The organism is Terrimonas rubra, from assembly GCF_042686025.1.
GTDB lineage: Bacteria > Bacteroidota > Bacteroidia > Chitinophagales > Chitinophagaceae > Terrimonas > Terrimonas rubra.
Genome location: NZ_JBHUOZ010000001.1, coordinates 1,948,841 through 2,006,511, shown reverse-complemented (window position 1 = coordinate 2,006,511; position 57,671 = coordinate 1,948,841). Strand labels below are relative to the sequence as shown.

At 43.1% G+C, this 57,671-nt stretch carries 49 protein-coding genes and 1 other RNA gene (2 of these 50 running past the window's edge); 22 read left to right on the top strand and 28 right to left on the bottom strand.

Features of this window, described 5'->3' with window-relative positions; all coding sequences use genetic code 11:
* From creD to ACFS6H_RS08380, 10 genes are all read right to left on the bottom strand, one after another.
* Positions 1–1,149: the 5' portion of a cell envelope integrity protein CreD gene (gene creD / locus ACFS6H_RS08425; protein ID WP_386097199.1), read on the bottom strand. It extends 153 nt beyond the left edge of the window; only the first 1,149 of its 1,302 coding nucleotides appear in the window; the start codon lies at positions 1,147–1,149; its stop codon lies off the left edge, out of view.
* A gap of 56 nt (positions 1,150–1,205) precedes the next feature.
* The gene (locus ACFS6H_RS08420; protein WP_386097197.1) at positions 1,206–1,505 is read right to left on the bottom strand and encodes a winged helix-turn-helix domain-containing protein; all 300 of its coding nucleotides are present in this window, start codon (positions 1,503–1,505) and stop codon (positions 1,206–1,208) included.
* Positions 1,506–1,515: 10 nt separating this feature from the next.
* Complete coding sequence (locus ACFS6H_RS08415) at positions 1,516–2,160, bottom strand: hypothetical protein (protein ID WP_386097195.1); 645 nt, start codon at positions 2,158–2,160, stop codon at positions 1,516–1,518.
* 321 nt (positions 2,161–2,481) lie between these two features.
* Positions 2,482–2,904, bottom strand: coding sequence for a nuclear transport factor 2 family protein (locus tag ACFS6H_RS08410; protein ID WP_386097193.1), 423 nt, complete (start codon positions 2,902–2,904; stop codon positions 2,482–2,484).
* Positions 2,905–2,945: 41 nt separating this feature from the next.
* Positions 2,946–3,302, bottom strand: a complete 357-nt coding sequence (locus ACFS6H_RS08405; protein ID WP_386097191.1) for a DoxX family protein — start codon at positions 3,300–3,302, stop codon at positions 2,946–2,948.
* 158 nt (positions 3,303–3,460) lie between these two features.
* Positions 3,461–4,246 (bottom strand): TPM domain-containing protein, encoded by a 786-nt coding sequence (locus ACFS6H_RS08400; protein WP_386097189.1) that lies wholly within the window; start codon positions 4,244–4,246, stop codon positions 3,461–3,463.
* Positions 4,247–4,309: 63 nt separating this feature from the next.
* Positions 4,310–4,768, bottom strand: a complete 459-nt coding sequence (locus ACFS6H_RS08395; RefSeq protein ID WP_386097187.1) for a TPM domain-containing protein — start codon at positions 4,766–4,768, stop codon at positions 4,310–4,312.
* Positions 4,769–4,773: 5 nt separating this feature from the next.
* Positions 4,774–5,361 carry a LemA family protein gene (locus ACFS6H_RS08390; protein WP_386097185.1) on the bottom strand — a complete coding sequence of 196 codons (588 nt, stop codon included), beginning with the start codon at positions 5,359–5,361 and terminating at the stop codon, positions 4,774–4,776.
* Between the two features lie 6 nt (positions 5,362–5,367).
* The gene (locus tag ACFS6H_RS08385; protein WP_386097183.1) at positions 5,368–5,964 is read right to left on the bottom strand and encodes a LemA family protein; all 597 of its coding nucleotides are present in this window, start codon (positions 5,962–5,964) and stop codon (positions 5,368–5,370) included.
* A 78-nt stretch (positions 5,965–6,042) separates the two neighbouring features.
* A complete protein-coding gene (locus ACFS6H_RS08380) occupies positions 6,043–7,326 on the bottom strand; it encodes a sterol desaturase family protein (RefSeq protein WP_386097181.1) in 1,284 nt (427 codons plus the stop codon).
* Positions 7,327–7,552: 226 nt separating this feature from the next.
* Here ACFS6H_RS08380 and lnt point away from each other — a divergent pair, with 226 nt between their 5' ends.
* The 5 genes from lnt to ACFS6H_RS08355 all read left to right on the top strand — a co-directional run bounded on the left by lnt (position 7,553) and on the right by ACFS6H_RS08355 (position 14,344).
* Positions 7,553–9,184 (top strand): apolipoprotein N-acyltransferase, encoded by a 1,632-nt coding sequence (gene lnt, locus ACFS6H_RS08375; RefSeq protein ID WP_386097179.1) that lies wholly within the window; start codon positions 7,553–7,555, stop codon positions 9,182–9,184.
* A gap of 81 nt (positions 9,185–9,265) precedes the next feature.
* Entirely contained in the window at positions 9,266–10,093 is an 828-nt protein-coding gene (locus ACFS6H_RS08370; protein WP_386097177.1) for an alpha/beta fold hydrolase, read from the top strand.
* On the top strand, positions 10,093–12,732 hold the full coding sequence (locus ACFS6H_RS08365) for a PKD domain-containing protein (RefSeq protein WP_386097175.1): 2,640 nt from the start codon (positions 10,093–10,095) through the stop codon (positions 12,730–12,732). The genes ACFS6H_RS08370 and ACFS6H_RS08365 overlap by 1 nt, the downstream gene beginning before the upstream one ends.
* 202 nt (positions 12,733–12,934) lie before the next feature.
* The gene (locus ACFS6H_RS08360) at positions 12,935–13,873 is read left to right on the top strand and encodes a magnesium transporter CorA family protein (RefSeq protein WP_386097173.1); all 939 of its coding nucleotides are present in this window, start codon (positions 12,935–12,937) and stop codon (positions 13,871–13,873) included.
* A 6-nt stretch (positions 13,874–13,879) separates the two neighbouring features.
* The gene (locus tag ACFS6H_RS08355) at positions 13,880–14,344 is read left to right on the top strand and encodes an NUDIX domain-containing protein (protein ID WP_386097171.1); all 465 of its coding nucleotides are present in this window, start codon (positions 13,880–13,882) and stop codon (positions 14,342–14,344) included.
* Between the two features lie 14 nt (positions 14,345–14,358).
* Here the strand turns inward: ACFS6H_RS08355 and ACFS6H_RS08350 are convergent, their stop codons facing one another.
* The 3 genes from ACFS6H_RS08350 to folK form a co-directional block, all read right to left on the bottom strand.
* Positions 14,359–15,117 carry a DUF3667 domain-containing protein gene (locus ACFS6H_RS08350; RefSeq protein ID WP_386097169.1) on the bottom strand — a complete coding sequence of 253 codons (759 nt, stop codon included), beginning with the start codon at positions 15,115–15,117 and terminating at the stop codon, positions 14,359–14,361.
* 216 nt (positions 15,118–15,333) lie between these two features.
* Positions 15,334–15,966: a deoxynucleoside kinase gene (locus ACFS6H_RS08345; protein WP_386097167.1), complete on the bottom strand. Its 633-nt coding sequence runs from the start codon at positions 15,964–15,966 to the stop codon at positions 15,334–15,336.
* Between the two features lie 94 nt (positions 15,967–16,060).
* Positions 16,061–16,546 carry a 2-amino-4-hydroxy-6-hydroxymethyldihydropteridine diphosphokinase gene (gene folK, locus ACFS6H_RS08340; protein WP_386097165.1) on the bottom strand — a complete coding sequence of 162 codons (486 nt, stop codon included), beginning with the start codon at positions 16,544–16,546 and terminating at the stop codon, positions 16,061–16,063.
* A gap of 138 nt (positions 16,547–16,684) precedes the next feature.
* On the opposite strand from folK, the gene sppA reads away from it, so the two are divergent.
* Positions 16,685–18,433 (top strand): signal peptide peptidase SppA, encoded by a 1,749-nt coding sequence (gene sppA, locus ACFS6H_RS08335; protein ID WP_386097163.1) that lies wholly within the window; start codon positions 16,685–16,687, stop codon positions 18,431–18,433.
* Here sppA and ACFS6H_RS08330 read toward each other — a convergent pair whose 3' ends face one another.
* Positions 18,434–20,656: a DUF4954 family protein gene (locus ACFS6H_RS08330; protein WP_386097161.1), complete on the bottom strand. Its 2,223-nt coding sequence runs from the start codon at positions 20,654–20,656 to the stop codon at positions 18,434–18,436.
* Between the two features lie 136 nt (positions 20,657–20,792).
* Positions 20,793–22,628, bottom strand: a complete 1,836-nt coding sequence (gene glmS / locus ACFS6H_RS08325) for a glutamine--fructose-6-phosphate transaminase (isomerizing) (protein ID WP_386097159.1) — start codon at positions 22,626–22,628, stop codon at positions 20,793–20,795.
* 438 nt (positions 22,629–23,066) lie between these two features.
* Here glmS and pheT point away from each other — a divergent pair, with 438 nt between their 5' ends.
* Together pheT and ACFS6H_RS08315 are read left to right on the top strand one after the other, a co-directional pair.
* Positions 23,067–25,493, top strand: a complete 2,427-nt coding sequence (pheT, locus tag ACFS6H_RS08320) for a phenylalanine--tRNA ligase subunit beta (protein WP_386097157.1) — start codon at positions 23,067–23,069, stop codon at positions 25,491–25,493.
* 84 nt (positions 25,494–25,577) lie between these two features.
* Positions 25,578–25,865 carry a hypothetical protein gene (locus tag ACFS6H_RS08315; protein ID WP_386097155.1) on the top strand — a complete coding sequence of 96 codons (288 nt, stop codon included), beginning with the start codon at positions 25,578–25,580 and terminating at the stop codon, positions 25,863–25,865.
* A 3-nt stretch (positions 25,866–25,868) separates the two neighbouring features.
* Here the strand turns inward: ACFS6H_RS08315 and ACFS6H_RS08310 are convergent, their stop codons facing one another.
* Positions 25,869–26,123, bottom strand: coding sequence for a hypothetical protein (locus tag ACFS6H_RS08310; protein WP_386097153.1), 255 nt, complete (start codon positions 26,121–26,123; stop codon positions 25,869–25,871).
* A 109-nt stretch (positions 26,124–26,232) separates the two neighbouring features.
* Between ACFS6H_RS08310 and ACFS6H_RS08305 the strand changes: the two genes are divergently transcribed.
* Positions 26,233–26,529: a cell division protein ZapA gene (locus tag ACFS6H_RS08305; RefSeq protein WP_386097151.1), complete on the top strand. Its 297-nt coding sequence runs from the start codon at positions 26,233–26,235 to the stop codon at positions 26,527–26,529.
* 90 nt (positions 26,530–26,619) lie between these two features.
* On the opposite strand, the gene ACFS6H_RS08300 is transcribed toward ACFS6H_RS08305, so the two are convergent.
* The gene (locus ACFS6H_RS08300) at positions 26,620–29,595 is read right to left on the bottom strand and encodes a TonB-dependent receptor domain-containing protein (protein ID WP_386097149.1); all 2,976 of its coding nucleotides are present in this window, start codon (positions 29,593–29,595) and stop codon (positions 26,620–26,622) included.
* Between the two features lie 147 nt (positions 29,596–29,742).
* On the opposite strand from ACFS6H_RS08300, the gene ACFS6H_RS08295 reads away from it, so the two are divergent.
* The 5 genes from ACFS6H_RS08295 to ACFS6H_RS08275 all read left to right on the top strand — a co-directional run bounded on the left by ACFS6H_RS08295 (position 29,743) and on the right by ACFS6H_RS08275 (position 32,635).
* A complete protein-coding gene (locus tag ACFS6H_RS08295) occupies positions 29,743–30,669 on the top strand; it encodes a phosphoribosylaminoimidazolesuccinocarboxamide synthase (protein WP_386097147.1) in 927 nt (308 codons plus the stop codon).
* A 558-nt stretch (positions 30,670–31,227) separates the two neighbouring features.
* Positions 31,228–31,557: an ArsR/SmtB family transcription factor gene (locus ACFS6H_RS08290; protein ID WP_386097145.1), complete on the top strand. Its 330-nt coding sequence runs from the start codon at positions 31,228–31,230 to the stop codon at positions 31,555–31,557.
* A gap of 54 nt (positions 31,558–31,611) precedes the next feature.
* Entirely contained in the window at positions 31,612–32,070 is a 459-nt protein-coding gene (locus ACFS6H_RS08285; RefSeq protein ID WP_386097143.1) for a DUF6428 family protein, read from the top strand.
* On the top strand, positions 32,051–32,197 hold the full coding sequence (locus ACFS6H_RS08280) for a hypothetical protein (RefSeq protein WP_386097141.1): 147 nt from the start codon (positions 32,051–32,053) through the stop codon (positions 32,195–32,197). Before ACFS6H_RS08285 ends, ACFS6H_RS08280 begins: the two co-directional genes overlap by 20 nt.
* Before the next feature lie 9 nt (positions 32,198–32,206).
* Positions 32,207–32,635: an arsenate reductase ArsC gene (locus ACFS6H_RS08275; RefSeq protein ID WP_386097139.1), complete on the top strand. Its 429-nt coding sequence runs from the start codon at positions 32,207–32,209 to the stop codon at positions 32,633–32,635.
* A 91-nt stretch (positions 32,636–32,726) separates the two neighbouring features.
* Here the strand turns inward: ACFS6H_RS08275 and ACFS6H_RS08270 are convergent, their stop codons facing one another.
* On the bottom strand, positions 32,727–33,197 hold the full coding sequence (locus ACFS6H_RS08270; protein ID WP_386097137.1) for a hypothetical protein: 471 nt from the start codon (positions 33,195–33,197) through the stop codon (positions 32,727–32,729).
* Positions 33,198–33,663: 466 nt separating this feature from the next.
* Between ACFS6H_RS08270 and ACFS6H_RS08265 the strand changes: the two genes are divergently transcribed.
* Positions 33,664–38,403, top strand: a complete 4,740-nt coding sequence (locus ACFS6H_RS08265) for a translocation/assembly module TamB domain-containing protein (RefSeq protein WP_386097135.1) — start codon at positions 33,664–33,666, stop codon at positions 38,401–38,403.
* Here ACFS6H_RS08265 and ACFS6H_RS08260 read toward each other — a convergent pair.
* From ACFS6H_RS08260 to ACFS6H_RS08230, 7 genes are all read right to left on the bottom strand, one after another.
* A complete protein-coding gene (locus tag ACFS6H_RS08260) occupies positions 38,396–39,913 on the bottom strand; it encodes a PAS domain-containing protein (protein WP_386097134.1) in 1,518 nt (505 codons plus the stop codon). The genes ACFS6H_RS08265 and ACFS6H_RS08260 overlap by 8 nt on opposite strands.
* A 39-nt stretch (positions 39,914–39,952) precedes the next feature.
* Positions 39,953–40,588 (bottom strand): response regulator, encoded by a 636-nt coding sequence (locus tag ACFS6H_RS08255; protein ID WP_386097132.1) that lies wholly within the window; start codon positions 40,586–40,588, stop codon positions 39,953–39,955.
* A 359-nt stretch (positions 40,589–40,947) separates the two neighbouring features.
* Positions 40,948–42,018, bottom strand: a complete 1,071-nt coding sequence (locus tag ACFS6H_RS08250) for a phosphotransferase enzyme family protein (RefSeq protein ID WP_386097130.1) — start codon at positions 42,016–42,018, stop codon at positions 40,948–40,950.
* A gap of 220 nt (positions 42,019–42,238) precedes the next feature.
* Positions 42,239–42,611, bottom strand: a transfer-messenger RNA (tmRNA) gene (gene ssrA / locus ACFS6H_RS08245).
* 266 nt (positions 42,612–42,877) lie between these two features.
* Positions 42,878–44,227: an RIP metalloprotease RseP gene (gene rseP, locus ACFS6H_RS08240; protein WP_386097128.1), complete on the bottom strand. Its 1,350-nt coding sequence runs from the start codon at positions 44,225–44,227 to the stop codon at positions 42,878–42,880.
* 107 nt (positions 44,228–44,334) lie between these two features.
* On the bottom strand, positions 44,335–45,504 hold the full coding sequence (locus ACFS6H_RS08235; protein WP_386097126.1) for a 1-deoxy-D-xylulose-5-phosphate reductoisomerase: 1,170 nt from the start codon (positions 45,502–45,504) through the stop codon (positions 44,335–44,337).
* A gap of 261 nt (positions 45,505–45,765) precedes the next feature.
* Complete coding sequence (locus ACFS6H_RS08230; RefSeq protein ID WP_386097124.1) at positions 45,766–47,259, bottom strand: GH3 auxin-responsive promoter family protein; 1,494 nt, start codon at positions 47,257–47,259, stop codon at positions 45,766–45,768.
* Between the two features lie 233 nt (positions 47,260–47,492).
* Here ACFS6H_RS08230 and rplU point away from each other — a divergent pair, with 233 nt between their 5' ends.
* From rplU to ACFS6H_RS08215, 3 genes are all read left to right on the top strand, one after another.
* Positions 47,493–47,792, top strand: coding sequence for a 50S ribosomal protein L21 (gene rplU / locus ACFS6H_RS08225; protein ID WP_386097122.1), 300 nt, complete (start codon positions 47,493–47,495; stop codon positions 47,790–47,792).
* Between the two features lie 70 nt (positions 47,793–47,862).
* Complete coding sequence (gene rpmA / locus ACFS6H_RS08220; RefSeq protein ID WP_386097120.1) at positions 47,863–48,129, top strand: 50S ribosomal protein L27; 267 nt, start codon at positions 47,863–47,865, stop codon at positions 48,127–48,129.
* A 104-nt stretch (positions 48,130–48,233) separates the two neighbouring features.
* Positions 48,234–48,443, top strand: a complete 210-nt coding sequence (locus tag ACFS6H_RS08215) for a hypothetical protein (RefSeq protein WP_386097118.1) — start codon at positions 48,234–48,236, stop codon at positions 48,441–48,443.
* A gap of 84 nt (positions 48,444–48,527) precedes the next feature.
* Here ACFS6H_RS08215 and ACFS6H_RS08210 read toward each other — a convergent pair whose 3' ends face one another.
* A complete protein-coding gene (locus tag ACFS6H_RS08210; RefSeq protein WP_386097116.1) occupies positions 48,528–48,971 on the bottom strand; it encodes a hypothetical protein in 444 nt (147 codons plus the stop codon).
* A 148-nt stretch (positions 48,972–49,119) separates the two neighbouring features.
* Here ACFS6H_RS08210 and ACFS6H_RS08205 point away from each other — a divergent pair, with 148 nt between their 5' ends.
* Together ACFS6H_RS08205 and ACFS6H_RS08200 are read left to right on the top strand one after the other, a co-directional pair.
* Entirely contained in the window at positions 49,120–50,802 is a 1,683-nt protein-coding gene (locus ACFS6H_RS08205; protein WP_386097114.1) for a helix-hairpin-helix domain-containing protein, read from the top strand.
* Between the two features lie 120 nt (positions 50,803–50,922).
* Positions 50,923–52,323 carry a M20/M25/M40 family metallo-hydrolase gene (locus ACFS6H_RS08200; protein ID WP_386097112.1) on the top strand — a complete coding sequence of 467 codons (1,401 nt, stop codon included), beginning with the start codon at positions 50,923–50,925 and terminating at the stop codon, positions 52,321–52,323.
* Positions 52,324–52,355: 32 nt separating this feature from the next.
* Here ACFS6H_RS08200 and ACFS6H_RS08195 read toward each other — a convergent pair whose 3' ends face one another.
* Both ACFS6H_RS08195 and ACFS6H_RS08190 read right to left on the bottom strand, forming a co-directional pair.
* Complete coding sequence (locus ACFS6H_RS08195; protein WP_386097110.1) at positions 52,356–53,066, bottom strand: LytR/AlgR family response regulator transcription factor; 711 nt, start codon at positions 53,064–53,066, stop codon at positions 52,356–52,358.
* Complete coding sequence (locus ACFS6H_RS08190) at positions 53,053–54,066, bottom strand: sensor histidine kinase (protein WP_386097108.1); 1,014 nt, start codon at positions 54,064–54,066, stop codon at positions 53,053–53,055. Before ACFS6H_RS08190 ends, ACFS6H_RS08195 begins: the two co-directional genes overlap by 14 nt.
* A gap of 376 nt (positions 54,067–54,442) precedes the next feature.
* Here ACFS6H_RS08190 and ACFS6H_RS08185 point away from each other — a divergent pair, with 376 nt between their 5' ends.
* Both ACFS6H_RS08185 and ACFS6H_RS08180 read left to right on the top strand, forming a co-directional pair.
* On the top strand, positions 54,443–57,616 hold the full coding sequence (locus ACFS6H_RS08185; protein ID WP_386097106.1) for a SusC/RagA family TonB-linked outer membrane protein: 3,174 nt from the start codon (positions 54,443–54,445) through the stop codon (positions 57,614–57,616).
* A 25-nt stretch (positions 57,617–57,641) separates the two neighbouring features.
* Positions 57,642–57,671, top strand: partial view of a RagB/SusD family nutrient uptake outer membrane protein gene (locus ACFS6H_RS08180; protein WP_386097104.1) — the 5' end (the start) only. It continues 1,434 nt past the right edge of the window; the window shows 30 of its 1,464 coding nt (coding positions 1–30); the start codon lies at positions 57,642–57,644; its stop codon lies beyond the right edge, outside the window.

The following is a 57,671-nucleotide window of genomic DNA, read 5'->3' as shown; positions in this document are numbered from 1 at the left end:
CCTGGAAAGCGCCAGTAAACTTTTTACAAACCAGGCTATCAGGCCTATCACCGCAACGGAAGCCACCAGGTAGGCCGCGTTAAAACCAATGTATTCTGTGAAGGATAATAACAGGGTATAAAACAATATCAGCGCCACACCAATTAAACCATAATGAAATGGGTGCACGGATTTTTTATTATTGGTTTCAATTAAAAAGAAACCGGCAAAAGTTAAAACGATACATAACAACGCATACTTAACCGAACGTAATGTTTTCTGGTAGCCATTCACCGGTATATGCAGGTCTACCCCAAAAGCAGCAGCATCCAGTTTGTGGTAAGTATCCTGTGTCCATACCTGCGGGAAATTCCGGGTATGCGCCAGGGCTTTCCAGTTGGCCGTAAACCCCGAATCACTGACAACATGTTTAGGTAGGATGGTTCCCGTAAAACTCGGATCGGGCCATGCTGAACGCATTTTAACCGTTGTTTCGCTACCTGCAGGTACGAATTGCAGGTTACGGGAACCATTTACCTCCAGCCTGGTGGAAAAGCTGATCTTCTCATCGGCGGCAATACTTACAGGAGCTACCAGTGTCTCCTTTAAAAAACTTCCTTCCCTGGTACCGCTTTTCAGGCTAATGTTGGTGTCTTTCCAGTTCAGCAACGGCGGGTTTTGTAAGCCGGATAAATCCGTTAAGCCAATACTCAGGTAAGCGTCGTTCCAGTGGATCAATGCAGGATCAATACGCAGTTCATTTATTTGTTGCAGGTTAAAGCTTCCGTTCAATTGCAGATCGGCGCTGTAGAGCATTACCTGGAAAATGCCTCTTTTTCTTTTCTCCGGCACCGCCAGCGCATCTACCTGCAAGCTTTCGGGTAACAGGTACAGGTACTTGGTCGTTCTCTTTTCCTGTTGCCCGTTTTGATTGGTTATGTTCACTACCTCTGTATACGGTATATTCAATACCGGACCGGTCAGGGTCTGGTCACTGGCCCATTTACTGCTTACTTCCTTATACACTTCCTCCTGTCTTTTCTCTCTTTCTATAATCACCTCTTTTACAAAATAAGCGGGGATGAGTAATAATAAAGCTATGCCACCTATAATGAGGCCTTTTACCAGCAGCTTGCTTTTTTCCCAGGCAGTTTTTACAACTGATTCCATATTGTTTATTTTATTTTAAAAGCACTTTGAAATACAAAGTATAAATACAAAAAAAATTACTTTACTCCTTTGATCATACTCTCCAGTGCCGCCACATGCAACTTGAACGCTTTTTCACCGGCCTTGGTCACGCTGTAGGTTGTGTTTGTTTTTCGTCCTACAAACCCTTTATGCACTTTTATAAAGGCAGCCGTTTCCAGGCTGGTCAGGTGTGAGGCCAGGTTACCGTCGGTCAGCTGCAACAAGGACTTGAGGTCATTAAAACTCATCTCCTCATTTACCATAAGGATAGACATGACCCCCAGCCGGATACGGTTATCAAAAATTTTATTTAATCCTTCTATAGGATTGAGCATCTCAATTGCTTTATTGATTATTATTTTTTTCCTTCAGGTACATCTTTACACCATATACAATGTGTAAGACACCAAACCCCAGCACCCAAAAATACAACCCATATCCTATCCACCAGATATTTATTAAACCCAGTAATATCTGGCAATAACCCAGGTAACGGATATCGGATATGGTAAACTTTCCTGCATTCACCAGCGCCAGCCCATAAAATACCAGGCATGCCGGCGCCACCAGGTACCAGTTATCAAAGTGCAATATACCCAATACAAAAACACCTCCGCTTACCAACGGAACAAGCATGGCCCAGAATACCCGTTTGGAACTAGGTTCCCACATGCTCAGGCCTTGTTTTCTTGTTTTACGCCAGGTAAAAAAGAAGGCGCTCATAGCCGCCACTGCAAATACGATGGCCGCTAATACTAATAATTGCCTTTTTAATTCGGCAAACGATGCATTACTGTATTCCCACAATGTAAGATCGCTGCCATAATAGTTGCCTAATAATGTATAGGCAATAGCTCCACCTATGAGGGCGCAGACACCGGCTGCAATACAACTCAGGCCACTCAGGCTGGTAAACCGGGTAGAACGCTCCATCAGTTGCTGGATGTGCTGCATCTCATGTAAAGGCTCGAACGATTGTGTTGAAGACATATAAAAGCACTTTGAAATACAAAGTAAATAGAAGAAAAGCAGATAATCAAATTCTTTTTGAAATATTTTTTAGGCCGCGATGGGATAACCCGCCAGCCAGGATTAACAGGAATGTTAGCAGTGACATTTTAAGAGTAGGTTGTTTGTTCTACTGTCATCGCCAAAGGCGATAAAATGAAAATACGAAACGATAAGTTTCGCATAGCCGTTGTTTCACATTATCCATTTTTCGCATAGCCCGGAGTTATAAAAAAAAATGCGAAGCTAAAAGCTTCGCATACCGCAGATGTTACTGTTATAATTAATACATCAGTGCGTGTTTTACTTCCCCTGCCCGATATCCAACCGGCTTATCTTTCCTTCGGCATTGATATGAAATTTAAAGAATACTTTAAAAGTGCCCCACTGGCCCGCATAAAAATCCCCGTAAATATCTTTCCCCTCATTTGCTACCCTATCAATGCTTAAGAATTTTTCTTTTTTATCAAATGCATTATCAAAGAAAGATTTTAACCCTAAGGTCCGGCCATCATCCGTAAATATGGCATCAGCGGTAAAATAACTGTACCATTTTTTAAGATCGTTGGCTTGTAATGCTTCGATTGCCTCCCGGGCAACGGTGTTTGTAATTTTTGACAGATCCATGGTTGTGGTTTGTTGTTTTTTAGGTTGATTGTTTTTTTGTGCGCAGGCCGTCATCGATAAGCATAACAGCACCGCCAGTATCAGTGGGATTGTTTTCATGGTTATCATTTTGTGTTTATAAACAAGACTGGTTAACCCTGTTATGAAGTCCCCGTTTTCAACGGGTGTTGTAAATAAATGATCAGCAGGTTTAATAACAGGAAAGGCACTTCAATTAAAGCACCTCTGAAATCCCTGTGTAACAGTTGCAGGCAAATGATGAGCAGGATGCCCGCCGCCATTAAAAAGTTACCCCATAAAAATGTTTTTGGAAAAAGTATCAGCACTGCCGCCAGTATGGTAACAATACCATTGACCATCACCGCTGTTTTAGAAAAGCCCCATTTACCGAACATGGCCAGCATTTCGGGCTTGCCGGAAAACATGGCATAGCCCTGTTTAAAGCCCATAAAAACAGCGAAAATAATCAGGGCCGCATTGATTAATTTAAGGATCATGAGTTGGTGTTTTATCCTTAAAATTAATCTCTTAAAACGGGAATTTAAAATATAATAGCAAGAGTACTATGGACCAGTTGCATAATTGCAGTTAATAACAGACTTTAGTATATAGACAATAGTATATAGATTTAGGCACACAGACGGGTGTAACAATACTACCATTTACCACTGGCCCCGCCGCCGCCAAAGCTACCGCCGCCAAAACCACCGAAGCCACCGCCGGATGATCCGCCTCCGGACCAACCACCGCCACCGCCGCCACCTGTCCAGCCTCCGCCGGGCCAGCCGCCCCAGTCGCTATAACCACGGCGCGATACATAACCGCCGCCGCCCTTGCCACCCATGGCCGAAATAATGACCAGGAAAACAATAACAGCTAATATCACAAAAAAGATAGGAATACCATCTTTCTGACCACGGTTAGCCCAGCCTTCCGGTGCCTTGTATTCGCCCTGGGCCGCCAGTATCAGTGCATCTACTCCTTTATTTAAACCACTGTAAATATCCCCTGCTTTAAAATTGGGGATCATTTCATGGTCAATAATCTGTTTGGCCGTAATATCGGGTATCGCTCTTTCCAACCCATACCCAACGGCAATGGTCAGGTCACGGTTGCCATCGCCACCACCGGTGCTCACCAGTATTACTACCCCATTATTAAAATCCTTATTTCCTACCCCCCATTTACGTCCCAGCTGCAGGGCATAATCTTCGACCGACATGCCATCCAGCGAATTCACGATCACAATGGCTATCTGGTTAGAAGTAGTATCATCATACTGGTACAGCTTTGTCTCCAGTGCCGCTATTTGCGAAGCGGTCAAAGTAGTGTTAGTAAGATCATTGACCAGTTTGGGCGGATTAGGCCTGTTGGGAATACTATTCTGTGCAAATAGTACTACTGTTAATAGTAAGGATAAAACTGTGAGAAATTTTTTCATGCGCTGTATTATCTGCCGAATACTGTTTGATAGTGTTTAACCTGGTGTCCTATGTTACCCCTGTTAATGTCCGAAAACGATATCATCAGGCAACTCATTTTTATCGTGTCCCGGTTCAAAAGGGAACTCTTTATGCAAGGCCTGCCCGATATCGGCCATACATTGTACAATACCATCTACAATATGTTCACCCTGGAACTTTTCCATCATCTGTTCCACCTCTGTCTGCCAGAACGAGGCTCCCAAACGTTTATGGATATTCTCATCACCAAATATGGCGATTTGCCTGTCCCGCATGGCTATGTATACCAATACTCCGTTCCGGTCTTCTGTCAGGTCCATTTTTAAATGAAAGAAAACCTCTGCTGCCCTGTCCAGCGCATCCATAAAACGGCAACGGCTTTCCACAAACAGTCTTATTTCTCCACTGGTTGTTTTTTCCGCCTGGCGGATAGCATTTACTATCTGCTCCTTTTCGCTGGCCAGGAAGAACTGCGGTTTATTTTTTGAAAATGGGAACACGGCTATTATTTAAACTTTATTTCAATTGCTTTTTCGGTACCCGCATCGGCTGCAAATGGTGGTTTAACGGTAAAGCCAAACAGTTTTGCGGTCATGCTGGAAGGAAAGGTCCTTACCCTAACGTTGTACTCATTTACGGCCTCGTTATAATCCTGGCGGGCTACCTTAATGCGTCTTTCTGTTCCTTCCATCTGGGTTTGCAGGTTTAAAAAACCTTCCGTTCCCCGCAGATTGGGATAGGCCTCCACAGTTGCGATCAGCCGGTTGGCATTCACTGCCAGTTCCTGCTGTAACTGTTCCTGTAAGGCAATACTCTCCGGACTGGCATCAGTGTTAAGCGAAGCGCCGGTGATCCTGTTACGCAGCTCGGTGATCTTTTCCAGGGTCTCTTTTTCGTAATTGGCCATTCCCTTTACAGTTTGTACCAAACTTGGAATAAGGTCGGCCCTGCGCTGGTAAGTACGCTGCACATCAGCCCAGTATTTGTTTACGTTTTCCTGTTTATTAATAAAACGATTGTAACTGGTAGCAGTATATAAACCTGCTACCAGTACAATACCCAGTAATATATATAAGCCAAGCTTTTTGTTCATGCCCTCTTAAAAATTAAACTTTACATCAGGGGCTTTATTGGCGCCTTCTTCGGCTTTAAATCCTTCTTTTGCCTTAAACCCAAACATACCGGCCAGAATATTCATTGGGAAAGAACGAACTTTTACATTATAATCATTCACAGCACTGTTAAAAGTACGTTGTGCAGTATTGATGCCATTAGCCATGCCCTCCAGGCTGGTTTGTAATTGCAAAAAGTTCTGGTTGGCTTTCAGGTCAGGGTATCTTTCCACCACTACCATTAAACGGCTTAAAGCTCCGGTTAACTGGCTTTGGGCTTCCTGGAACTTGGCCACATTTTCCGGTGTCAGGTTATCGGCAGATACATTTACGCCGGTTGCTTTTGCACGGGCTTCAATTACATCCGTCAACGTTTTACGTTCAAAGTCGGCTGCTCCCTGAACAGTATTGATCAGTTGTTGTGTAAGATCTGCACGCTTCTGGTATTCTACTTCCACATTACCCCAGGCTTTCTTTACATTCTCGTCCTGTTTAATAACACCATTATATCCATTACAGCCCATAAAGCCGATAATGACAATTACTACCAGTACAATAATCCAGATTAAACTTTTCCCTTTCATGTTTAAGATGTTTTTGTTAGATGATAAAAGTAATGCATTTGTATAGTTAGCGGAAAGATTTTGGGTAAATGCCCCTTTTTAAACGGCCAGTTGCACCCGTAACCTGTCCTCCTGTTTGTTTTTAAACGCCAGCCAGCCTGTTATAAAGGTAGATACTCCCAGGTAAACCAGTATAATATAGGTGGTAAAAGGCCATTGCCGGCCAATGCCAAACCAATCACCCTGGCTTATAAACAGGTAAATACCAAAACTGTTCTTTAATAATTCCCAGAAAACAGCCATTGGGTTACGGTCCATTAATTCCGTTAACGCATACACCGATAAAAAAATAAACAGCCCGTACAGGTAAATCGCCGCATTATTTAGCTGGTTAATGGCCGCAATGCTGGCAAAGAAATAACTGATGAAAAATAAAATGGCCGACAACTGGAACCAGCTCCAGGCTTTCAGCCATGCTGATGCAGGCGGGTTGTATTTTTCAAAATGATAAGGATCTTCAATTTTAAAGACCGGGTATTTTTCCGCCACATCGGCCGGCCGCCATCCCGTTGGCATAAACCAGATACGAAGTTTATCTTTCCAGTAACGGGCACGCCAGGCATCCTGTACCAGTAACCAGATATGCTGGAAATTAATTTTAACGGGGTTCCAGGTTCTTACCGGCCGGGTAATGCCATATACCGGCGGTACGTTTGCCAACTCCTCCTGGTAAGTGCCAAACCATTTATCCCACACAATAAATATCTGGGCAAAGTTTTTATCCAGGTATTCTTTATTAATGGCATGGTGTACCCGGTGATGTGAAGGTGTAACAATCACTTTTTCCAGCCAGCCCATTTTACCGATATGACGGGTATGGTACCAGAACTGTGCAAACAATTGTATCGGCGCTACTATGGCAATTACTTTTGCCGGTATACCCAGCAAAGCAGCAGGTAACAAAAAGATGACAAAGAGTTTTACGATCTCCGAGATACTCTGCCTTAAGGCACAGGCCAGGTTAAACTCCTCGCTGCTATGATGTACCAGGTGATTATTCCAGAAAATATTATATACATGATTTAGGCGGTGGGCCCAATACCCCATAAAATCTAGGGCAATAAAAGCAATGATGTATACCCACACAATAGATTCAATATGCACTAATGCTACTTTGTTCACCAACCACTGGTACGATATAATGGCGATACTTAAACCCAGTACATCCTTGGTCACATTGGTGATGCCACTGGTCAGGCTGCTGATCATATCCATGGTTTGTACTGTATCATTCCCCTTGCGCCAGCCGTACCATTTTTCAAACAAAACCAGCACTAAAAAAACGGGCATGGCCATCAGCAATATTTTGCCGTAAGTTTCCATATAGCAAGTTTTGATACCTAAATTTAATGAATTATGAATGAAGAATGATGAATTATAAGTTATGGACCTGGAATGAAAAATGTTGAATATTGAATCTGAGTAAATGCATTTATTAAGGGATAAGTTTTATTGAAGAGGCAGGCAATAGACCAATATTAAGTATTCATTATTTCTTGCTACTAAACCCACTTCTGCAAAAACTGCTATTTTTACACAAATATTTCCCGTGAGCGCTTCATCTACCGCCAAATCATTCATATTCCGGTTCCGTTTTTTATTAGCCGCCATATTGGGTAGTGTATTGCTGTGGGCCGCCTGGCCAACATCGTCATTCACTGTACTCATTTTCCTGGCCTGGCTGCCCTTGTTATGGGCCGAGGATAATATGAAGAACACCAAAGCTTTTGCAGCACTTACCTACCTGCATATGTTACTATGGAATGTGCTGGTTACCTGGTGGGTGGCCAACTCTACGATCATTGGCGGACTGAGTGCTTTTTTTGTGAACAGTTTACTCATGTGTATCCCCATCCTGTTATTCAGGCAAACCAAAAAACAGTGGGGACGCTGGATCGGCTACGGCTCTTTTATAATCTACTGGCTGGCTTTTGAATATATACACCTGAACTGGGACCTTAGCTGGCCCTGGCTAACCCTGGGCAATGCCTTTGCCATGCAACCCGGCTGGATACAATGGTACGAATACACCGGCAGCAGCGGCGGCAGTTTATGGATATTGCTGAGCAATGTGATCGCCTATTTCGCCTTCACCGTTTTTACTAAGGAAGGCCGGACAGGCAGGTATTTTAAATCACTGGCCGTATGGATCGCCTGCGTGGTATTACCCATTATCATTTCACGGCTGGTTACACCCGGTTCACTGAACTATACACAGGAACATAATATAGTAGTGGTACAACCCAATATTGACCCCTGGGATGAAAAGTTTGAGTTGGGAAAAGAAGAAGCCCAGTTACAAAAATTAATAGCCCTATCGGAAAGTGCTATTGATGCCAATACTTCGCTGGTTGTATGGCCCGAAACGGCTATCCCCTTCCAGGCCGATGAAGACCAGCTCTGGCACAATAGGAACCTTAGTCCTGTTTGGGGGTTTTTACGTAACAATCCACAAATAAATTTATTAACCGGCCTGGAAGGAACAAAGGTTTTTGCATCTAAAAACAGTGCCTACTCAAAAGCTTTCCGGGGAGGTTATTCCGGTTATTACGAAAGTTATAACAGTGCCTTATTGTTAGATACAGCTTCGGCATCCATTTATCATAAGTCAAAACTGGTGCCGGGTGTAGAAGTATTACCCCGTTTCCTGGGTTTTATGTCAGAGGCTTTTGAAAAATTTGGCGGCACCAGTGGTGGCTATGCCCGTGATACGGCAGCTAAAGTATTGGCCCTGCCCAATCAATCCTACAAAATTGCACCGGCCATTTGTTACGAGAGTATCTATGGCGATTATCTCACATCCTTTATCCGCAAAGGCGCCGATATCATTTGTATCATCACCAATGATGGCTGGTGGGGCAATACACAGGGCCATAAACAACATATGAACTATGCCCGACTGCGCGCCATAGAAACCCGTAAATGGATAGCCCGCAGCGCCAATACCGGTATCAGTTGTTTTATTGATCCTCTGGGAAATGTGTTACAACCACAACCCTGGGATGTGGCCGCAACTATTAAAATGAATGTTCCTGCTACAGAAGGCCAAACTTATTTTGTAAAACACGGCGACTATATTTCCTGCAGTATGTTATGGATAGGGGCATTATTATTGCTGTTATCAGTTGCAACAGCTGTAAAACAATTCATAGAGCGGAGAAAGAAAAAAGAAAAAGTGTAAGCATCCCTTTTTCGTTGATCATTGTCCGTACCTGTGGATGCGTTTGTTTGCAGCTCATCACCTCACCTTAAAACATATACTATGCCCTATTTAGAAACAGTTGTTAACGGACATAAGATAGGATATTACGATGAGGGCAAAGGCCCGGTGGTGGTCTTGTTACATGGTTTTGGCGAAGATGCTACGGTGTGGGCAGCACAAATAAAACTGCTGCAGCAAAATTACCGTGTAATAGCTCCGCATTTTCCGGGTACGGCGCAATCCGAATTAACGGAAAACCTGTCCATGGAAACTATGGCCCAGGCCGTACAACAGTTATTGGCCCAGCCGGCACTGGATGTTTTCCCAAAAGAAAAAATAATATTGATAGGCCATAGTATGGGCGGTTATGTTACCCTGGCCTTTGCAGAAAAATACCAGGAATTATTAAAAAGCTGGGGACTTTTTCACTCCACCGCAGTGGCTGATAGTGCTGAAAAAAAGCAGGTTAGGGAAAAAGGCATTGCTTTTATTGAAAAAAACGGGGCGGCAGCTTTTATTGAATCGACCGTTGGGAATCTTTTCTCGACCAAAACTAAAAAGGATAACCCGCAGTTAATAAAAGATTTTCTACATTCGATGAACAACTTTTCCGATACTTCTCTCGTTTCTTATTACAGGGCTATGATCAACCGGCCCGACAGGACAGCTGTGCTCAAAAATACGACGGTCCCTGTTTTACTGGTATTGGGAAAGGATGATCAGGCTATCCCCTATGACGAAGCGCTAAAACTGGCATATATGGCTAATAAAACTTATTTTTATACCTTACAACAGTCCGGCCATATGGGCATGTTGGAAGAGGAAGAGAAGACCAACGGGATCCTGCAGGAATTTATCCGCGAATCCTTGTTAGTAAGCCCAGCTTAATGAAACGAATTTTAGTTGTAATATTATTATTGTTCTCCGCCACCAGCTTTGCAGCACATATCAAGGGTGGCTTTTTTACTTATGAATACCTGGAGGCTGGTAACGGCAATTCACACAAGTACCGTATTACTTTAACGGTTTACATGCAGTGTAACCCCAACACTAACCAGGTTAGTGACCCTATTAATTTTACTTTTTTTGACGCTGCCACCAACACCCAGGTAAGACAGGAATCAGTACGTGTAACTTCCCAATATAACTTGAACAAAGTACGCGATGAAGAATGTTTATCGGGAGACCAGCGTGGTTGTTACTATACCATAGTCGTTTATACACTTAATGAGGTTTCTCTTCCTAACAATCCTAATGGTTATACCGTTTCCTACCAGCGTTGCTGCCGTATTGCCGGTGTATCCAATATCAGTAACTCCGGCGAAGTAGGCAATACCTATTCCATCACTATTCCCGGTACAAATGTTTCTGCCGCCGCGCCTACCAACAGCAGCCCCATGTTCCTGGTAAATGATACAGTAGTGGTTTGTGCCGATAGTTATTTTGAATATCCTTTCCAGGCTACCGATAAAGATCCGAACGATATATTGACATATGAATTCTGTTCCGCATGGGTAGGTGGCGGCCCCGGCAATGGTGGCCCGAGTGGCAGCGGGCAAAACGGACCGGCTCCCGATCCGGCAGCGCCCCCGCCTTATAACACGGTTCCCTATGTTTTCCCTTATTCCGAATCCCAGCCCTTGGGCAGTGGTGTAACTATCAACCCCACTACAGGCCTGATCAGTGGCATAGCTCCTCCCCTTACCGGGCAGGGCGAATATGTTGTTACCGTTTGTGTAACAGAAACGCGTAACGGTCTGATTATTGGCCGTTCCCGTAAAGAACTGCATATCAAAGTAGGCGCCTGTCAACCCATAAAGCCCAGGTTAGAACCACGGTATATTACCTGTGATGGCTTTACCCTGACCTTCCGTAATTTTAATACCAATCCCGATATCAGGACCCTGTACTGGGATTTTGGTGATGGTAACTTTTCAACAGAAACAACGCCTACCCACCAATATGCAGCGGCAGGTAATTATACCTTAAAAGTAGTGGCCAACCGTGGTGAACTTTGTGCCGACTCTATCGAAGTACCTGTAGGTGTATGGCCCGGTTTTTTCCCTGCATTCAACACAGCCGGCATCTGTATCACCAACCCGGTGAATTTTACCGATGCCACTACCACCAACTATGGTGTGGTGAATTACTGGCGCTGGAATTTTGGCGACCAGACCACCCTGGCCGATACCTCACGTTTACAAAACTCCAGCTGGCAGTATGCCAATATAGGACCCAAAACGGTTCAGCTGATTGTAGGTAATAGTATGGGATGTGTGGACACCATAGAAAGGGTGCTTACTATCATTGATAAACCGCCTATTACCCTGGCTTTTAAGGATACGCTTATTTGTATCCCCGATCCTATACAGTTACAGGCATCAGGCACCGGTATATTCAGCTGGGCTACGGCAGCCGGCACTTTTGCAACCAATAATCCTTCACCCACAGTAGCACCCACTACTACTACCATGTATTACGTGGAGCTTAATGAACAAGGCTGTATCAATAATGATTCAGTGCGGGTAAGAGTAGTATCGGAAGTAACACTTATCCCGATGAACGACACGGTGATCTGCCGTACCGATGAAGTAAGGTTAAGGGTTACCTCGGATGGTTTACGGTATACCTGGACACCGGCCGCAACCATTGTCAACCCGGCTTTACAAAACCCGGTAGCGCGGCCCACAGATCCCTTCACTACCTATAGTGTGCTTGCCACCATTGGCTCCTGTTCGGCCAATGCCAGCATTAATGTAACAACCATTCCCTACCCGGTAGCCAACGCCGGTAACGATACGGTGATCTGTTATAATGAACCGGCCTATTTGCATGGGTCGCATGATGGCAACCGTTTTACCTGGTCGCCGGCCGCTTCCCTGCTGAACAGCGGTTCACTAAATCCCATTGCCTACCCACCGCGTACCCTGCAATATGTACTGTCTTCGTGGGATGACCTGGGTTGTCCAAAACCCGGAAGGGATACCGTATTGGTTACCGTATTGCCCAAGATCATACCATATGCCGGTAATGATACAGCTGTTGTGGTCAATCAACCTTTACAATTACAGGCCACAGGAGGAACCCGTTATGTATGGGATCCATCCACTTTCCTGGATGATCCTAATATTGCTACGCCTATCGGACGTTACCCGGCCAGCATTGACAGTATCCGGTATAAAGTACTGGTGTACAACCAGGCCGGCTGTTACGACTCTACCTCGGTTAAGGTAACTGTATTTAAAACCAACCCATACGTATTTGTGCCTACCGGCTTTACCCCCAATGGTGACGGGCTCAACGATGTGCTGAAACCCATTGCCGTAGGTGTACGTGAGATCCGTTATTTCCGGGTATTTAACCGCTGGGGCCAAATGGTTTTTGCTACCACCATTAACGGGCACGGATGGGATGGCCGCATTAACGGCACCCTGCAGGCCACCAATACCTATGTATGGATGGTTGATGCAATTGACTATACCGGCCAGAAAATTTTCCTAAAAGGAACAGCCACGTTAATAAGATAACTTTATCAATGGACAATTGACAGTTGACAAGGGACAAGGGACAATTGACAGTTGACAATTGACAATGAACATACAAACACATTCCAGGTCCTTTGAACCTTTGAACCTTTGAACTATTGAACCTTTGAACCTTTTGAAGCCCCGCTATGAACCATGAACTATTAACTATGAACTATTCCAATTCCCTCCTACCTTTGTTGTCATGATACAATTATTCAAAAATATTGATCAGAAAACCGTAGAGGTTGATAAAACAGGGGAAGCCGTATGGGTAAACCTGCTGCCGCCATTAAAGCAGGAAGAGTTTGCCGACCTGTCCGAGAGCCTGGACATACCCATCGACTTCTTAACCGACTCGCTGGATATAGATGAACGGAGCCGTTTTGAAGAGGAGGATAAGGTAAAACTGATCGTGATAAAAACGCCGACGGAAAATCATTCCTTTAATGAAAGTGACGCGTATTATATTACTATTCCTATTTGTATCATCCTTACCCACTCGCAAATTGTAACGGTCAACTCCTTTGAAAACCCGGCTATAAAAAAATTCCTGGTTACTTTTCAAAACCGCCAGCCTGATAAAAAAAGCATGATGGTGTTGAAGATCATTGAAAAGATCGTGCAGAATTTTATGGAGTACCTGAAACAGATCAACCAGCAAAGAAATGTACTGGAACAAAAACTATATGTTTCCAGTGAAAACGAACAATTACTCCAACTGATGCGCATACAAAAAAGCCTGGTGTATTTTGTTACTGCCCTTCGCTCTAATGAGTTGTTATTAATGAAGCTTCAGCGTACCAATTTTTTATCACTGAACGATGAAGAGAAAGAATACCTGGATGACCTTATTGTAGATAATTCCCAGGCCCTGGAGATGGCTAATATTTACGCCAATATCCTGAGCAGTACCCTGGATGCATTTGCCAGTATTATTGCCAACAACCAGAACCAGGTTTTACGCCGTTTATCGGTTATTACCATTGTATTAAGTTTCCCGGTATTAATAGCCAGTATATTCGGCATGAACGTGCCCAATGGCTTTGAAGAATCGGGTTATGCCTTTTACGTGGTGGTATTATTATCCTTAGCCATTGCCTTAACCATTGGCTGGCTTTTCTTACGCAAAAAAATATTCTAACCCGTTATGTCTAATTTCAATGTAAGGGTATATGGCATTCTTATCAATGAGGCTAAACAGGTATTGGTGAGCGATGAATACATCCGTGGCGCCTATTACACCAAATTTCCCGGCGGTGGCCTGGAGTTTGGCGAAGGCACCCGCGATTGCCTGGTAAGAGAATTTATGGAAGAGATGAACCTCGCCGTAAGAGTAACCCAGCATATTTATACCACCGATTTTTTTCAACGCTCTGCCTTCAGACCCAGTGACCAGATCATCTCTATTTACTATTATGCAGAAGCTTTAGCACCTATAACGGTACCGTTACGTACTACCCCATTCGCATTTGATGAGCAACAACTACAGGTTTACGAAACAAGGAAGGAAATAGAGACCTTTCGTTTTATTGACTGGGAAGCGTTTTCCGCATCTTCTGTTACTTTACCTATTGATAAAGTAGTGGCTGACCTGGTAAAGGGGCAGCAATAAAAGGTGCAGCTGTCCTACATAAACTTCACGAGGCCGGTTAAAGAAAAGCCCAGCAAATATAGGATGGCCAAAATGGAATTCATAAGTGTGAGTATGAGTATAATTTTAGCAAGCTTATATTTTGCTCTCATTAGCACTCCAAATACATTGCCATACATAAAGAGAAAACCCATCATAAACACCATTAAAAACCACTTGAAATCAATATTGGTATCCTGCTTTTGTGTAAATAACACCACGAGCAGGCCCACCAGCCTGATCAATACCAGGATAAGATTAAGCTGGGCAGCTATATAGGTATTGGCCAGGAAATGTTCCCAGTAATTATATTTTCTCTTATAAAAAGTAAGCCAGGTTACCAGGCTCGCAAAGGGAATCATGATAAAGATGAACACACTGAAATAGTGGGCAAAGAAATTTTCATGTACAGCTATTACCGTATCCGGGTAATTGACTGTTATTATTTTATGGGTGAGCCACTCAATACCTTTGATTAAAAAAGTACAGATGGCCGACATGATAATCACATAAGCAAAGGGACGGAAATGTTTTACCCTTTTACCTTCCAGGTATTCTTCGATCATATAACCCGGCCGGGTGAACAGGCATTTCAGCGTATAAAAAAAGCCTTTGTCAATATGAAAAACGGAATGCGGGATATCATGCAAAAAATAATGGGCATTGATCCTGCCTTCGTGTGAAGACTGCCCGCATTGCGGACAAAAATTCCCCGCATACCGGTGCTGGCAGTTAATACAACTACTATTTTCCATACGCTTAAATTAACCATTTTATCCAAACTAAAAAAATAGTGAATGCTATGACCTTCTTTACAAAGCGTTGGCAGTGTCTGTTTGCAGCCTGTTAATTGTTATCGTAATAACTCTTAAAGTATGCTGAGCAGCGAACAGAAAGATGCAGAGTGCGACGCAACACGGCCGATCCGTGTTACCACAGCCGGTAACACAAAAACATCGCTATTATTTTAATTATGGTAGAGTAACATAGTGTTGCCCATCCTCATAATCACGTTCCAGGGCTTCTGTAATTACCTGCAGGTGTTGGGGATTACCCAGGAAATCGGCATTGGAAGCATCCACAAAAATGGTGGTGATATTCTGCTGTTTAATGTAGTTGGTATAAGTCTCCTGTATATTGAACAGGTATTCATCCGGGATATTTTGTTCGTAACTGCGGTTACGTTTTTTGATATTGGCCTGCAGTTTTTTTACGGGCGCATGTAAGTACACCAGGATATCCGGTTTAATGAGTTGCTGGTGGATGATATCGAATAACCGCTGGTACAGGCGGAACTCATCATCGGGTAAATTCACCTTGGCAAACAGCAAACATTTGGTAAACAAATAATCGGAGATGGTTATTTGCTGGAACATATCTTTTTGCTGCAACAGTTCCTTTAACTGCTTAAACCTTTCGGCCATAAAAAACAGTTCTAAAGGAAAAGCATACTGCCCGGGGTTTTCGTAAAACTTGGGCAGGAAGGGGTTATCGGCAAACTCTTCTAAAATAAGCCTGGTATTGTAATGTTTGGATAACAGGTGCGACAAAGTGGTTTTACCTGCCCCGATATTTCCTTCTATGGTAATAAAACTGTGGTTCATGCAGAAAAAAGAATGTTGCCCGTTGCAACAAATAAAGCGCAATGTAGTTTAAATCGTGCGCAACTAAAAAACCTCTTTCCCGTTGTGGAAAAAATCAGGAATACTTTGTAACCGCAAGATCATCCGGGCATATTTCCAGGAGTTCCGTTACTGTTTTTTGCAATACAGGGTGAATAAGATCCGGCGCAATTTCCTGCAAAGGGGTTAATACAAAACGCCTTTCCTGCATATAGGGATGTGGTACCGTCAGGTTTTTGGTATGAATGACCTGATCATTAAAAAAAATAATATCTATATCAATTACCCGCGGGCCAAATTTCTCCGCACGAACACGGCCCAGTTCCTGCTCCGCAGCCAGCATCTTCTTTAACAAGGTGGCCGCAGTGTACCGGGTGCTTATTTGTAATGCCTGGTTTAAAAATGCCGGTTGATCGGTATTACCCCAGGCCGCTGTTTCGTACAAAGCAGAACGGGCCAGTAATTGCCCTCCCGCTGCCTTTAAAATACGGGCCACCGCCAGGGCAAGGTTTTGCTCCCTGTCGCCTAAATTACCACCAATCAATAAATAAGCTATATTCATACCTGTTATCATGGCTTAAGCGCCAAATATCATTATTTTTGGAGGTGAACCCAAAAAATTGACCGTTTTCTAAAAAATTGAATCAATCACTATTGCTGCACCAACTGTTAATAGTGTATTGCATATTAAACCTGACTCATGCGTAGCTTTTTTAAAATATTCTTTGCCACTTTTCTGGCATTGCTGGTATTCTCGGTTTTATCGATATTTTTCTTTATTGCATTTATTGGTGGTGTAGCCAGTAAAAAAATACCCAAGACACCTACCAATGCCGTACTGGTGATTGACCTCAGTAAACAATTCAATGAACAGTCAAGGGAGAATTTCTTTGCCTCTTTAAATTCCGGTGACAGCGAAACACCCGGCTTATATGACCTGGTAAGGCTGATTAGGAATGCCAAGTCCGATAAAAACATCGGCGGCATTTATTTAATGGCCAATAATAACCCAAACGGCTTTGCAGCCAGCGATGAAATAAGAAGCGCCTTAAACGATTTTAAAACCAGCGGCAAATTCATTTATGCATATGGCAGTGTAATGACACAGAAAGCCTACTATATTGCCAATGTTGCCGACTCGGTATTCTTAAACCCCATTGGTATGCTGGACTGGTCGGGCATGCAGGTAGAATATACTTTTTTAAAAGGCACCCTGGATAAACTGGGCATTGAGCCGCAGATATTTTACGCCGGTAAATTTAAAAGCGCTACCGAGCCATTACGCCTGGATAAAATGTCGCCGGAGAATAAATTGCAGACATCAGTTTGGTTAAACGACCTGTATACTCATTTCCTGGAGAATACCGCTGCCGCCCGTAAAACCGATACTGCTACCCTGCGCCAGCTGGCCAATACAGCTGCTATACAATTTGCCAAAGATGCCGTAACGCATAAACTGGTAGATGGTTTACGTTATGATGATGAATTAAAAGATGCCATCAAACGCCGCTTGAACGTTGACAAGTATGAGAAGCTGAGTACTGTGACGATCAACAGTTATTTTGCGGCCAATAATTATGTACAGGGCGGTGGTGAAAAGATTGCCCTTATTTATGCCGAAGGTGATATTGTTGATGGCAAAAGCGAAGAAGGTACTATCGGTGATATTACCTATGTAAGCCTGATCCGTAAAGCCCGTTTGGATAAAAGTATTAAAGCCGTAGTATTCCGTATTAATTCCGGTGGTGGCAGTGTACTGGCCAGTGAAAATATCTGGCGCGAACTATCCATTACTAAAAAAGAAAAACCTGTAGTGGTAAGTTTTGGTGATGTATCGGCATCAGGTGGTTATTATGTTTCCTGTGATGCTGACAGCATCTTTGCCCTCCCTTCTACCATTACCGGCTCTATCGGTGTATTTGGTATTGTACCTAACCTGTCCAACTTTTTTAAAGGTAAACTGGGCATTACTTTCGATGAGGTAAAAACGGGCCCTTATGCCGGCGGCTTAACCATTACCCGTCCTATGACCGATGCAGAAAAACGTTTACAGCAAACACAGATAGAAGTGATCTACGCACAGTTTAAACAACGTGTGGCTAATGGACGTAAGATGGATACCGCTGCGGTGGAAGAAATAGCCCAGGGCCGTGTTTGGACCGGTAAAAGAGCCCTGGAAATAGGCCTTATTGATCGCTTTGGCGGTATTGAAGATGCCATTAAAAGTGCTGCCGCACTGGCTAAATTAGAAAGTTATCATGTTGCCGAATATCCCGGTAAGATGAACTTCCTGGATAAATTATTCGGCCGTAACGAAGCCGACCTGTATACCCAGACATTGAAAAAAGAATTAGGCGCCGAACAGTTCCGGTTGTTTGAAGAAATGCAGAAGATCAACCGCATCACCGGCCACCAGGCAAAAATGCCTTTCCGTTTTACCGTGCAATAGTTATTTCTTTTTAACAGGTGTTTGTAACAGCAGCTGGCGCAGATCGCCTATCTCCTGTTCAAATACCTGCTGCACCGTTTTCTGTTCATTAATAAAACTATTGTCGCTTAGTTTACCGATCACTTTTTCCATCTCCTGTTCGGTTTCGTAAACCATTTTCCTGAAAGGACTCTGGTAGTCCTTTGCACGGGAAGCATAAATTTTTTCTACCATCCAGCGGCGTGTGGCTATCGCTTCGTCCAGTAAATTATTGATGACCGCCGGTGTACAATTTGTTTCATCCAGCTGTAACAGGTTGGCCAGGGTTGCAAATGCCTGTTGCTCTTTTTGTAAGGGATAATTAGTTTCCTGTTCGGTATAAGCTTTATGTAAAGCGGACCAGCTATCGATAACGCCGCTCTTAATTTGTTTTACCCAATTTTTAACTACACTTTCAGGCAATAACTGTCCTCCCACATTTATCCAGTCACCCGGTTGTTTGGTACTCAGCAGGGTTTTGATCAATTGTTTACCGCTCTTTATCCTTCCCTCCTTTACAGCAGATTTAAAAGCGAGTACCGCATTGTATACAATCAGCTGTTTAAAGATAACATAGGCTTCGGCTACTTTTATGACCTCTACGGGACGGCTGCTGTTTTCAAAGCCTTCGGCCAGCACCGTTAATTGCTTTACACTTTCCGGTTTCTTTTGTAATATTTTCCTGCCCTGTTCAATACAGTTTTCAACAGTGGCGGTTTTATTTTTTTGCGCATAAAATGCCTTGCCTGTCAGTTGTTCCAGCAGGGTAATGGCCTTTGCAATTTCACCCACCGTATCGGGAGCTAAAAAATCATATTCCAATTGCTGCGCCTTTACTACCCTTTTATCACGGGCAGAGTATTTGCCTTCATTACGGGCCAGGGCATACATATTGTACATGAACCAGTAAGCCGGCATCACCACCAGTTTATTATGGGTAACATCATTACTGATGAGTGAAAAAGGAACCGGGATATTTAATTCAGCCGGGAAATCGCCCTTGGCCAGTAAGGTAAAAGCTGCAAACATGGAATTATGTTTCAGACTTACACAAAGCCCCGGCCAGAAGCCACGCCCGGCTATCAGTTCGCCATCTGCCCCCCGTGAATTATGGTTTGACCCGATAGTGGCTCCAGCAGCCATATTGGTTTGTCCCATTAAAGTAGCGGCACATAAAAATGAATTATTATGATGCTGCTCATGCGCAGGGAAAATAAGTGAGTTCAGCACTTCGCAACAGGAGATGGTAGAGTTATCGCCCAGGTAGGAGTTAATCAGCCTTGCTCCATATTTCAACTGCGAAAAAGAGCCCATAATAAAACGCACGGCTTTTACACCATAGAAAGACCGGCAACCATACCCTATAATACCGTTTACCATTTCACAGCCCTCCCCTATTTGCGACTTGGCATTGGGAGCTGAATTAATAGTCAGGTTCTTTAATTTATTAGCGCCTTTTATATAGGCATCTGTTCCAATTTTTACATCTTTTACAATGGCCGTATTTTTTATCACCGTCCTGTCACCGATAGTGCCATAATACCCCCTTTCGCTGCCATGGTCTTTTTCCGTAAAAGCTTTGAATTTATCCATCAGGGCCGCATCATCGCGGTACCGGGTCCACAACCAGGCATCGCCGGGTAACATACCTTCAAAAGGCATTACACTGCGGCCGGCATTTTCGTTACAAAGCTCCAGCCATATACGTACCGATTCCTTCTCACCTTTTTTAATCACACCGTTACCAAATTTACTCCGGTTGCTGGTGATAAGCTCGCTGATATTGGTCAATATAACATCGTTACCAATGATATAATGACTTAAATACAGTACCTGGTCAATGGCAACATTATCCCCAATATCGCTGCTGATAATAGTACTGTTGTATAAACCCACCGGTATTTCCAGGTCGCTGAAACTGAGGATCAGCGGCTCCAGGTTACCAATACGTACCAGGCCATAAAACCGGCAGTTTTTAATGAGGGATACGTCACAGCCCGGCGCTACCAGCACATGCGACCAGTTACCCGACACATTGCCGTTGGCCTGTAATACAGCTATTTGTTTAGCCGTTACTTTTTTATAATCCGATCTTGTATTTTGAACGAAACGTAAGTAATACTCGTCTTTACCCTTTGGTAACTGATCTCCGCTTATAAAATTATAGCCGTAGTCTTTTACACTTTTTTTTGTAATGGTATTCATTCACAACAGTTAAAGTAGATGCAGTTTAAAGATGGGTTGCGATAATAATGCCAAACCTTACTAAAAAAGTGGCGCCGTAACATTGCAGTTACAGCGCCCTCATTAGCAAGCAGTCGTGATTGTATGGCAAAAAAATTTATTCAACAGTTACACTTTTAGCCAGGTTACGGGGTTTGTCCACATCCAGGCCTTTGGCAACACCAATATAATAAGCCAGTAATTGTAAAGGCACTACACTTAATAAAGGTGCTACAATTTCATCCGCTTCAGGTATCACCATTACATCCTGTGATAAAGAAGCAGAATGCTCGTCCCCTTCGGTAATAACAGAGATCACCTGGCCTTTACGGGCCTTAATCTCCTGCATATTGCTTACAATTTTTTCATGGTAAGCATCCCGGGTAGCAATAAATACTACCGGCAGGTTTTCATCAACCAGGGCAATAGGACCATGTTTCATTTCTGCCGCAGGGTAACCCTCCGCATGTATATAGGATATCTCCTTCAGCTTTAAAGCCCCTTCCAGTGCCACGGCAAAATTGTAGCCGCGACCCAGGTATAAAAAGTCCCTGGCATCCTTATACTTTTCCGCAATTTTTTTAATATGCTCATGGTGGTTTAACACCCAGGCTACTTTCTCAGGCACTTCATTCAGCTCGTTCAGTAACTGGCGGTAACGTGCTTCGTTAATAGTACCCTTCATATACCCCACTTTCAACGCGATCATGGTCAATACCGCCAGCTGGCCGGTAAAGGCCTTGGTACTGGCTACACCAATTTCGGGGCCGGCATGGGTATAAGCGCCTGCATGCGAGATACGGGCAATGGAAGATCCTACCACATTTACTACGCCCAGTATGATCGCTCCTTTTTCTTTCGCCGTTTCAATGGCCACCAGCGTATCGGCCGTTTCGCCACTTTGCGAAATGGCTATTATAATATCTCCTTTATTGATCACCGGGTTACGGTACCGGAACTCCGATGCATATTCCACTTCCACATTTATGCGGCACAGCTCTTCAAAAATATATTCTGCTACAAGGCCGGAATGCCAGCTGGTACCGCATGCCACCATAATGATACGGTTGGCCTGCATGATCTGCTCGGCATATTGTTGTACGCCACTCATCGTGATGGTTCCTGCTACTGCATCCAGGCGTCCGCGTAAACAATCGTAAATCGTTTGTGGCTGTTCAAATATCTCTTTCAGCATAAAGTGATCGTAACCACCTTTTTCAATCGCAGCCAGTTCAATATCCAGCTTTTGTACATAGGGAGTAAGCTTTTCGTTCCCCAGGTTTTTTAATATCAGTTCATCCGGCTTAATAATAGCCAGTTCATAATCGTTTACATATACCACTTCCTTGGTGTACTCCAGCATAGGTGAAGCATCCGACCCTAAAAAATGTTCGCCCTTACCTACACCAATTACCAGGGGACTGCCTTTACGGGCAGCGATGATGGTATCCGGGTTATCCTCGTCCAGTAACAAAATAACATAAGCGCCTACTACCCGCTTCAGGGCAATACGGATAGCTTCTTCCAGTGAACAGTCGTTATTGATCTTGATTTCTTCAATAAAATTCAGGAGTACTTCCGTATCGGTATCGCTTTTAAAAGTGTAGCCCTTTTTAACCAGTTCGCCTTTCAGCTGCGCATAGTTTTCAATAATACCGTTATGTATCATGGCCAATTTACCACTGGCCGATTGATGAGGGTGGGCATTGCGGTCATTGGGTTCACCGTGGGTAGCCCAGCGGGTATGCCCGATACCAACATGTGCATGAAGGTTTTTACCAACCACCGACTCTTCCAGCTCAGCTACTTTTCCTTTTTTCTTATACACATTCAGGCCGCCGTTCTGTAACGCCACGCCCGAACTATCGTAACCACGGTATTCCAGTCTTTTTAAACCTTTGATAATAACGGGATATGCCTCTCTCGGTCCTGTATAGCCTACTATTCCGCACATATTTTTTGCGTGTTTTTGCAACAAATATATAAACTCTTTACGCAAACGATTGAAAAAACTGTAAAACTTTGCAAGCCCTGCTCCGACGGTAAATGAGGTATACTTGTGAAAAAATTTAAAAAGTCAGGGGGATTTGGGAATTAAAAGAGAAGGTATAAGCTGTAAGACGAAAGGTAAAGGCAGAAACGGGACTTTGAAGTAGAAATATCTTCCTCTAGAACTTTTGAACCTTTGAACTCCCTGAACTTCAGCAACCTCCCAATAACCTTATACCTTACACCTTATACCTTACACCTCTCCCCAACCACTTGAACTCTTGAACTTTTGAACCTTTGAACTCCCGGTCCCCACCTTAAACTTTAAACCCTAAACCTTAAACCCTCTTCCTAATCCTTCCTCTCTTTCCGTATCTTCGCAGCCGAAAATTTATATAGAACAATGACCATATCGTATAAATGGCTGAGTGAATACCTGCCTGTAGTTGTAGATACCGAACGTCTTAGTCGCATTTTAACCTCTATCGGGCTGGAAGTAGAGCACATGGAAGATTTTGAGGAGGTAAAAGGCGGGCTTAAGGGCCTGGTGATAGGCCATGTATTAAGTACTGAGAAACACCCCAATGCAGATAAACTTACCCTGACCAAAGTAGATATTGGTACAGATACACCTTTACATATTGTTTGCGGCGCTCCCAATGTAGCCGCCGGTCAAAAAGTGGTGGTTGCCCCTGTAGGAGCTACGATCTACCCTACTACCGGTGATCCTTTGACCATGAAGCTGGCCAAGATCCGTGGCGAGGAAAGCCAGGGCATGATCTGCGCCGAGGATGAACTGGGCTTAGGTACTTCACATGCCGGTATTATGGTTTTGCCCGAAGAACTGAAACCCGGTATGCCGGCAGCAGATTATTTCCAGCCTTATACCGATACCATTTACGAAATAGGTTTAACACCCAACCGTATGGATGCCATGAGTCATTGGGGTGTTGCCCGTGATGTATGTGCTTACTTATCGCACCACGATAAAAAAGAGCTGCGTGCCAAAATACCCAACAGCAATGGATTTAAAGCCGATAACCAGGACCTGAAGATCGAGGTGGTAGTAGAAAATATTACAGCCTGTCCACGCTATAGTGGTATCAGCCTCAGTGGTATTACCGTAGCGCCTTCGCCCAAATGGTTGCAGGAAAAACTAAAAGCCATTGGTCAGAGGCCAATTAATAATATAGTAGATATTACCAACTATATACAACACGAAACAGGTCAACCTTTACATGCTTTTGATGCCGATAAAATTGCCGGCAAAAAAGTGATCGTTAAAAACCTGGCAGCTGATACCCCATTTGTTACACTGGATACTAAAGAAAGAAAACTGCATGCCGATGACCTGATGATCTGTGATGAGAACGGCGGCATGTGTATTGCCGGTGTATTTGGCGGTTTGAACAGCGGTGTAACCGATGCCACACAAAATATATTTTTAGAGAGTGCTTTCTTCGATGGCATTACCATCCGTAAAACATCGTTCAGGCATGGCCTGCGTACCGATGCCGCCAGCCGTTTTGAAAAAGGTACCGATATTTCGGCTACTGTTAATGTATTAAAGCGTGCTGCTTTATTAATTAAAGAAATTGCCGGGGGTACCATCAGCTCCGATATTGTGGATATTTATCCTGAAGTGCCGGAGAAAAAAGAAGTGGCCATTAAATACCATTTTTTGAAAAAACTGAGTGGTAAAAACTACCACCCGGATTCCGTGAAAGGTATTTTAACCAGCCTTGGTTTCGAGATCATTAAGGAAGGTATTGATGAATTAAGAATAGCTGTGCCATATCATAAACCTGATATTTCCTTACCGGCCGATATCGTGGAAGAGATATTGCGTATTGATGGCCTGGATAATGTAGAGATACCCAACAGCATTACCATTACACCATCGGTAGAAGAGAATTATGCGCAGGAAAAATTCAAAGAGAAAGTAGCCGATTATTTAGTAGGACTGGGATATCATGAAATACTGACCAACTCCATTACCAACGAATCTTTCTTCAGTGCCGAAGAGCTGGCCGATTCGGTAAAAATGCTGAACAGTTTAAGTGCCGAGCTGAACATCCTGCGTCCCTCTATGCTGGAAACCGGTTTGCAGGTGGTAACCCATAACTTAAACCGTAAGAACAACCAGTTACGCTTTTTTGAGTTTGGTAAAACCTATAAAAAACTGGAGGACAGTCAATACCAGGAGACAGAACAACTTTGTTTATATATTACCGGCGCCCAGAATAATGACAGCTGGCGTATTAAGCCCGGTAATACCGACTTCTATGTATTAAAAGGTGTGGTACAAAGGCTTGCCCAGGTACTGGGTATTAAAGCCCTGGATTTTGAAACCTGGGAGCACAATAAATTTGATAACGGTTTACAGGCCCTCGTAAATAAGGAAAGTCTGGTACAGCTGGCTGCGGTAAATGCTGCTACCCTGTCGGCTTTTTCTATTAAACAGCCTGTTTATTATGCCTGCATTAACTGGAAACTGGCTTCTGCCATTGCCGTAAACACCAAGGTGGAGTTTGTAGAAATACCAAAGTATCCATCGGTTCAGCGCGACCTGGCACTGGTAGTACCCCGCAGTTTGAACTATGGCGATATTGAAAAATCGGTTAAAAATATCAGGCTCAACAAACTGAGCTCTTTTGAATTGTTTGATGTTTACGAAGGCGACAAACTGGGCAACGATAAAAAATCGATGGCCGTTAGCTTCACCTTCCTCGATACCGAAAAAACATTAACCGATAAGGAGATCGACGGCTGGATGAATAAAATAATGACCAATTTGGAGAAGGAATTACAGGCGGAAATAAGGAAATAAGATTGAAGGTATAAGGTGAAAGGCTGAGGGACTGTGGCGTAAGGTCACAAATAAATACATTAACTTTAGTGGTAACTAAACACTATGGCATTAAGCGAAGAACAGGCTAAACGGATTTTGGAGAAGCTGCAGCAAATGCTGAAAGTGAATGCCTCCCTGCGCAGGGAAAAGGAGTTACTGGAAAACGAGATAAGCCAGCACAAAAATAAACTGGTACAGGCCCAGGAAGCCATTGGCCGGTTGGAGCAACAGGTGGAGTTGTTAAAGTTTACAGGTACCCCCATGACGGACGAGGAGAAAAAACAATTTGAACGCCGCATTAATACCTACCTGAAAGAAATAGATAAATGTATTGCCTACCTGGAAGGATAATGATCAAACTCTTTTTACAAGGGGCAATTTTACTTCATCATCACCTTGTGTAAGCTCAAGGGTATAGCGGCCATAAGGCAAATCGTTTAAACCGGACCAGGTTATTTTTTCAGTTACCTGCGACAGCTTTCTTTCCAGGCTGCTGCAAATACTGCCGGTATCATCTTTAAGCACGGCTTTAAAAAAATTACCGGCAATACCGGAACATTCCAGTTGTAATGCGTCAATAAATGTTGGCGACTTGATTTTTGCGAACATAAACACTCATATTTTGGTTTGTCAAGGTCTTCATCTGGTAGGTAGTTAAGTAGCGGATTTCGAACAGATTAGCAGAAAAAGGAAACAATATATATAATATTTTTAAAATATGCAAGCAAAGGACGAATTAATTGCCGTAAACGTGGTAATTGCCGACAGGACCTACCGGCTTAAATTAAAGCCTTCCGATGAAGAAAAAGTGCGGCATACTACCAAGCTGGTGAATGAAAAGTTACTGGAATTTAAAAGCCAGTTTGCCGGCAAGGACATGCAGGATTATATTGCCATGGTGTTGATATGGATAGCCACCGAAGGCGCCAATACCGAGGCTAACGTGGAAATAGCCAATGTACAGCAACGCCTGAATAAAATGGAACAATTGCTGGATGAAGCCCTGGGCGAATGACTTGCACTGTATAAAAAATTACACAACCATAAAAAAAGAGCGGCCATTTGTAAAACAAATGGCCGCTTCTTGATACAGTAACAAAGGAAATTATAAATTAAAGCCGTAGCTAACATAGTACAGGCCGCCTACATACGGGCTACCAAAGCCGGTACGGTAGTAGTTGTTACCAATATTGGTACCACCTATACGGAAAGTGCTTTTGGTTTTTGGTACCTTGTACGTTACCTGTGCATCAACCCAGGTAAAATAAGGTAAGGTACCGCTTACAAATGTGCCTTCGTAATAGTTATTACCCTGGTATTTTACCACCACGTTAAAGCCTACGTTTTTGTAAAAATTCTCGTTGCGTAAACCAATATTGAAACGGTATTTTGGTGCATTAAAGAAAGATACATAATCTTCCGGCAGATCACCGATTACGTCAGAATACACGTTACCGTAAATAAAATAGCTTTTACCAAATTTATACTCGGCGCCAATACCCCAGCCTGTTACATTAATGTTTTGAGAGGAGTTTTGGGTATATGAAATATTGGTAGTAGTTAAAGGATTAAACAGTTCGGCCTCGTTACCTGTTTTTGTCTGCCCCAGGGCTACTGCACCCAACATGTTTTTATACTGGCTGTAATAAGCATAGGCATCGATTAATAAACGGCCGCCTAATACGCCTTTATAACCAATTTCGTAAGAGTTAACGGTCTCCGGTTTCACTTCCCTGTACTCTGCTCTTTCCAGTAAACCGGTATTGCCGGCACTGCCGCTGTTACGGTAAGCTAAAATACTTTCAGCTGTATAACCGGGTAAGGTTGAGTTTAATTTGTAGTAAGACTGGAACTCAGGTAAACAACCGATCAACGTACCCGAACCGGTAATTAAACTGATATACTGGTTCTGGTTGGTTGGGAAACGGTAAGCGGTCTGGTAGGATACACGCACATTGTTATCCTTAGCCACTTTAAACACGCCGGTTACACGGGGAGTGAAACGGCCATCAAAATTGGTCTGTTTATCAAAACGGCCCGAAGCAGTTACGGTTAAGAACTCGTCAAAGAAAGATTTTTTGATCTGCAGGTAACCACCGGTCTCGTTAATTTTTAAAATACCTAAGGTATCAGCAAACAGGGTTCCTTTTGAATTCATTACAAACTGGCGCCATTGTACACCGGCAATAATTTCTACTTTATCGCTAAAGTTAAAGGCGTCTGAAATATTCAATTGTCCTTCTGCCGCATACAGGTCCGATTTATCTAAGAACAAAGCTCCACCATCCACAATAGGTGTGGCCATTACTTTTGCTTTAGCCGCGTCAAAAGCAGGCGTACCGGGTACTAAACGTCCCTGGTCGGCGGCTGCACGTGCATTGGCGTGGGCGGTAATATCGCTGATGGCTGCACCACCCTGGCGACGGTTTTCTGAGAAGGTAGCCACATACTGGGTAAACCAGGTATTGTTGGCTTTCCAGCTATCATTAATATAAGCACCTAACGCTGTAGCATTGTATGAGGCACCGGCATCTTCCTGTGTGGTATAGCCACGTACCATCCATGATTTACCTTTAAACTCCAGTTTATGCTGCGACATCTTTAAGTTTCTTAAAGAATAACGGTCTGCACCAGTATATACTGTAGTACCGGTACCAAAATAAGTATGCCAGGAAGCTTCAATATCAGGAGTGATTTTATAATGTAAGCTGCCATTCAGTTTTACGTTCAGGGTATTATAATCCACCAGGTCTCTTTCGTTATAACCGGTACGTGATACATTCTGGTTGGAAATGGTACCGTTATTAATACCTAAGTTAATGGGTACAAAGCCTTGTATGGCGGCCAGGTAAGCAGCACGCTGCTCAGCAGTGGTAGAACCTACTACCTGGGGCGATGCGAGGAAGGTTTGTACATTCCCCAGGAAAGCGCCTATCTGTGCCTGTGAAGGATTATTACCTAAAAAGCCGTTGGCAACGGCTGCCAGGTTAGTGGTTGCGCCACCGCTGGCTGCATTGGCAAATGCTAAGGATAGCGGGTTGCTTCTTACCGTATTGCTGAACACGTTGGCAAACGCTAACATATTAGCACTGGCCTCATCACCATAAATATTTACACCGTTAAAGTTAGGGTCGTTACCACGGTTACCACCTGTTACTTTACTCAATACACCAATCTGTTGTTTATTGCGGTAATCATCGGCCTGCCAGTCCTGTGCACTTACCATAGAGGCCGAAATTTTAAAGGCAAACTTGTCGTTAAAGGCTTTTGCCCAGCGTAATGACCAGTCATAATAAGGCGCCGGATCCCTTTGCTTGCCATCCACATGGTTTACACCCTGTTTAATATTAAAGCTTAAGCCCTGGTATTTAAAAGGGTTTTTACTGTTAATCAGTAAAGTACCGTTAATACCGCCCGAGCCATATAAAGCCGATGAGGCACCGGCCAGTAACTCTACGTTATCAACATCAAGTTCGTTGGGGCCAATGATATTACCTACGGCAAAATTTAAACCGGGTGCCTGGTTATCCATACCATCCACCAACTGGTTCAGCTTGGTATTACCACTGCTTACAAAGCCACGGGTGGTTACCGTACGGAAAGTTAAGCTGGCAGTATGCATATCCACCCCTTTCAGGTTGGCAATGGCATCGTAATAGTTTGGTGCTGCCACGTTGCGGATGGTGCTGTTGCTCATACGCTCCACCGTTACCGGCGATTCCAGTATACGCTGCGGCGTTCTGTTGGCCGATACCACTACTTCCTGTCCCATTAAAGGGTTAGGCTTAAAACTCACTTCTACCGATGCACTAGCATTCGATACCGTGGTTTCGTAGCTATCGTATCCTACTGATGAAAACACCAGTGTTACGGGCAGCTTGGCAACTTTTAAAGTGAAATTTCCATCCTGGTCGGTAAATGTACCCTGGGTGGTTCCTTTTACGGTAACAGATACGGCGGGAACAACTTCGCCCGTGGTATTATTTTTAACCGTACCACTAACGCTGGTTTGTGCAAAAGTGGTTAAAGAAAAGAGGCAGGCAGCAATCATGACTACCAATAGGCAAGCACTTTTTCTCATATAATGGCAGATTTGGTTTTAATTCGAATGGAAAAATAAGGAATGTAAGGTTGAATTGAAAATTTTATTTCCATAAAAAGAATAAAATGTTGAAATCTTCATTAACGCATAACTTACTTATTATCATTCCCTTCATAATTTCGATTTATGAACGAGTTTAACTTTCCCCAGCAAACCGCCTTTTACCGTGGTAAAGTGCGTGATGTATACACCATAGCCCCCGACCTGCTGGTGATGCAGGCTTCGGACCGTATTTCGGCCTTCGATGTTATTTTACCCCGCCCCATCCCTTACAAAGGACAGGTATTGAACCAGGTAGCGGCCTATATGCTGCAGGCTACGGCCCAGATTTGTCCCAACTGGTTACTCAGTACCCCGGCGCCAACCACCTCCATCGGCAAACGTTGCGAACCCATTAAAATTGAAATGGTTATCCGTGGCAACCTTACCGGCCATGCCTGGCGTACCTATGCCAGCGGCAAACGTGTACTGTGCGGCGCGGTATTACCCGAGGGTATGAAGGAGAACGACTATTTCCCCACTCCCATCATTACGCCCTCTACCAAGGCCAGCGAAGGACACGATGAGGATATTGCACCCGAAGACATTTTAAAACAGGGACTGGTATCCGAGCAGGACTGGAATACCCTCGTAACCTATACCCGTGCTTTATTTGAAAAAGGCAAGGAGCTGGCTAAAAAACAGGGACTGATACTGGTTGATACCAAATACGAATTCGGTAAAATTGGCGATACCATTTACCTGATGGATGAAATTCATACCCCCGACAGCTCCCGTTATTTTTATGCCGATGGTTTTGAAGAACGCCAGGCAAAAGGTGAAAAGCAAAAACAGCTGAGCAAAGAGTTTGTACGTGAGTGGTTAATAGCCAACAACTTTATGGGCAAGGATGGCCAGACCGTTCCGCACATGAGCGATGAATGGATCGACACCATCTCCAAACGATACATTGAACTATATGAGCAGGTGATCGGGCAAAAATTTGTTCCTGAGCAACTGTCACAGGAGGAAACCTTTGCCCGCACCAAAGCAGCACTGGAAACCCTATTGTAATTTCTTAACAGGGACTGTAGCACGAACCATCTATGGTCCCTGTTTTTAAATTTATGATTTTTTGATTTAGGAAATAGGATTTATACAGATCCGAGATCTCTGATCTAAGATTTTTTGATCTTATGTTCATATAAAGGTATATCTCTTTCCGCTACAGCTAATCTTCCACGTTATCAACCTTTCCCGTCACCCCGACGCAGGAGGGGCTCCCGCAACCACTGGCAACCAAAAACACAAGTTAACACTCCCACATACACGACTAAGATCTTACTTCAAAGATCCGAGATCTTAGATTCCCTTAAATCCTAAATCCTACATCACTACCCATCACCCCGACGCAGGAGAGGCCTCCCAAAACACAGGAAACCCAAATACAAGTCAACACTCCCACATACACGACTTAAATCTTACTTCACATATCTGAGATCTTAGATTCCAAAATCGTAAATCAAAAAATCCTAAATCCTACATCTACTCTCTCTATTAAATCTCATAGTCTTGTTAAAAACAATTTGTTATTCAAAACAATCATCGTAATATTGCGATACAAACAAAACAATGGGTGTAACCAGATCAGATATATTTACCAACAAACAAAACCACCTGGCGGCCATATTTAAAGCCCTGGCCCACCCTGCCCGTATTGCCATTCTGCAGCATATTATTAAACAAAATGCCTGTATCTGTAACGACCTGGTGCAGGAACTGGGACTAGCCCAGGCCACCATATCGCAGCATTTAAAAGAGCTGAAAAATACGGGCATCATTAAAGGCAATATTGAAGGCACCAGTGTTTGTTACTGTATTGATGAAAAAGTATGGCTGCAGTTTAAAAAAGAGCTGAACGTATTTTTTACCGAAAACATTACCGCCAATAAGTGCTGTTGATTTTTTTTGTTTCAATTAATCGCAATATTGCGTTATAACAATAAATGAATAAATATGATACTCTCCCAATTAAAAGCAATACTACCTTCCCTCAACAATGTGGTGTTTGAGCTGCCCGATAACAGCTTAGTACCCGAACATTTTCATGTAACCGAAGTAGGCCTGGTAAACCGGGATTTTATCGATTGTGGTGGCACCATCCGGCAGGAGCAGGTGGTTAATTTCCAGCTATGGAATGCCGATAATCACGAACACCGGTTAAAGCCGCAAAAATTGCTGAACATTATCCGCCTGTCCGAAACAAAACTGGGCATACCCGACCTGGAGATTGAAGTAGAATACCAAAGCAATACCATCGGCCGGTATAACCTGCATTTTAACGGCGAACATTTTGTACTGCAAAATAAAACCACGGCCTGCCTGGCCCAGGATGCCTGCGGTATACCAGCCAAACCAAAAACCAGTTTAACTGATCTGAAAACTACATCCTGCTGTGGCAACGGTACCTGCTGATAAACCAAATACCTGGGCACGTTACCGTAAGCCCGTTATTATTACCACGGCGGTGATAGTATTGCAGCTCCTCTTCGGGTTCGATCCTAAGTTCTGCATCATCAATATCATCTGGTTACTCGTATAAACTTAAAAAATGGAAAACAAAACAATCCTGGTGCTCTGCACCGGTAACAGTTGCCGCAGCCAGATGGCCGAAGCCTACCTGCGGCATTTTGCCAATAGCAAAGCCATCATTTACAGTGCCGGCGTAGAAACCCATGGCCTTAACCCCGGCGCCGTGGCCACCATGCTGGAAGATGGCATCGATATATCGCACCATACTTCCAACAATGTGCAGGAGTACCGGCATATTCCTTTCGATTATGTCATTACCGTATGCGACCATGCCAAAGAACGTTGCCCCGTTTTCCCCGGTAAGGCACAACAGTTTCACCACAACTTTCCCGACCCTGCCAAAGCCACCGGTAGCGACGATGAAATAAAAGAACAGTTCCGGCAAACCCGTGATCTGATTAAAGATTATTGCCGGGATTTTGTACAGCGCTACCTGTTATACCTGTGAGGTTTTTTATACCTGTAAGGTTTATGAAACCTTACAGGTATAAAAAAGCGGCACATTGCTGTGCCGCTCCACTTATCATGTATCAATCCTCTTAAGGTTTTGCGTTCAATACATTTTTGTCTGCTTTCATGATCATTTTTTTACTGCTGCTACCGCTGTCTTTACTCAGGGTTTTATCGGTACCGTTTACACCATAGTAACCGCAATAGTAGTCAATGGCATCCTGGGCATCAAAATAGTCCAGCCAGTACTCAATAATATTACCACGCATTAAACTGCGGTCGGAGTAATTATATATATCTCGGCTGCCGGTGTTACTGAAGTTACCGTATAGTATATCACCTTCAAATGGCATATACCCGTCGCCGGAGCGTATCACTGTATAACCCCTGAAGGTTTCCACCACATAGTAGGAACAGGCGCCGCTGCTGTACACCACCACACCTCTTTCCTTGCTTAACCAATAGCTTTCATCAAAGTACTGGTCTGATCTTTTAACACAGCTGGCCAGCAGCACAACAACTGTCATAAACAAAGCTGATAAAGTAAAAATTCGTTTCATGTTACATGGTTTTAATCAGTGAAAAAATCCGGGCTCACTATTTTTCGTTTCTGTATATAAGACCGTGAACAGGTTGCAAAAGTTACGCTAACAGTTGTTAAAGTATATTGGCTAAACGGCCGTTTTTAGCAAAAAAAATCTTAAAGAACCGGACTTTTATTCACCGCTATACAACCAGGACTTCTTTTTAACAATAAACACCAGTTGCCGCCTGTTTACCCAACCCCTGCTATCACCATTCATGGACTGTACACACCACTTAACCCACCCAATATTAAAACTTAGTTAAACGCCTGTATTCCTTTATCGTTAAATTTGTAATTAGCCCCGTATTCGACTAATTTTACGGGCAAAAACCTATCTGAAACGGCTAAAGAAAATAGCAAAATGGACGCTCCTATCAATTATACTATTAATAGTAGCTGTATGGTTATTAATACAAACGCCGTTTGTACAAAACTGGCTGGTGCAGCAAGTTACCGCCCGCCTGTCAAAAGATCTTAATACCGAGGTCTCTATTAAACGGGTTGATTTTTCCCTTTTCAATAAAATGCATTTATTGAATACACTGGTACTGGACCGGCAAAAAGATACGATCCTCTCTGCCGGCGAAGTAACCGTACGCATTACCGATTGGTTTTTCCTGAAAAAGAATATCGAGCTTAAATATATCGGCCTTAAAAACGCCGTGGTTAAACTGCAGCGTGATACCGACTCCGTATGGCGGCACCAGTTTTTAATTGATTATTTCTCCTCCCCGCCCAGTACCAAACCCAGGAAAAAAAGCAGCCTGTCCCTGGCCATCAAACAGCTGGATTGTCAGAATGTATTGTTCTGGCAGCATGATGCCTGGGTTGGCCAGGATATGAAAATTCATTTTGTCCTGCTTAACGCAGATGCCCGGGTAACCGATTTTGATAAAAAACGGGTGGTGGTCGAAAGTATCAATACCGATAAGCCGGTAGTAAGCCTTTCCGTTTATAAAGGCAATAAACCGGTAAGTCCCCGTGTAGTTAGCAACACCCCCGCAACACCGCAACAACTGGAATGGAATAAAGGCGACTGGTCCATTGAAATTGGACAGGTAAACCTCACCAACGGTACTTTTAAAAACGATAACCTCAGCATACCCGAAGGCCCTGCCGGTGTGTTTGACGGGCAGCATATTGCTTTTAACGATATTGATCTTACGATGAAGAATGTACGGTGGCAGAAAGATACCATTAGTACACAGCTTACCCTAAGCACCAGGGAGAAAAGCGGCTTTGAAGTAAAACAGCTTACCGCATCGGCCAAGGTAACGCCACGTGAAATGAGCTTTGCCAACCTGCTCATTAAAACCAATAACAGCACCATCGGCAATTATTACAGCATGCGTTACGACCAGTTCAACGACATGAGCGATTTTATTAACAAGATAACCCTTGTAGGCGATTTTGAAAATACGGTGGTGGACAGTGATGATATTGCTTATTTTGCCCCGTCCCTGGCCGACTGGAACAGGCGTATTAATTTATCGGGCAGGTTCAGCGGACCTGTATCTAATTTAAGTGGTCGTGACTTTTTAATAGAAGCCGGCAATAATACACGTCTTAAAGGTCATATAAGCCTGGTAGGTCTACCTGATATTGAACAAACCTTTATCGATTTCAGCGCCGAGGATTTTAAGACCACTTATACGGAAGCAGCCACTTTTGTGCCGCAGATCAAAAAACTAAAAAAGCCTGATCTGTCAGAGCTGCAGTATGTACATTTCACCGGCAACTTTACCGGCTTTATCCGCGACTTTGTAACCTTTGGTACCATTAAAACCGCCCTTGGTACGGTTAAAACAGATATCAACATGAAACTGGCCAAAGGCCGCGACCCTGTTTATTCGGGCACCCTGGTAACAGATAATTTTATGCTGGGTAAGTTTTTACACGAACCTTTATTGGGCGCTATTGCCCTTAACAGCTCCTTAAAAGGCAGCGGTACCCAGGAGAAAAGACGTATTGCCGAGTTTAAAGGCGATGTAAAGTTCATAGATTTTAACGGCTACCGTTACCAGAACATTCATTTAAACGGTCACCTGAATAAAAACGAGTTTGATGGTATTGCATCGGTTAACGATGAAAATGTGAAACTTACCCTTAACGGGCTTATCAATATTAATGATACCCTGCCGGTATTTAATTTTATTGCCGACGTACAGGAAGCCAATATAAAGAACCTGAAACTGGCCGACGAACAAATTGCTTTTACCGGTAAGGTAAATGCCAATTTCTCCGGCAAAACCATCGACGACTTTTTAGGCGTTGCCAATATTACCGATGCAAGTTTAACACATGATGAACTGCAATTACCTTTCGATTCGCTGACCCTCTCCTCCGCCTTTGTGGACGGGAAAAAAATATTAAGTGTACATACCAACGAACTTAAAGCCAGTGTTACCGGTAATTATACCATCCGCGAACTACCCGATGCCTTTAAAACCTTTTTAAATAATTATTACCCGGCCTATATAGCCGCACCCAGACTAAGCGGTATTAACGAACAACTGCATTTTACCATTGAAACAGGTTATATTGATGATTACCTGCGCCTGTTCACCAAAAAGATCAGCGGCTTTAACCACAGCACCATCAATGGTTCCTTAAACACCATCGACAATAGTTTAACGCTTAAAGCCAATGTACCGCAGTTTAAATACCTTACTTATAATTTTGATAATGTAAACCTGGAAGGTGCGGGTGGCTTAGATACCCTGAAAGTAAACGGCAGTGCTTCCAATATCATGATCGGCGATAGCCTGAATGTCCCCTTAGCTACTTTTGATATCACCGCCTTTCACGATACCTCCTATGTAAATATTCTTACGGGGGCCAACCAGGGTATCGACCAGGCAAAGATCAGTGCCGCGGTATTAACCTATTATAACGGGGTACGTATTGAAATGAACCCGTCCAACCTGGTGGTAAATGGTAAAACCTGGACCATTGATGAGAACGGTGAACTGGAGTTCCGGAAAAATGCACCCGCCATTGGTGAACTGCGTTTAAGAGAGAACAACCAGGAGATCGTGATCAAAACCCTGCCCTCCGAAATTGGGGAATGGAATGATGTAAGTGTAAAACTCAGCAAAGTAAACCTGGGCGACTTAGGTCCTTTTATTATGCCGCACAACCGGCTCGAAGGCCTGGCATCGGGTGATGTATTAATAGAAAACCCTTTTAACGACCTGCGCATCATCAGCAATAATTTTAAAGGCGAGTATGTTCGGCTGGATAATGATTCCATTGGTGAAGTGAACGCTTCTGTTATTTACGAAAATAAAACGGGCGAGCTTTTTGTGAATGGGCAAAATGCCAACCCCGATCACGGTATTGCTTTTGACATGCATTTGTTTTTGCAGGATAAAGCCAGCCAGCAAAAAAACGTGATTGACCTGACGGCAAAAACCTTCCACCTGAAATACCTGGAACGCTTCCTGGGTACATTGTTCAGCGATATGAACGGTTATATTACCGGTAAGTTCAGCATCAAAGGACCGTTTGATAATTTAGATGTAACGGGTAAAGGACGTTTATCTGAAGCTGGCCTGAAGGTAAAGTTCACCCAATGTTATTACCAGATCGATGACCGGGATATAGAACTGAAATCAGGTGAGATCAACTTAGACGGCATTACCTTAAAAGATCCCGTAAGCAATAACCCGGTGTATTTAAACGGTAGTATTATGCACAGCGGCTTTAAGAATATGTTCTTTGACCTTTCCGTGTCTACCCGTAAGCCCGGCACTCAATCTGCCGACAATAACCGGCCTATTTTATTATTAAATACTACCTATAACGATAATAAACAGTTTTACGGCAAAGTAAGAGGTACGGGATCATTTACCTTATCCGGCCAGGAGTCGGATATGTATATGAAAATAGATGCCATTGCTTCTACCACGGATAGCAGTTCTGTTACCATACCATCCTCCAACAGCAAGGCCTCCGGCATGGCTGACTTTTTAGTAGAAAGAAAGTTTGGTAGAGAAATGGTAGACTCCAATTTTGCCAAAGGCAATGGTAATATTGTGTACGATGTAGATATCACGGCCAACAACATGGTGAGCGTGCGGGTGGTACTGGACGATTTTACCGGTGATGAGATCAAGGGAAGAGGCTCGGGAACATTAAATATCCGCAGCGGCTCGGCCGAGCCTTTGGCTATTCGTGGTAAATTCAATATTGAAGAGGGTGATTACCTGTTCACCTTCCAGTCCTTCTTTAAAAAACCATTTGAGTTAAGAAAAGGAGGCGATAGTTATATTACCTGGAGCGGCGACCCCATGAATGCACAGATAAAATTTGAGGCCCAGTATAAAGCGGAACGGGTAAGTTTTGCGCCCCTGGTAACAGGTTTAAATCTTAACCAAACCTACTCCGACAGGCGTGAGAACGTATATGTATATGCCGACCTTACCGGGCAGCTGTTTGATCCGCAATTTAAATTCAGCCTGGGCTTTGAACCAAACAGTAGCTTTAAGAATGATTTTTCCGTGGTATCAGCCATCCAGCAAATGGAGAACGATCCCAACCAGATCAATAAACAGGTTACCTACCTTATTGTATTTAACAGCTTTGCCCCACCCGAAACCGGTCAGGCCGGAAGCGCCGGTTTAGGCAGTGCTATTAACGAATTTACCTATAGCACCATCACCAGTATATCGGGTATTATTTTTAACGAGATCAATAAAAAGCTGAACAGTGAGTTATCAAAGATCCTGAAAACGGATAAGGTAAGTCTTAATTTCAGCGGTTCGGTATACAACTATAATCGTGATCTATTGGGCGGACAACAGGGCGGAGGTTTTAATATTAACCAGAGTAATTTTAACCTGAATATACCTATCTCCTTATTTAAAGACAGGTTAGTGGTTACCTTAGGCAATACCCTGGACGTACCCTTACAGGCCAGCTTGCAACAAACCATACAATATCTGCCCGATGTAACGGCGGAGTGGCTCATCAACCAGAGCGGTACTATCCGGGTAAGTTTCTTCTACCGCGAAAACCTCGATTACCTGACCAATAATAACCGTAATAAACGGTCCGGCGCCAGCATCTCCTACCGTAAAGAGTTTGATAACCTGGGCGAGTTTTTAAGACGCAACAGTAAAAAGAAAAAAAAGGAGCCGGAGCCAAAACCGGCCGGGCAGCCTGGCAAAACTAATTAGCACTTGCCAGGGGTACGGTAACGGTGATCATGGTCCCTTTACCCGGGCTGCTTTCTACAGTAAAGATACCACCCATCGTTAAGGCCCTTTCCCGCATACCTACTATCCCCATTGTTTTGGTATTTTTTAGTTCCTGCAGGTCCATACCAATACCGTCATCAACAATCGTAAGTATTAGTGCGTTGTCCTTTTCATGAAGGGATACGGCAACACTGCCGGCATTGGCATGCCGGGCTATATTAGTGAGTGATTCCTGCACGATCCTGAATAAAGAAGTTTTGGTATTCTCGGACAGGTCGGGTTCGTGCATATTGGCAGAAAACTTTACCTGTATACCCAACTTTAAACCCACTTCTTTTATATGCCACTCCAGTGCGGCTATCAGCCCCAGGTCGTCCAGTAAACTGGGTCTTAGTTCTGCCGAAATTCTCCTGATGGATTTAATAGAATCATTCAGCATCTCATCCAGGTTGTTCAGGCGCTGTTTAATATCATCATCCACCGGCTGCAGTTTACTCGCCAGCCAGGCTACCTGTATTTTCATTACAGTTATCTGCTGCCCCAGCTCGTCGTGCATTTCCCGGGCAATTTTCTTTTTATTCTCTTCCCGTACGTACAGTACATGTTCACTCAGCTCCCTGATCTCTTTGTAAGATAAGGCCAGCTCTTCCTCCACTATTTTTAACCGGGTAATATCCATCATGGAGCCTATCATACGCTGGGGTTTTCCCTGTTTGTTCTTTACTACATAGCCCCTGTCGTATATAGAAACGTAGCTGCCGTTTTGTTTTCTGAACCGGTATTCATAAGCCCATTGGTCAACACCTTGCTCCAGCGCATCTCTCAGACTGGCCTCTACTGCTGCATGATCATCGGGATGCAAAGCATTCAGCCAGAAGTCCATGTCATACAAACTTTCACTCTGCACATATCCCAGGTGTGTATAAAAATTATTATTCCACAATACATGACCCGTTGCAATATCAAGGTCCCAGATAATATCATTGGTAGCTTTTAATACCATATGGTGGAACTCTTTTTCCTTTATCAGGTTACGCAATACATAATCATCATAGGCGCTCATTTCCTTTTCAGTATTCGTATGCCTTTTACTGGATGTTAAAATCCACTTGTTTTTAGGCATGGCAACGGGAGGCTCCTCCACGGGTGCCGGTGTCATATTCAGTAACAAACTGCCTACCAGGGGAATAATATGAATATTGAAAACCACTTGGCCTATCAGTTTCAACTGTTCGTCCGGCAGATAGGGTTCTGTAATTGTATAAGTGCTTAAAAAATAATGAACCTCTTCATATTTGAGCGAGAAAATAGCGGGCAGGTCCAGGTTTTGCAGATCGGCCTGGTCAATATGGAAAGCCCTGCGGGCAGCTTTATTCAGGTAAATGATACCCAGGTTATGGGTAACAAGTATAACAGGTTGGGGGGCATTATCAAATGCCTCATTTAAATAATTAAAACAAGTTGCAGCTACACCATTTTGCTTTGACATTAAGGATAATTGGTTTTACAATCTGGTAGCTCCGGTCAATTATAACCCCTGTGCATTAATAAAATTCACAAGTGATGCCGTGTTACGCAAATTTAATTTTTTAAGGATATTATAGCGGTGTACTTCAACGGTTTTCAATGTTATATCAAGCTTTTGAGCAATTTCTTTGGAAGGCAGGCCTTCTTTTATCAGTTTGGCCACATCAATTTCCCTGCGTGATAAAAGATTGATATTGGTATTGGCCTCCTGCTCCTGGATCTCATGCTCGGCCAGGATACTTTTCACTTCCTCACACACGTATTTTTTGCCTGCATGTACTTCCAGTATGGCATGTATCATTTCCTCCTTAGAAGAATTTTTGGTAACATACCCCATAGCGCCCAGCTGTATCAGCCGTTTAGCATATGCAGGCATGCTATGCATGGAAACTCCTATAATTTTAGCTCTGGGCACCTCAGCGCGGATGGCCTTGGTAGCATCAAACCCGTTCACGGGTGTCATATGCACATCCATTAATATCACATCCGGATCTTTTTCCTTTGCAATTTCTATGGCTTCGTCCCCATCACCGGTGGCCTCTATCACATTAAACCTGGGATCACTGTTTAAAATAAATGCCCATGAATCGCGGATAAGTTTATGGTCGTCAACTAACAAAATTTTAATTTGTTCCATAACAAAAGAGCTTAAGGTTTATAGGTTTGATTATTGCTACCTAAATTTATAATAAAAAAGTGGGATATAAAATAAACCAAAAAAAAAAGTAAATCTGTCCTGTGCTATTGGATGTTCATTCACCATAGCCGCACCACTGCTAAAAAAGTGTACATATTACACATAAAACATTGTAAAATACATTTTTATGTTATACCAAAAGTAAACACAGGTACGTTATAAACAAAAGTTTACATTACCGCTTGTGTAATAATGGGTTTATATGGGGTATATAATTACAGGAACGTCAATACACCTATGTAAGTTTAATAAGTCTAAGGAAGGTAACAAAAAAACAATAACTGGCCCGCGTAAGTTCTTTACCGTTGAGCGGTGGGAATGTTTTTGTAAGACCGTAATAACTGTAACTGGTGCTGGGCCCGTTTGAAATTATGTCCGGGATAGGCCGGTGTATAATAGTGGTCGCCGGACAGGTAATCGCTTAAAAAACGGATAGCCTGCATGAAAATGATAAATTCACCGGAATAGTAAAAGTAGGATTGTTCGGTGGAAGATAACTGTAAGGACATTTCTGACATATAGCCCTCTTTAATGGCTTTATATACATCCGGGCGGATGTCCACTTCATCAAAGTCCTGCTCTTCCTCCCCCGTCAGCGATAAATAGGTACGCATCATATCCCCCACATCACTGATATAGTACCCGGCCATTATGGTATCCAGGTCAATAACGGCAAAGGCTTTGCCTGAAGGGTTAAACAATACATTACTGATCTTGGTATCGTGATGGGCTACCCTTTTTTTAATAAGGGAATTGGCCGAGAGCTCATTAAACTGCTTTACAATGTCCGCCTGTTCCAGCACCAGTTCAATCCATTGGCGGGCTTCTTTCAGGCGGGCCGGGTCACCGGTTTTCAATACAGTTAAAAAATCATTGTACCGTTTTGTAAGATCGTGGAAACCGACAATATTTTCATGCAGTGTTTCAGCAGGGAAATCGGTTAACAGGGCGGTGAAACGGCCAAACTGGCGGGCGGCTTCATAGGCCTGTTCGGCGTTCTCTACTATTGAAATGGTTTGTGAACCTTTTAAGAACTTAAAAGCCCTGAACCAGTTGTTATGCGCATCCTTATAAAAAGAGGCGCCACCTGTGGTTAATAAAGGAGCCGGGAAATAATACTCAGGAGCATGTTTTTTGAGGTAGCTGTTTACCGCCTCAATATTATCTGCAATATGCGCAGGGGAAGCAAATACATTTGTGTTCACTTTTTGCAATACTAATTCCGTATCGTCAAAAGCCACTTTCCAGGTACTATTAATTAAACCACCGCCTAAACGTTCAATGGTAAAGTTGTCGTTTGTACATCCATATTGTTGCACCACATGGGCAAGCTTAGTTTTCTCAATAGTATTAGGTATAACTTCAATCATGCAGGTTCGTAATAGAGTTGTTATTATGCAAAACGGTCCTAATGAGGGACAAAATAATACAAATACATACGCAAAAATCGCACAAACGATTGCCTGAAAATAGGAAGAAATTAAGCTCCGCAACACAAACGATTGCCTGAAAAACAACAACTTGCAATCTTTTTAATAACGGGTATAAAAAAAACGGCCGGGAAAACCAGACCGTTTTTAGTATTATAATTGGTGGAGGTGACCGGATTCGAACCGGTGTCCAAACATATTCCTCAAAAGCTTTCTACATGTTTATTTCTTTATTGTTTGTCGGCAACCAACCGGAAAAGAACAAACCAATTGATCACTTAGCTGGATGGTCTTAGGCAACAGGCACAGCCTTCTGTTGCAGCAGCCTGTTTTGTTTTTTAAGTCGGCGGCGGGGCGTGGTAACAGACCAACCGGCCCGGCGGCCCTAATGACTAACTAATCACTGATTAGGCAGCCATGGCATACTGAGTATTGCCATTTATAGTTTGAATATTCAGATTAAGGTGCTAATTATCCAACGCACCACATGCTTACACCTTCAAAGATCTACGCTGTCAAAACCAAACACCCCCGACAGATCAGTCTGCAAATATACGACAGATTAGCCAGTTGACAATTGAAAATTGACAAAGAACAATTGACAATTGTTTTTTATTAACCCGGCTTTAGTGCCAATGGCATCGTTCCTTGCGTCGCACACTTGTACTGCAGCTCTTTACTCAACAAGACAAAAAAGTCAGGAAGTCAGAAAGACCGAAAGCGGAATTGTCCCTTAAACTTTTGAACCTTTGAACTCCCGGAACTTCTTCTACTATGAACTATTAACTATGAACTACCCCTATCTGAACAACCTGAATATATCCAACCCGATCGCATACGCCATTAGGCCTAATAATAATACCATGCCTACCAGCTGTGCATATTCCATAAACTTATCGCTGGGTTTGCGGCCGGTGATCATTTCTATTAAAGTGAACAGGGCATGTCCGCCATCCAAAGCCGGTATCGGCAGTATATTCATAAAGGCAAGGATAATGGAGAATAAAGCGGTCATGGTCCAGAAACGGTGCCAGTCCCATTCACCACCAAATGTTTTACCAATACTGATCACACTACCCAGGTTTTCGTTCACCTTATGCTCTTTGGATACAAATAATAAACGGATACCTTCAATATACTCACCCAGTTTTTCCATTCCGAATCTTGCACCTGCAGGTATGGATTGAAAGAAAGAGTATTCTTTTTTCTCGGTTTCAATCACATCAAAAACGGTATTAAAGCCAAAGCCTATGGCACCGTCGTCTTTTACTTTTACTATTGTATTTAATGTATCTGTATTATTACGTAATAATGTCAGCGTTACATCTTTTCCACTGAAGCGTGGTATGGCAATCTGGTAATCCTGGGCATAGGTATAAGGCGTGCCGTTTAAAGCCAGGAATTTATCGCCCTTTTTAAAATCACCCTCTACAAATTTTGCATCGGTAACCGTATCTACTATCGGTAATAAGGCAGGGTATACAAAACGTTTTTGTTTGCTTTTGGTCAATTTGCTTACAAAGCCGTCGGGTATAATAACCGTGGTATCTTTGCCATCACGTTTAACTGTAAGTTTAGCATTCTCACTCATGAAAATGCCTTTTGGTAAATCATCCTGGTACACCAGTGTTTTACCGTTAATAGCTGTAACCAGGTCACCGCTTCTTAAACCCGCGGAGGTAGCCAGCGAGTCAGCATAAATACCATATTTTAAATTAGCCACCGGTATTTTTTCTTCGCCCCATACAAACAGTATCATGGCAAAAATCACGAGTGCCAGTACAAAGTTGATGATAACACCTGCCAGCATAATAATTAAACGCTGCCAGGCCGGCTTGGCCCTGAACTCATAAGGCTGAGGTGGTAATTTCATGGCTTCTTTATCCATGCTCTCATCAATCATGCCCGATATCTTCACATAACCACCCAACGGTATCCAGCCAATACCATATTCCGTTTCACCGATCTTCTTTTTCCAAAGTGAGAACCAGGGGTTAAAGAATAAGTAAAATTTTTCTACACGGCAGCCAAACCATTTGGCCGTTAAAAAGTGCCCCAGTTCGTGTAACACAATTAAGATGGAAAATGCCAGTATAAACTGTCCCAGGTTGGCCGCAAATGCTGACCAGTCAATAGCTAAAAGTGTCATGTATTATTATAAGGTATTATAAATTTTGAACGCAAATATCCGCTAATTGCCAGATATATGCTTACCGCCCATGAATTATTTGATTTTGTTAAGATTTTGAAGCATGGTTAAAGGCCTATAATATCAGCAGTCATGGCCCGGGCTTCGCCATCGCTCATAAAGTATTGATCTAAAGTAGGTTGCTGAACAAAAGGTATTTTGTGCATCACTTTTTCAATTACGTCGGTCATTTCCAGGAAGCCGATCCGGTTTTTTAAAAAAGCATATACCACTATTTCATTGGCGGCATTTAACACACAGGGCAGGTTGCCCCCTTTTTCCAAAGCCTCAATGGCCAGGGCCAGGTTACGGAAAGTTTTAATATCCGGCTCCTCGAAATTCAGGGTGTTTATTTTTTTAAAGTCAAAACGCGGAAAGTTATTGGCTATCCTTTGCGGAAAAGCCATGGCATATTGAATAGGCAGCTTCATATCGGGCAGGCCCATCTGGGCTTTGATACTGCCATCCTCAAACTGCACCATACTGTGAATAATACTTTGCGGATGCACCACTACCTGTATCTGGTCGGGGGTTAGGTTAAACAGCCATTTCGCCTCTATCATTTCCAGGCCCTTGTTCATCAGGGTTGCCGAATCAATGGTGATCTTGGCGCCCATTGCCCAGTTTGGATGTTGTAAAGCATGTTCACGTTTTACATTTACCAGGTAATTGGGTTTACGTCCTAAGAACGGACCGCCGGATGCGGTTAAAATTATTTTTTCAATTTTATTTCTTCCCTCCCCTACCAGGCATTGGAAAATGGCAGAGTGCTCACTGTCCACCGGTATTACCGGCACACGGTGTTCAATGGCTTTTTGCATCACAATATCACCCGCCACTACTAATGTTTCCTTATTGGCCAGGCCAATGGGCTTGCCATTTTCAATGGCTTTTAAAGTAGGCTTTAAACCGGCATAACCTACAATGGCCGCGATCATCATATCATAATTATCCATAGCAGCTACTTCATCCAAAGCTGCTTCGCCGGCAAATACTTTTACATCAGTATTGGCCAGGGCCTGTTTTACTTTCTGGTATTTTGATTCATCGCCAATAACAATAATATTGGGATTAAAACGCAGGGCCTGTTGTATCAGCAGGTCTTCATTTTTATGGGCCGTTAATATTTCAGCCGAAAATTTATCAGGATTAGCCGCAATAACATCTAAACACTGGGTACCTATGGACCCTGTTGATCCGAATATGGCTATCCGTTTTATGAGTTGTTGTTCAGTCATTGTTAAAAATTCCAGAGGTTCAATAGTTCCAAAGGGTCAATAGTTCATAGTTAATAGTTCATGGCTCATAGCCAGGCTTCAAAAGGTTCAATGGACAATTCCTTGCTTTCGGTCTTTCCGACTTCCAGACGTTTTATCTTGCTGAATAACGAGCTGTAGTACAAGTGTGCGACGCAAGGGACGATGCCATTTGTACAAAAGCCCGGAGCATAAAAAACGCAGCGCTCATTGTCCACTGTCAATTTTCCATTGTCAATTTTTCTACTCCGCCCACTTTTCCAGTTCATTGGCAATTTTCCTGTCATTGCTTAAACGGGGTACTTTATTCTGTCCGCCCAGTTTACCGATCGATTTCATATAGTCGATAAAGGCATTCTTTTTAACCGCCGTCAGCTTTAAAGGCTGCAGTATATTACCGCTGATTAAATCATCGTAATATACATTCTTTTTACGAAGGTTCTGGTCTACCTTTTGCGCAAAGGCCTGCATATCGCCGGGTTTGTTCTCAAACTCAATGAACCACTCATGATAAGAGCGGCCCTCGCCTTCGCTCACAAAAGGTGCTACCGTAAATTCGGTGATCCGCACATTTTCTTCATCGGCAGCTTTTAATAAGCTGTGCTCCACTTCTTCGCCGATAACGTGTTCACCAAATGCCGATATATAATGCTTTATACGTCCTGTTACGACAATACGGTATGGGTTAGTGGATACAAACTTAACGGTATCGCCGATATTATACCCCCATAACCCGGCATTGCTGCTGATAATGATAGCATAGTTCTCACCCACTTTCACATCGGCCAGTGATAACCTGGTGGGGTTATCATTATGTATCTCGCTAACGGGAACAAATTCAAAGAAGATGCCGCTGTTGGTATTTAATAATAAGCCCTCTGCTTCCTGTGAATCCTGGAAGGCAAAGAACCCTTCCGAAGCCGGGTAGGTTTCAATACTGTCCAGTTTTTTGCCAATGCTCTGAAACAATTTGGCTTTATAAGGTTCAAAGTTCACGCCCCCATGTACCAGTACGGAGAAGTTAGGGAACACCTCACTGATGTTTTTACCGGTACGGCGCATGATCTCATCAAAGTACATCTGCATCCATGGTGGTATACCGCTGATGAGGGTCATGTTTTTATTGATGGTCTCATCTACTATTTTATTCAGCTTGGTTTCCCAATCCTCGATACAATTGGTTTCGTAACTGGGCAACTGGTTTTTGCGCAGGTAACGGGGCACATGGTGGTTTACAATACCGCTTAGGCGCCCGGTAGGAATATCGGCAATACGTTCCAGTACCGGCGAGCCGGACAAAAAGATCATATTTCCATCCGCAAAACGGGTATTACCGGTTTCGGCCATATAAGATAATAAGGCGTTGCGGGCCGAATTGATATGATTGGGAATAGAATCTTTGGTAATGGGAATATATTTGGTGCCGCTGGTAGTGCCCGAGGTTTTGGCAAAATAAGCGGGTACCCCTTTCCATAATATATTATGCTTGCCTTCCTTTATTAATTCTATATAAGGTTTGATCTGCTCGTAATCTTTAACGGCAACGGCTTGCTTAAATTCCTGGTAATTATGTACTTGAGCTAAATTAACATCTTTTCCGAACTGCGTATTGCGGCCAACTTTTAATAAAGTTTTCAGGATTGCTTCCTGATCATCCACGGCGGACAACATACCCTTTTTAATGGATTTATGTATGATGGCGGCAAGTGGTTTAGCCAGGAACGATTTGATTTTCATATACTTAACTACTTTTCAGTGAAAGCTCACCGGCTTTCCTTAATTTTGTATTAACGTTTAAACTGTTTGATTTGCTGCGAGTTACAACAATCAAGCCAGCCATTCCTGTACAGGCATAAGCAAAGATACAGGAAGCGTTTACATAAAATACCTAATTTAACTATTCAAAAGTTTAAACGATTATTGGTTAGTTGAAATTTTCCCCTTACCTTTGCCGTCCTAATTTTCAGACTATGTTAGCAGTAATTAAAGTTGCGGGTCAGCAATATAAAGTAGAAAAAGACCAAACATTATATGTACCACGTGTGGAAGGTAAAGCAGGTGATACATTAAACCTGGAGGTATTACTGGCGGATGCCGGTGGTAGCGTATCAGTTGGTTCTGCAGTAAGTGCAAAAGTAACTGCCGAGATCTTAGACCAGGTGAAAGGTGATACAGTAATAGCGTACAAACAAAAAAGAAGAAAAGGCTTTCACAAAAAGAAAGGCCACCGTACCGCTTATACTAAAATTAAAGTTACCAACATTGCTTAATTACGTTAAGTAATACTGGTCTGTTATTAGATAAAGAAAATTTAAGTCAGAAAAATAAAATTAATCTATCATGGCACATAAGAAAGGTGAAGGTAGTGTAAAGAATGGCCGCGACTCAAGAAGTAAACGTCTTGGTGTAAAAATCTTTGGTGGTCAGCCTGCTGTTACCGGTAATATCATCGTTCGTCAACGTGGTACTGTTTACCATCCTGGTAAGAACGTTGGTGTAGGTAAAGACTTTACGCTTTTTGCGTTAAACGATGGTGTTGTAGAGTTTAGAAAAGGCGCTAAAGACAGAACTTTTGTTTCTGTTCTTAACGTAGAGGCAACTGCTTAATACTTGCAGGTTAACTATTTTTTGTGAAAAAAATTTGGGTAGTATAAAATAATTATTATTTTTACTATTGATAACCCATTTACTAAACATTAAATTCACAAAAAATGGCAACTAAAAAAGCAGCTCCTAAGAAAGCAGCAAAAAAAGCGGCTCCTAAAAAAGCAGCAGCCCCTAAGAAAGCAGTAAAAAAAGCAGCTCCTAAAAAAGCAGCAAAAAAAGCGGCTCCTAAAAAAGCAGCTCCAAAGAAAGCAGCAAAAAAAGCAGCTCCTAAAAAAGCAGCGAAAAAAGCAGCTCCTAAAAAAGCAAAGAAATAATAAAAGATTTCTTTTAGAAAAAATAAGAAGCCTCCAAGTAATTGGAGGCTTTTTCATTCAGTGATCTATCCTGGTTTACTCCCACTACATCTTCTCATCTACATAAGAAATTTTATACACCACCAGGCAACGGTTAACATTTGTTGTGTACTCTTTGATCAGGTGGGTATAATAACGCCTGTACCCTTTGGCCGGAGCCTCCAGCGTTCCGTTATAAGTACCTCCCCCGGTTGATCGCAGATCAATCACAAAACTCCCGGGCGTTAAAGGTCCGTAAAACTGGTTCTTACTGATGCCGGATGACAAACCCGGATGAGAGTTGTTGTAATTAGACCCGATAGTGGTACACCCCGAAGCATTGGAGCCGGACGGGAAACTCAGGTTTTCTGTCCACCGGTAATAGATCTCATATTCGGCTACGGGATCTTCTATATCAGGATCCAGTAGGTCGTCGATCTTTTTTTTGATGCAGGACGACAACAACAGGGACACACAGAAAAATACAATACTTAATTTAAATGCTTTCATAAAATTGATGGTTAAACAGGTATTTTGATACCGAAAAATAATACCGGACCATAAATTTTGAAATACCGCCAAAGAGGTACAACACTCCCCTGCTTATTATGGTATAATAATATTGCAATAACTTCGTCACCTAATATTTCAGTAAACAATGATGGATAATGCCGCTATTGCCGATAATTTTTCGCTGTTATCAAAACTGATGGATATACATGGTGAGAATAGTTTTAAATCCAAGACTTATTCCATCGCCGCTTTTTATATTGAAAAACTACCGGAACAACTGGGCAATACCGATCGCAGTGCCTTCGCCCGTATCAAAGGCATTGGCGACAGCGTAGCAAAAAAGATCATTGAAATGCTGGATACCGGTGCTTTAACCGTGCTGAACGAAATAATAGCCGACACTCCCCCGGGCGTGATTGAACTGCTGAATATAAAAGGCATCGGCCCTAAAAAGATCCATACCATCTGGAAGGAAATGGGTATTGAAAGTATTGGTGAACTGCAGTATGCCTGTAATGAAAACCGCCTGACCCTGTATAAAGGTTTTGGTGCTACTACCCAGCAAAAGGTTTTAGAAGCCATTAATTTTTACCTGGCCAACCAGGGACATTTTTTATATGCCCAACTGCATCCTGTTTTTCCGCAGGTACAGCAATATTTACAACAATTATTCGGGGCCGGTAAAGTAGCGCTTACAGGTGCTTTTAAACGGCAGATGCCCACTATTGAAGAGATGGCTTTTGTGGTGAATGAAACGAACGATACCATTAAACCTAAATTCATATCGGCCTTTCCCCCGGATTTACTGGAAGAGACTGATAACAGTTTATTATACCAGCTAAAAAATGGCCTACGGTTAAGGCTGTATACGGGCACCACCCATTTTGCCCAACGTGTGTTTGACCATAGCGGATCACCGGAATTTGTTACCAGCTTTTACCAGGAGTTTCCTAACCTGGCAATTGATACTGCGAGTCCTGACGATACACAGTATTTTACTGCTGCAGGCATTGCCTATATACCACCCTGCCTGCGTGAAACAACGACTATTATCAAAACCGCAGCACAAAAGCAACTGCCGGTACTGATCCAGCCGGGCGATATCAAAGGCATCATACATAACCATAGTAACTGGAGCGATGGCACCAATACCATTGAAGAGATGGCACAGGCTTTAATTGCGCAGGGAAAAGAATACCTGGTGTTATCCGACCACTCCAAATCGGCTACCTATGCCAATGGCTTAACTGAGCAGCGTATAGCCGAGCAACATCGTTATATTGATGAGCTGAACAAAAAACTGGCGCCTTTTAAAATATATAAGAGTATTGAGTGCGATATATTAGGTACCGGGCAGTTGGATTACAGTAATGATGTATTATCCACGTTCGACCTGGTGATCGCTTCAGTACACAGTAACCTGCAAATGAATGAAGAGAAAGCCATGCAGCGTTTACTGACCGCTATACAAAACCCCTATACAACTATTTTAGGCCATATGACAGGCCGCTTATTATTAAGCCGCAATGGTTACCCGGTTGATCATAAAACCATTATTGACGCCTGCGCTGCGCATAACGTAGCCATTGAATTAAATGCCCACCCCCGCCGTTTGGATATTGACTGGCAATGGATACCTTATGCACTGGAAAAAAATGTGCTGATCTCTATTAATCCCGACGCACACTTTATTGAAGGGTTTAATGATGTAACCTATGGTGTACTGGCAGCGCAGAAGGGAGGTTTGACAAAAGAAAACAACCTGAGCAGTTTTTCATTGCAGCAGTTTGATGATTATGTACAACAGCGGAAAGCCGGGATCCGGTGATCATCGTTCATAATACACACACGCCATTCGCTTTCCTTACATGCTGCCATTAAATTAGCCGCCGGGTGTTTCTGTTCCTGCTATCTTTTGCCTACATTTAATGCAGAATAGTATTCACTTATGAGAAGATTTATTTTATCCGCCTTTGCTTCAGTATCTATTGTTTATTGTACAGCGCAAACAGATGATTCTTTAATGATCCGTAAAATTGCAAGCGAGATACTGGTCAATTCACAGGCATACGAAAACCTGCGTTACCTCACCAAACAAATCGGTCCGCGCTTGGCAGGCTCAGGCGGTATGGTAAAGTCTGAAAAATGGGGCTACCAGGCTTTTCAAAAAGCCGGAGCCGATAAGGTTTTCATGCAGGAATGTATGGTCCCATACTGGGTAAGAGGCGGTAAAGATGAAGCGTTTGTAACAGGTATTCAATCGGCTAAAGTAAAAGGACTGGCCGATGCCCGTATCACAAAAAAATCGCTGGATGTAATTGCATTAGGTAACAGTATAGGATCAGGACCTAAAGGCATTGCCGGAGAAGTAGTGGAAGTAAGTTCGTTTGAAGACCTTGAACAAAAAAAAGACCAGGTAAAAGGCAAAATAGTATTTTATAATTATCACTTTAAAAAGGATTTTGTAGAAACATTTGATGGTTACAGCGACGCCGTGAAATACCGCGGCGGCGGGCCCGGCAATGCGGCAAAATATGGCGCGGCGGGCGTTATCATCCGGAGCATCAGTCATGGTGAGAATAATCACCCGCATACCGGCGGCACCCGTTATGATTCGGCTTATCCCAAAATACCGGCAGTAGCTGTAGGCTTACAGGATGCTGACTGGTTAAGTAAGGAATTAGAAAGCAAAAAATTAAACATGACCATCAAAACCTACGGTTATTTTAAACCCGATACCATCGGGCATAATGTAATTGCCGAATGGAAAGGATCGGCTTTTCCTGATGAGATCATTACTGTAGGCGCCCATTTAGACAGCTGGGATAATTGCGAAGGTGCTCATGATGACGGGGCAGGTTGTATACAGACCATTGAAATTGTAAGAGCTTTTAAAGCGATCGGTTACCAGCCTAAAAGAACCATCCGTTTTGTTTTATTTGCCAATGAAGAAAACGGAGTAAGAGGTGGCAATAAATATGCGGCTGTAGCCAAAGAAAAAAATGAACAACATGTTTTTGCACTGGAAAGCGATGCCGGCGGCTTTACGCCAAGAGGATTCGGCTTTACGGCAAAGCCTGAAGTATTTGCCAAAATAAAATCATGGGAACACTTATTAAGGCCCTATGGCGGCGGCTATTTTGCGCCGGAAGGCAGTGGCGTGGATATTGCACCGCTTAACCGTACCCTGGGCACCACTATTGCCGGTTTAATGCCCGACTCACAACGTTATTTTGATTACCATCATGCCCGCAATGATGTGTTTGAAGCTGTTAATAAACGGGAACTGGACCTGGGCGCCGTAAATATGGCCGCCTTGATCTACCTGGTAGATAAATATGGGTTATAACAGGAACAGTTTAAGCTGGCTGCCATTCTAACTTAATGTAAGGCCTCTCCCATCCGTTTGGCAACTATTTCCTTATAGTTCCGCCCGATGGGCAACAGCTGGCCCTGTATCTCTATTTCTGTGGCATTGTAGGCCGTTACCATTTGCTTGGAAACAATGAATGACCGGTGAATACGTAAAAAGAATTCATTACCCAATTGCAATTCCAGTTCGTTCAACGACATTTTAATCAGGTAATTCTGTTCTCTGGTCACGATGTACACATACTCTTTCCGGCTTTCCACGTAAATAATTTTATTGAACTCTATCTTGACTTTCTTTTTATTGATGTTGACGAATATATAAGTTTTAGCCGGCTGGGTTTCTTCCTTAGCGCCCACCTCCACATACAAATGTGTCAGTTTGTTCACCGCCTGCATAAAACGGTTAAAGCTGACCGGTTTTAATAAGTAATCTACTACGTTTAACTCGTACCCATCCAAAGCATATTCCCGGTAAGCAGTAGTGAGAATAACTTTTGGCGGATGGTTGAGTGTTTTGATAAAGTCAAGCCCTTTGATCTTTGGCAAATGAATATCTAAAAAAATCACATCTATTTTTTCCCGCTGCAACATTTCCATGGCGTAAATAGCATCGGTTGCGATACCCGCCAGATGCAAAGAGGGGATTTCAGTGATATAACCCTGAATGATCTCTGCCGCCAATGGCTCATCCTCTACTATCAGGCAATTAATTTTCCGCATAGGTATCGAGGTTTATATGCAGTTTTACATGAAATATATTGTTATCATTATCAATTTCCAGGTTGTAGGACTGGTACATCAGTTCCAGTTGCCTGCGGGTATTGTTCAGGCCTATATTTTCAGTGATGACGGCCTGTGAAGAACCCGTTTCAAATGAGTTGCTGATCTCGAAAAAAAGGACTTTTTCTTTCAGTATAAAATCAATATGAATAAATGAATCGAAACGACTGCCGCTGGGGCCGTGCTTAAAGGCATTCTCCACCAGTGGCAACAGTAATAAGGGTGCGATGGTAACGGTATGATCATCCACTTGTTTGTTAAAGGCAATGGAGAGCCGGTCATAACGCAATTTTTCCAGTTCTATATAATCGTCCAGTATACGCATTTCCTCTTCAATGGTAATACTGGCTTTGTTAGACCGGTATAACATAAAGCTTAGCAGATCGGAAAGTTTCATGATCGCTTCCTCAGCCTTGTCCGATTTTTTCTTGGTCAATGCATATATATTATTCAGGGTATTGAATAAAAAATGCGGGTTCATCTGGTTGCGGAGCATTTTAAGTTCCGTTTCCAGCTTTTCCTTAATGAGCACCTTTTCCCTTTCCTTCATTTTAAGTTGCAGGCGAAACGATTTAATGGCAAACATCAATCCTGAGGTTGCCACAAAGTTGAAGAGGATGGACATGAACCGGCGGAACTCAAATGTTGGCGAAGGGGGAAACCTGCCATCGAATACCACCGGCAATATGATATAATAAAAAGAAAAGCGTACCAGGTATATACATCCTACCAGTACCACTAGCATCTCTGTTACATACCACAGAAGGGTATACCAGGGTTGTTTTTTCTGTGTCAGGCGTGGCCATATCCTGTAAGTAAAGTAATAAGCATAAAACAGCTCGGGCAGGCCTTCCAGCACCACGGCCTCAAAGGCAGCGATCATATACTGTATAGTGGTAAATCCCTCCAGGCTACCCTGTAACCATAAGTACTCTATCACTCCCCTGAAGAGAAAGTAACAACACCAAAAAGATATATGCAGTAAAAACCTTTTCACCGGCACAAAAATCGGGAAAGCGTATCATTTGAAGGCATATTCCGCAAAAGCCTGCCAAATTTTCAACCAACAGCCGGAATCCGTCAACCAATGCATCCTACCTATCAGGTATCCGGATATGGTCGTTTTTTAAGCTTTTGTTATCCGGTATAAGTCATTCGTTGAAAATATAAAAAAGCAGTTTATACACCATCTATTTTCGTCACATCACACGGTTATACCAATGCCAAAGCTGGTTTTGCCGGTCTCCATACCCTGATACCAGGCAAAACAGCAACCGAAGAAAACACTGCTTCATTATTTAAAACTAATTAACCAAATGAGAAAAAAATTACTCTTAGTGATATTCCTGTTTTTTACAGGGGGAATATTATTAGCACAAAAAACAATTACAGGAAAGGTTACCGATGAAAAAGGTGAGCCCATTTCCAATGCTTCTGTTACGGTAAAAGGTACGTCCAACGGTACTGTAACTGATGCTGCAGGGGCTTTTTCATTCACTATTACGGCCAATGCAAAAACCCTTGTTATTTCAGCTGTTGATTTTACCAGCCAGGAAGTAAGCATTGGCAATAACAATAGCTATGAAGTAAAACTGAAATTGCAGGATAAGTCTTTACAGGAAGTAGTGGTGGTAGGTTATGGTACACAACGTAAATTAGATAATGTAGGTTCTGTTTCCTCTATCAAAGGGGTGGAAATTGCGCAACGACCTATACAGAGTTTTGAAGCCGGCCTGGCCGGTAAAGCTACCGGGGTACAGATCACTTCACCCAATGGTTTATTGAATAACCCGCCGGTATTCAGGATCAGGGGAACCAACTCCATATCATTAAGCTCATACCCGCTGATCGTAATTGACGGTGTGCCCACGTATACCGGTGATGCCAGCGGTACCAATGCACCGGGCAATGCCCTGGCCAGTATTAACCCTAATGATATTGAAAGTATTGATATAGCCAAAGATGCCGCTGCTACGGCTATTTATGGCAGCCGTGCTGCAAATGGTGTAGTGTTTGTTACTACTAAAAAAGGTAAGGCGGGTAAAGCCAGGGTAAGTTATGACGGATGGCTGGGTTTTTCAAAGGCATTCCGTTTACCGGAATTACTGGATGCTTTCCAGTATGTGGAAGTAAAAAACCAGGCGGTGGCCAATAACCCTTCACAATTAGCCTCATTAGGCGCCAATCCGTTTAAACTGACCAATGATGCCAATGGCAACCCGATCAATACCAACTGGTACGACGAAGTGTATCGCTCTGCCTTATCCCATAATCATGCCCTGAATGTTTCCGGCGGTAATGATGCTACCAAGTACTATTTTGGTGTGGGTTATACCAACCAAGAGGGCATAGTAAAATCCAATAATTTTATCAGGCAGAATGTGTTGTTCAATGTTGACAGCAGGGTTAGCAAACTTATTTCTGTAGGTGGTAAAATTGCTTTCTCTAATGAAAAGAATAATATAGCCACATCTTCCGGTTCATTGAACGGGGAGGCATTTGGTATTGCCGGCCTGGGAAGAACCGCACTGGTTAATGCACCGAATATTGCTACTCATAAAGCCGACGGATCGTACAATATTGTTATCAGGGCTACCCCACCGGCATCCCCGGATTTTATTGGCGTGATGAATAACGCAGTACCACAGGTAGGCTTTTTTAACCCCGCTATATTATTGGATAAAAACCGCTCCAACAGCGAAAGCAATCATATACAGGCCAATGCCTTTATTCAATTAAACCTGCTGCAGGGCCTTGCTTTCCGCAGTGTGTATGGTATTGATTATTTAAATGTTGATAATGATCTTTTCTGGAATCCTTTACACGGCGATGGCCAGACCTATGGCGGATTTGCCAGTGCTACCTACAGTAAAAACAAAACCTGGTTATGGACCAATACCTTACAGTATGATAAACAGATCGGTAATCATAATATTGGCATTTTAGCCGGGCACGAACAACAAAGAAGAACAGGCAGGGGATTTGGTATCAACAGGCAAACCTTATCTGATCCTGTATTTACCGAGATCCAGGCCGGTTGGGTTACCAATAATACCGCAGGAATGGGATTCGGGGAGAACTACCTGACTTCCGTTTTTGGGAGGTTAACCTATGATTATGCAAAAAGATATTATATAGCCGCTACATTAAGACAGGATGAGTATTCAGGTTTAGGTAAAAAGAAAGGTGTATTCGGCGGAGGCTCCATTGGCTGGGAAGTAACGGAAGAAGGTTTCTGGAAAAAGATGAGTGCGTTGAACAGCCTGTTCAGTGGTTTAAGGATCAAAGCCAGTTATGGTACAGTGGGAAATATTGCAGGTATAGGCGATTATAGCCCTTATTCAACATATGGCAGCAGCCTGTACGGAGGCCTCCCCACCCTTTCTTTCTCCGGTGTTGGTAACCCTTCACTGGAATGGGAAACCAGTAAAAAACTGGATGTAGGCTTATCTTTTTCTTTACTGGATAAACGTATAGGCGCTGAAATTACTTATTTCAAAAATGATGTGGACAACCTCATCCTGAACGTTCCGCAGGCAGCGTCTACAGGTCTTGGTTCAGTGGCCGCCAATATCGGCTCTATGTATAACAAAGGCTGGGAGTTTGAATTGAATGCCACACCGGTGATGAAAAAAGATTTTTCCTGGAATACTTCTTTCAACCTGACCTTAAATAAAAATATGGTTACCTCCCTGGCCCCCGGCCTGGAAGAAATAACTTATTCCACCTCGGGCAGTGAGCTTACCAATAAAACCAAAGTGGGTTATCCTGTAGGTTACCTGTTTATGGTAAGGAACGGCGGTGTTGATCCGGCAACGGGCAGAAGAATAGTATTGAACTCAGAAGGCAAACAGGTCTTTTACCAGCATTATGCGCCTGCAGGTCAGTATACCTGGTCTTTTGCCGATGGTACAAAGTATGCGGGTCCTAATGGCGAAACCAGTGTTTCACAGGCAGCTGACGGTGTCATGTACGGCAATTCACAACCCAAACAATTTGGTGGTTGGACCAATACCTTACGGTACAAAAACTTTGATTTCTCTGCACTGGTTACCTACCAGGCCGGTTATTATATCTATTACGGATCAGGTGCCGGCTTACTGGACCAGCGTTTCTGGAATAACTCGACCGATGTATTAAAGAGCTGGAAGAAAGCAGGTGATATTACCGATGTTCCCAGGACCGTATATGGCGACAATGTTTCCAATGGCAGTGCACTCACCATGTCGGCCAATGTGCATAAAGGTGATTTTATTAAATTAAGAAACCTCTCTCTTGGTTATAGCTTACCCGAAAGTGTATTGAGCAAAGTAAAAATTAATACAGCCAGGCTGTATGTAAGTGGCCAGAACCTGGCTATATGGACAAAATACATTGGGCCTGATCCCGAAGTTTCTTCCAATGGTAACAGTGTGCAGGGCCAGGGTGTTGACCGTAATACCATTGGTAATGCCAGAACACTTACAGTAGGACTTAATGTAGGATTTTAAATTTCAAACACTCAAACTTCAGATCATGTCAAAAAAAATATTTTTCTTATCCTCT

What these genes read in the sequence shown, in the direction of transcription:
- ACFS6H_RS08420 (WP_386097197.1), bottom strand. Translation starts at nt 1,505, where the DNA reads ATGCTCAATCCTATAGAAGGATTAAATAAAATTTTTGATAACCGTATC.
- ACFS6H_RS08415 (WP_386097195.1), bottom strand. Translation starts at nt 2,160, where the DNA reads ATGTCTTCAACACAATCGTTCGAGCCTTTACATGAGATGCAGCACATC.
- ACFS6H_RS08410 (WP_386097193.1), bottom strand. Translation starts at nt 2,904, where the DNA reads ATGAAAACAATCCCACTGATACTGGCGGTGCTGTTATGCTTATCGATG.
- ACFS6H_RS08405 (WP_386097191.1), bottom strand. Translation starts at nt 3,302, where the DNA reads ATGATCCTTAAATTAATCAATGCGGCCCTGATTATTTTCGCTGTTTTT.
- ACFS6H_RS08400 (WP_386097189.1), bottom strand. Translation starts at nt 4,246, where the DNA reads ATGAAAAAATTTCTCACAGTTTTATCCTTACTATTAACAGTAGTACTA.
- ACFS6H_RS08390 (WP_386097185.1), bottom strand. Translation starts at nt 5,361, where the DNA reads ATGAACAAAAAGCTTGGCTTATATATATTACTGGGTATTGTACTGGTA.
- ACFS6H_RS08385 (WP_386097183.1), bottom strand. Translation starts at nt 5,964, where the DNA reads ATGAAAGGGAAAAGTTTAATCTGGATTATTGTACTGGTAGTAATTGTC.
- ACFS6H_RS08380 (WP_386097181.1), bottom strand. Translation starts at nt 7,326, where the DNA reads ATGGAAACTTACGGCAAAATATTGCTGATGGCCATGCCCGTTTTTTTA.
- ACFS6H_RS08370 (WP_386097177.1), top strand. Translation starts at nt 9,266, where the DNA reads ATGCCCTATTTAGAAACAGTTGTTAACGGACATAAGATAGGATATTAC.
- ACFS6H_RS08365 (WP_386097175.1), top strand. Translation starts at nt 10,093, where the DNA reads ATGAAACGAATTTTAGTTGTAATATTATTATTGTTCTCCGCCACCAGC.
- ACFS6H_RS08360 (WP_386097173.1), top strand. Translation starts at nt 12,935, where the DNA reads ATGATACAATTATTCAAAAATATTGATCAGAAAACCGTAGAGGTTGAT.
- ACFS6H_RS08355 (WP_386097171.1), top strand. Translation starts at nt 13,880, where the DNA reads ATGTCTAATTTCAATGTAAGGGTATATGGCATTCTTATCAATGAGGCT.
- ACFS6H_RS08350 (WP_386097169.1), bottom strand. Translation starts at nt 15,117, where the DNA reads ATGGAAAATAGTAGTTGTATTAACTGCCAGCACCGGTATGCGGGGAAT.
- ACFS6H_RS08345 (WP_386097167.1), bottom strand. Translation starts at nt 15,966, where the DNA reads ATGAACCACAGTTTTATTACCATAGAAGGAAATATCGGGGCAGGTAAA.
- folK (WP_386097165.1), bottom strand. Translation starts at nt 16,546, where the DNA reads ATGAATATAGCTTATTTATTGATTGGTGGTAATTTAGGCGACAGGGAG.
- sppA (WP_386097163.1), top strand. Translation starts at nt 16,685, where the DNA reads ATGCGTAGCTTTTTTAAAATATTCTTTGCCACTTTTCTGGCATTGCTG.
- ACFS6H_RS08330 (WP_386097161.1), bottom strand. Translation starts at nt 20,656, where the DNA reads ATGAATACCATTACAAAAAAAAGTGTAAAAGACTACGGCTATAATTTT.
- glmS (WP_386097159.1), bottom strand. Translation starts at nt 22,628, where the DNA reads ATGTGCGGAATAGTAGGCTATACAGGACCGAGAGAGGCATATCCCGTT.
- pheT (WP_386097157.1), top strand. Translation starts at nt 23,067, where the DNA reads ATGACCATATCGTATAAATGGCTGAGTGAATACCTGCCTGTAGTTGTA.
- ACFS6H_RS08315 (WP_386097155.1), top strand. Translation starts at nt 25,578, where the DNA reads ATGGCATTAAGCGAAGAACAGGCTAAACGGATTTTGGAGAAGCTGCAG.
- ACFS6H_RS08310 (WP_386097153.1), bottom strand. Translation starts at nt 26,123, where the DNA reads ATGTTCGCAAAAATCAAGTCGCCAACATTTATTGACGCATTACAACTG.
- ACFS6H_RS08305 (WP_386097151.1), top strand. Translation starts at nt 26,233, where the DNA reads ATGCAAGCAAAGGACGAATTAATTGCCGTAAACGTGGTAATTGCCGAC.
- ACFS6H_RS08300 (WP_386097149.1), bottom strand. Translation starts at nt 29,595, where the DNA reads ATGAGAAAAAGTGCTTGCCTATTGGTAGTCATGATTGCTGCCTGCCTC.
- ACFS6H_RS08295 (WP_386097147.1), top strand. Translation starts at nt 29,743, where the DNA reads ATGAACGAGTTTAACTTTCCCCAGCAAACCGCCTTTTACCGTGGTAAA.
- ACFS6H_RS08290 (WP_386097145.1), top strand. Translation starts at nt 31,228, where the DNA reads ATGGGTGTAACCAGATCAGATATATTTACCAACAAACAAAACCACCTG.
- ACFS6H_RS08285 (WP_386097143.1), top strand. Translation starts at nt 31,612, where the DNA reads ATGATACTCTCCCAATTAAAAGCAATACTACCTTCCCTCAACAATGTG.
- ACFS6H_RS08275 (WP_386097139.1), top strand. Translation starts at nt 32,207, where the DNA reads ATGGAAAACAAAACAATCCTGGTGCTCTGCACCGGTAACAGTTGCCGC.
- ACFS6H_RS08270 (WP_386097137.1), bottom strand. Translation starts at nt 33,197, where the DNA reads ATGAAACGAATTTTTACTTTATCAGCTTTGTTTATGACAGTTGTTGTG.
- ACFS6H_RS08260 (WP_386097134.1), bottom strand. Translation starts at nt 39,913, where the DNA reads ATGTCAAAGCAAAATGGTGTAGCTGCAACTTGTTTTAATTATTTAAAT.
- ACFS6H_RS08255 (WP_386097132.1), bottom strand. Translation starts at nt 40,588, where the DNA reads ATGGAACAAATTAAAATTTTGTTAGTTGACGACCATAAACTTATCCGC.
- ACFS6H_RS08250 (WP_386097130.1), bottom strand. Translation starts at nt 42,018, where the DNA reads ATGATTGAAGTTATACCTAATACTATTGAGAAAACTAAGCTTGCCCAT.
- rseP (WP_386097128.1), bottom strand. Translation starts at nt 44,227, where the DNA reads ATGACACTTTTAGCTATTGACTGGTCAGCATTTGCGGCCAACCTGGGA.
- ACFS6H_RS08235 (WP_386097126.1), bottom strand. Translation starts at nt 45,504, where the DNA reads ATGACTGAACAACAACTCATAAAACGGATAGCCATATTCGGATCAACA.
- ACFS6H_RS08230 (WP_386097124.1), bottom strand. Translation starts at nt 47,259, where the DNA reads ATGAAAATCAAATCGTTCCTGGCTAAACCACTTGCCGCCATCATACAT.
- rplU (WP_386097122.1), top strand. Translation starts at nt 47,493, where the DNA reads ATGTTAGCAGTAATTAAAGTTGCGGGTCAGCAATATAAAGTAGAAAAA.
- rpmA (WP_386097120.1), top strand. Translation starts at nt 47,863, where the DNA reads ATGGCACATAAGAAAGGTGAAGGTAGTGTAAAGAATGGCCGCGACTCA.
- ACFS6H_RS08215 (WP_386097118.1), top strand. Translation starts at nt 48,234, where the DNA reads ATGGCAACTAAAAAAGCAGCTCCTAAGAAAGCAGCAAAAAAAGCGGCT.
- ACFS6H_RS08210 (WP_386097116.1), bottom strand. Translation starts at nt 48,971, where the DNA reads ATGAAAGCATTTAAATTAAGTATTGTATTTTTCTGTGTGTCCCTGTTG.
- ACFS6H_RS08205 (WP_386097114.1), top strand. Translation starts at nt 49,120, where the DNA reads ATGATGGATAATGCCGCTATTGCCGATAATTTTTCGCTGTTATCAAAA.
- ACFS6H_RS08200 (WP_386097112.1), top strand. Translation starts at nt 50,923, where the DNA reads ATGAGAAGATTTATTTTATCCGCCTTTGCTTCAGTATCTATTGTTTAT.
- ACFS6H_RS08195 (WP_386097110.1), bottom strand. Translation starts at nt 53,066, where the DNA reads ATGCGGAAAATTAATTGCCTGATAGTAGAGGATGAGCCATTGGCGGCA.
- ACFS6H_RS08185 (WP_386097106.1), top strand. Translation starts at nt 54,443, where the DNA reads ATGAGAAAAAAATTACTCTTAGTGATATTCCTGTTTTTTACAGGGGGA.